Below are 57,442 nucleotides of genomic sequence, written 5' to 3'. Positions count from 1 at the left end.
CGCCAAACCGGCAACGCTCGGCGACCTCGACGGCATCACCGGCATCGGCGCCAAGAAGCGCGAGGCCTACGGCGAGGCCCTCCTCGAGGTCGTCGCCTCCGCATAGCCCGCCCAGTAATCGAGCCGGGACTTATGCACGCGACACGCCGGGTGGATGCGCGCATAAGTCCCGGCTCGATTATCCGGGCGGCGGGCGGCGGCGGAAGCCCCGCGCCGCGCCACCGGGCCCTCCGGAGGGAGGGGCGGCGGCGCGACGCGGGGCTTCTGCGGCAGGCGGGCGATCAGCGGGTGGTGGGGCGGCGCATCCTGAGCAGGAGCATCGCGGCGCCGAGGAGGGCGGCCGCGAGTGCTGCGAGGAGCGGGACCGTCACCGACGAGCCGGTCGCGGCGAGTCCAGCCGTGGTGTTGTCGGCGGGCGTGGTTCCCGCCGGGATCGTACCGGGCGACGTGCCGGGCGTCGTGCCGGGGTCGGTTCCACCGGGGGCGGCGGCCGCCGTCACCGTGAGGGCGACGGAGCCGGTGACGCCCGAGGTCAGGCCCGTCACGACGATGGTGTGCGCTCCGGCGGGCGTGCTGCTCGGGATGCTCACCGTCGCCGAGATCGCGCCGGTGTCCGACGCGGTCAGGCTCGCCAGCTTCACCGGGGTCGAGTGCAGCCAGACCTCGACCGTCTCGCCCGCGGTGAAGCCGGAGGCGTCGAGGTGCAGCTGGCCGCCGACCGCGATGGTCCCGGCCGACAGGGTCACCGTCGCCGGAGTCGTGCCCGGCTGGCCGGGGCCGCCAGGCTCGCCCGGTCCTCCCGGCTCCGTCACGACCGTGCACTCGATCGTGCCGGTGCGCAGCGCGTGGCCGTCGTCGTTGGTGTCGTCCGACCAGATCACCGGCTTGTGTCCTGCGACGCACTCGGCCTGCGGGGCGATGGCGAAGCCTTCGTTGTTGAAGTTCGGCATCCCGGTCGGGCGGGCGAACGTCGCGTCGACCGTGAACTTCCCGGCGTCGACCCCCGCGGAGGCGATGGTCAGCGTCTCGTGCTGACCGTTGCAGGTGTCGTCGCAGACGGCCCAGAGCTTCTGGGTCTCCTGGTCGAACTGCAGCTCCATCACACCGGGCATCCCGGTGGAGATGGTCGCGACCCGTGTGTATCCGGCGCCGGACTGGTCGAGGGCGTACACGTAGACGTTGCCGTTCGCCTCCAGCCCGGTGAAGAACAGGCCGGTTCCGTGGCCGGGGTAGGTGGCCGGAGTGTATGCCGCTCCGGTGTGCTGGTCGGCGAACCCGTGGGCCGTGAGGTACGCATCCGGGATCCAGGTGACGGCCTCCAGGCCCAGGTTCGGGCCGACGACCGGGAGGTCGGAGGTGAGGTTCCAGTCGGCGGTGGCGTTCAGGCTGGTGCCCGGCTGCGTGGCGTCGAAGCGGAGGATCGCCGGGCGGCTCACGCCGTTGTTGGAGTTGTTGCGCTCCGTCGAGACGAAGATGCCGCCGTCCGGGCCGGAGCCCGTGATGGTGATGCCCTCGGAGTCGGGATCGCCGGTGCCGTCGGCGTAGTGCAGGGCCTTGCCGGCGCTCCAGCCGTTCGCGGTGTCCGGCGTCCAGACCGTGCCGTTCCAGAGCAGGCGGTAGAGGGTGCCGGGCCCGTTCTTCACGGCCCAGAGCACGCCGGGCGCGCTGGTGCCGGACGGCTGGTAGTAGAGGCCGCTCATGTTGCCGCCGAGCACGTTCGCGTCGTCGGCGGTCGCGACGGGCGAGCCGCCCGGCCACGGGGTCAGCTGCACGTCGCCCGTGCACGCGTTCGGGGCGTTCTTGGTGGAGGCGGCCGTGGTGGCGAACGCGCCGGTGCCGTTGGGGCATCGGCCGTAGGTGGTGGGGGCGTGGGCGGTCCACTCGTAGGAGTCGATCAGGGTGGTGCCGTCCGGTGCGAACAGGCGGGCGGAGTCCGCAGCGCCCAGGCCGAATGCCGCATCCACGTCGGCGGTGTAGTAGCCGCCCGCAGCGACGACCGTGCCGGCTGGGATCGGGAAGGCGTCGGCGTCCTTGTTGTCGCGGAGGATGTATCCGGACAGGTCGACGGGGGTCGAGCCGTTGTTGATCAGCTCGATCCAGTCGGTAGCGTCGCCGTTCGACTCGACCTCGTTGATCGCGACGGGGAGGCTGCAGTCGTTGGCGGCGGCCTTGGTCGGCGAGGTGGTCGTGGTGAACGCGCCGGTGCCGTCCGGGCAGCGGCCGTACGTGGTGGCGGCGTGCGCGGTCCAGCTGTACGAGTCGACCAGCGTGTGCGAGGCGTCGTAGAGCCGCGCGGAGTCGGCGCCGCCGAGCCCGAAGCCGAGCGTCGACTCGTCGACGGCGAAGAAACCGCCCGCCGCGATGGTCGACCCGGCGGGCAGTGGAACGGCGGTGTGGGTGTCGTCGTTGTCGAGCAGCGACCAGCCGGAGATGTCCACCGCGGTGCTTCCGGTGTTCGTGAGTTCGATCCAGTCGCCGGGTGTGCCCCCGCTCGACTCGACCTCGTTGATGACGACCGGGGACGGCGCGGGAACCGCCGATGCCGGGGCCGCGACGGCGACCAGGGGTGCTGTGGCGAACGCGGCGGCCACCAGGACCGCCACCATTCCTCGCCTCTGAGTGCGCAAGCGTGTTCTCCTTCTGCGATGGGGGAGAGCGCATCGACGCCGGGCGCGGACGCGCGCGGCAGAGAAAGATGCGAACGTTCGCAGCTTCGTGAGCCCGCCCGAACGCCGGATGAACGCCACGCGAACGCCCGATGACGCGGAGCCGACCAGTGCGCAGCAATCGAGCCGGCACTTATGCACGCTTCGTGCGGTGTGTCGCGTGCATAAGTGCCGGCTCGATTCTTTCGCGGGCGGGGCGGGGCGGGGTCAGTGGATGGTCTCGCCGCGGGCGAGCTGCTCGACGAACGCGGCGATGCGGCGGGCGCGGGTGTCGGCGCGCTTGGCCGTGGAGGTGCGGAAGATGATCGCGAACCGGTTCTGGCCGCTCAGGGTCTCGAAGAAGGCTGCGGCGTCCGGGTTGGCGGCGATGGCGGCGGCCAGGTCGGCCGGAACCGTCTTGTCGGACTGGCGCTGGTATGCGGCCTCCCACCGGCCGTCGGCTTTGGCACGGTCGATCTCGCGCATCCCGGCGTCGGTCATCGCACCGGACTCGATCAGCGCGGCCACCAGGTCGCGGTTGCGTTGCGACCAGATGCTGCGGGCGCCACGCGGCGTGAACAGCTGCAGGAAGTGCGTCTCGTCGAAACTGTTGCGCCTGCCGTCGATCCAGCCGAAGCACAGGGCGCCGTCGACCGCTTCGGCGTAGCTGGGGCTTGAATGGCCCGAGTTCTTCTTGGCGATGGCGAGCCGGACGCCCGCCGCACTGTCGTGGTTCTGCTCCAGCCATTCGCGCCAGGCTGCCGCGTCGGCGAGGTACAGGATGTCGTGTTCGGCCATAGCTCGATCATGCCCTGAAAACCCGGGGGTGGATGTAACGAATACGACGGTGTACTGTCACCGTTCTGCGGGACGATCAGGGAATCTTTTCCACCCGTCTCGTGTTACGTAAACGAATGCATTTGCGACGATCTCGAAGGAGGACGCGATGGCAAGAATGATCGAAGAGCTCGAAGATGAGACCGGCGCCGTTATCAAGTACAAGAGGCACGTCAACGGGCGTGGCTTAGTCGCACCGACAGCACGCGTGGCGGAGTCAGCGTTCATCGACGCGACCGCCTACGTGGAGAAGGACGCCAGGGTCGGAGTCGACGCATACGTCGGCGCAGGAAGCTGGATCGACACCGGGGCGACGGTGGGCGACCGCGCGTTCGTCGGAGCCAACGTGCACGTCGGCGCCGGATGCGTCATCGGCAGTGGTGTGCGCATCGGCAGCAACGCCAAGCTCGGCCGTTCCGTGATGGTCGGCAACGGCGCACGCATCGAGCGCGACGCCCGCCTGGACTCCGGCGCGGTCGTCGAGCTCCGCGGGTCCGCAGCGGCCAGAGCGGCCCTATCGGCGCCGGTGCGACCGGCGGTGCAGCACGCCAGGAGGGACGCGACGCGACGCGCCGCGTGACCTCCCGCTAGCGAGTGACAGAGGACGCCCTGAGCCGGGATCGGCTCAGGGCGTTCGTGCGTCTCCGCCCTCTGCGACCTCTCCGGAGGCGGTCAGCTCGCCCGGCACGGACGCGGCGGTGGGAGTCGTGCCGTCCTCGTACGCCGCATCCACTTCGCCCGCCGCACCCGCTGCGGCTGCCGCATCCACTGTGCCTGGCGCATCCACCGGCCCGGCGCTCGCCGCAGCGACCACCCGCGTCCGCGACCCAGCCGCCAGCACCAGCACCCCGGCCGCGGCCGCGCCGACGGCGAAAGCGGTGGTCGTCCCCGCGTGGTCGACCAGCACTCCCGCCACCGCCGCCCCCACGGCGACACCGAAGTTGACAGCCGTGTTCGTCCAGGTCGTCGCCTCGGTGCGCACGTGCTCGGCGGTGAGCGCGTCGGCCAGCAGGTACGCGGTGATGACGGTCGGGGCGAGGAACAGCCCGAGGCCGAACAGGATCACGCCGAGCGTGATCTGGTCGGGCGCCAGCGCGGCGATCGCGCTGACCGCGACGAACGCGACGCTCAGCACCACCAACCGGATGGCCAGCGCCGGCTTCCAGGAGCGGTGACCGTAGACGAGCCCGCCCACCGCGCTGCCCGCCGCCAGCAACGCCAGCAGGATGCCGGAGACCGCCGCCATCGACCGCTCCGCCGTGAACGCGGGAACCGCCGTCTCGATCGTGCCGATCACCAGGCCGACGCCGGTCAGCGCAACGAGCACCGTCGGGAAGCCGCGCTGCCGGAGGGGACGCTCATGGGCGTGCGCCGTGGTGGTCGCCGCGCCTTTCGCGCGCACGTGCCTGTGCAGGCAGAACAGCACGGTGCCGACGAGCGCGACACCCGCCGTCGTGAACAGTGCCGCCACCGGTCCGGCGACCAGCACCAGCAACCCGACCAGGAGCGGGCCGGTGGTGAACAGCAGCTCCTCCGCCACCGCATCCAGACTGTATGCGCGGGGCAGGATGCGCGGATCGGGCGCGATGGACGCCCACATCACGCGCATGGTCGAGCCGAGCGGCGGCGCGAACACGCCCGCGACGGCGGCGAGGACGATGAGCAGCCAGGCGGGGGCTCCGGCCAGACAGCCGAACGCCGTCGCGATGAGGGAGGCGGCGAACAGCACCCCCATCACCAGCAGTGCCTTGGTCGGCCCGAACCGGTCGACGGCTCTGGCGCGGGTGGGGGAGGCGATGACGTTGGTGACTCCGAACGCGCCCGTCGCGGCGCCGGCGGCGGCGAACGTGCCCGTCGACGCCTGCACGCTCAACAGGAGCGAGAGGGACACGGTCGCGAACGCGAGCCGTCCGATCAGGGCCGAGCCGAACAGGGCGGCCGCTCCGGGAAGGCGCAGCACGTCGGCGTATGACTCGCGCTTCACGATGCGCTCAGCTCGAACACGGCGAGGGTCGCCGCGACACGGTGGGTGGTGGCGCCGGTGGGGGTGCCGGTGCCGCTGCCGCTGCCGGTGCCGGTGCCGGTGCCACGGGCCGCCGCCTGCGCCGCGTCGGCCAGCACGATCCCCGCCTGGCGCACCAACCGCTCCACCTCGCGATAGGCGGCGTCGTCGATGACGAACTCCCCGTCCGTGAACGTCGTCCGCGTCCCCGGCGCCTGCAGCCCCGCCCGCCGCACGAGCTCCGAGCTCATCGCATGGAACAGCTCGGGCGCCCCGGTCATCCCGAGTCGTTCACCGCTCTCCGGGTCGTGCCGGTATCGTTTCGCCTTGCCGCCCCGGATCGCGACTTCCTCCACGACGTCGACCAGCCCGGCGTCGTGCAGGCGGCGCAGGTGGTAGCTCACGTTCGCCTGGGTCTCGCCCAGCTCCCTGGCCGCCTCTGCGGCGCTCAGCGCGGAGCCGCCGAGCAGCGAGAGCAACTGCAACCGCAGTGGATGCGCGAGCACGCGCAGGTCGCGCAGCTCACGCGGGTGGATGTCTGGTTCCGTCACCGTCCCAGTCTGGCCCGCCGCGCCTCCACTGTCAAAGAGATCTTTGGGAGTGGGTGCACTTCCGCATTCTTGTGGAGAGGATCACACTCGGCACCCCCGCGATTGGAGCATTCCACAAACCGGTCGCGGCGCATCCGGTTGTGGTTTGTAGGCCGCGCACCGCTGACTTCGCGAACCGGGAGGCTGGTCGTAGCGTGACGATATCCCGCACGAGACCGAAGAGGAACCTCATGGTTGATACCGCAGCGCGCACGTCGCCGTCCGCGAAGAACCCCACGACCGCCGCAGAGGCGGACGCCAGAGCAGCATCGATCATCCCGCCGGGCGCCGCCGCCTCACGCGTCGACGTCGAGGCGCTCGGCCGTCAGCTGCTCGGCGACTGGGCCGAGATCCGGCTCGCGTCGCGGGAGTTGTCCAGTCGCCCGGAGATGCAGAAGGTCGAGGGGCTCAGCCTCGCCGACCAGCGCGCCCGCACCTTCGAGCAGCTGAAGCTGCTCGTCGAGAACGGCCAGGTGCACCGCGCGTTCCCGACGAGCGTCGGAGGACAGGCGGACAACGGCGGCAACATCGCCGGCTTCGAGGAGCTGGTCGCCGCCGACCCGTCGCTGCAGATCAAGTCCGGTGTGCAGTGGGGGCTGTTCGGCGCGGCCGTGCTGCAGCTGGGCACGGCGCCGCATCACGAGAAATACCTGCCCGGCATCATGTCGCTGGACGTGCCCGGCGCGTTCGCCATGACAGAGACGGGGCACGGCTCCGACGTCGCGAGCGTCGCCACCACGGCCACCTACGACCCGGAGACGCAGGAGTTCGTCATCGACACCCCGTTCCGCGGGGCGTGGAAGGACTACCTCGGCAATGCGGCGAAAGACGGCATCGCCGCCGTCGTGTTCGCCCAGCTGATCACGAAGGGCGTCAACCACGGCGTCCACGCGTTCTACGTTCCGATCCGGGATGCGGACGGCGCGTTCCTCCCCGGCATCGGTGGAGAGGACGATGGGCTCAAGGGCGGCCTCAACGGCATCGACAACGGCCGCCTTCACTTCACCGGCGTCCGCGTCCCGCGCACCGACCTGCTGAACAAGTACGGCGACGTCGCGGAAGACGGCACGTACTCGTCCTCGATCAGCAGCCCGGGCCGCCGGTTCTTCACCATGCTCGGCACGCTCGTGCAGGGTCGCGTCTCGCTCGACGGCTCGGCCGTCAACGCGGCGAAGATCGCCCTCAAGATCGCGATCACCTACGGCAACGAGCGCCGCCAGTTCACGTCGGGGAGCGACACGGACGAGGAGGTCATCCTCGACTACCAGCGCCACCAGCGCCGCCTGCTGCCGCTGCTCGCGACCACATACGCGGCCGGGTTCGCGCACGAGGTGTTCCTGCACAAGTTCGACGACGTGTTCAGCGGGCGCGCCGACTCCGACACCGACCGTCAAGACCTGGAGACCATCGCGGCCGCCCTCAAGCCGCTGTCGACCTGGCACGCGCTCGACACCCTGCAGGAGGCGCGCGAGGCGTGCGGAGGCTCCGGCTTCCTCACCGAGAACCGGCTCACGTCGCTGCGTCAGGACCTCGACATCTACGTCACCTTCGAGGGTGACAACAACGTGCTGCTGCAGCTCGTCGCCAAGCGACTGTTGACCGACTTCTCGCGCAAGTTCGCCAAGGCGGACGCCGGTGCGCTCGCGCGCTACGTCGTCACCCAGGCGGCTGGCAAGGCGTACCACGGCTCGGGGCTGCGTTCGGTCGGGCAGACGGTGAAGGACTTCGGCTCGACGGCCCGCGCCGTCAACTGGCTGCAGGAGGCCAGCACGCAGCGGGAACTGCTCACCGACCGCGTCGCTTCGATGATCGGCGAGGTCGCCGGCAAGCTGCGGCCCGCGTCCAAGCTGGGCAAGAAGGCCGCGGCCGACCTGTTCAACTCGCAGCAGAACGAGCTCATCGAGGCGGCCCGCGCGCACGCGGAGCTGCTGCAGTGGGAGGCGTTCACCGACGCGCTGGAGAAGGCGCCGGATGCGGGAACCCGCCAGGTGCTGACCTGGCTGCGCGACCTGTTCGGCTTCGGGCTGATCGAGAAGCACCTGGCCTGGTACCTCATCCACGGTCGTCTGTCTCCGCAGCGCGCGCAGGCGGTCACGGCGTACATCGACCGGCTGCTCACCCGCATCCGCCCGCACGCCGTCGACCTCGTGGATGCGTTCGGTTACGGCCCTGAGCTCGTCCGCGCGAAGATCGCGACCGGCGCGGAGGCCGCCCGCCAGTCCGAGGCCCGCGACTACTACGCCGCCCAGCGCGCCTCCAACACCGCCCCCACCCCCGAAAAGTCCCTCAAGTCCCCCAAGCGCTGACCCGCGCCCCCAGATAATCGAGCGGGACTTATGCACGCGACACGCCGGGTGTCGCGTGCATAAGTCCCGACTCGATTCTTTTGGGCGGGGGCTAGAGGAGGCCGAGGGCGCGGACGGCGTCGCGCTCGTCGCGGAGCTCGGCGACGGAGGCGTCGATGCGGGCACGCGAGAAGGCGTCGATGTCGAGGCCGTCGACGATGCGCCAGGCGCCATCGACCGAGCGGACGGGGAACGACGAGATCAGGCCGGGCTCAACGCCGTACGACCCGTCGGAGACGACCGCGGCCGACGTCCAGCGCGACCCCGTTCCGTCGACCCAGTCGCGCACGTGGTCGATCGCGGCGCTCGCCGCCGACGCCGCGCTCGACGACCCGCGCACGTCGATGATCTCCGCCCCGCGCTTGGCCACCCGCGGGATGAACTCGCCGGCCAGCCATCCCTCGTCCACCAATTCCGTGGCGGGGCGGCCGTGCACGGTCGCGTGGCTGATGTCCGGGTACTGGCTGGCCGAGTGGTTGCCCCACACGATCACGCCGTCGATCGCGGACACCGGAACGCCGAGCTTCACCGCGAGCTGCGCGACGGCGCGGTTGTGGTCGAGGCGCGTCATCGCCGTGAACCGGTCGGCAGGCACATCCGGTGCGTGCGCGCTCGCGATCAGAGCGTTGGTGTTGGCCGGGTTGCCGACCACGAGCACCCGCACATCGGATGCGGCCCCCGCGTTGATCGCGGCGCCCTGCGGTCCGAAGATGGCCCCGTTGGCCTCCAGCAGGTCTGCTCGCTCCATGCCGGGGCCGCGCGGGCGGGCGCCGACGAGCAGGGCCACGTTGACGCCGTCGAACGCGGCGGTCGCGTCTTCGGTCACGGTCAGCCCGTGCAGCAGCGGGAACGCGCCGTCCTGTAGCTCGAGTGCCGTCCCTTCCGCCGCGGCGCGGCCCTGTGGCACCTCCAGCAGCCGCAGCCGCACGGGAACGTCCGGCCCGAGCAGCTGCCCGGAGGCGATGCGGAACAGCAGGGCGTAGCCGATCTGGCCTCCCGCTCCCGTGACGGTGACGGTGACGGGCGTTCGCGTCTGATCGCTGGCGTTGCTCATGCCGCCAGCCTATGACGGGCCAGGAGGACCCGACCGGGTAACCTCGGGCGTATGCGCACTTTCTACCCGGAAATCGAGCCGTACGACTCCGGCCTGCTCGACGTCGGCGACGGCCAGCAGCTCTACTGGGAGACCAGCGGGAATCCCGAGGGGAAGCCGGTCGTGTTCCTGCACGGAGGGCCGGGCGGGGGGACGAGCCCGAATCAGCGGCGCGCGTTCGATCCGGAGAAGTACCGCATCGTCCTGTTCGATCAGCGCGGCTGCGGCAAGAGCCTCCCGCACGCGAGCGAGCCGGAGGCCGACCTCAGCACGAACACGACCTGGCACCTGGTCGCGGACATCGAGAAGCTCCGCGAGCACCTTGGCGTCGACCGCTGGATGGTGTTCGGCGGCTCCTGGGGCAGCGCCCTGGCGCTGGCGTACGCGCAGACGCACACCGAGCGCGTCACAGAGCTGATCCTGCGCGGCATCTTCACGCTGCGCCCGGCCGAGCTCGACTGGTTCTACGAGGGAGGCGCGGCGGCGCTGTTCCCGGATCTGTGGGAGGGCTTCGTGGAGCCGGTGCCCGTCGACGAGCGCGGGAGGCTCATCCGGGCGTACAGCAGGCTGCTCAACGACCCTGACCCGGCCGTCCACATCCCGGCCGGTGTCGCCTGGTCGCGGTGGGAGTCGTCGACGATCACCCTGCTTCCCCGGCCGGAGGTGGTGGAGAGCTTCACCGAGCAGCAGTACGCCGTGGCGTTCGCGCGCATCGAGAACCACTACTTCATGAACCTCGGCTGGTTCGAGGAGGAGCAGCTGATCCGGGATGCGGGCAAGCTGGCCGGCATCCCCGCCGTGATCGTGCAGGGACGGTACGACGCGTGCACCCCGGCGATGACGGCCTGGGATCTGCACCGCGCCTGGCCGGAGGCCGAGTTCCGCCTGATCCCGGATGCGGGCCACGCGTTCGACGAGCCCGGCATCCTGGATGCGCTCATCGAGGCCACCGACCGCTTCGCCGGGTGAGCGGCGTGCAGACCGTCCTCCGCAACGTCCGCCCCTGGGGTGCGGCAGCGTCCGACCTCCGCATCGCGGACGGCGTGATCGTCGCCGTCGAGCCGCACGATCCGTCGGCGGAGGAGGTGTCCGGCGACCCTGGCACGCGCTTCATCGACGGTGCTGGCCTCCTCGCCATCCCCGGCCTCGTGAACGCGCACGCCCACCTCGACAAGAGCTGGTGGGGCAAGCCGTGGGTGTCCTACGGCGGCGAGGCGACGACGCAGGGGAGGATCGAGCACGAGCGCGCTCACCGGGGCGAGCTGGGCATCCCGAGCCTCGACAGCACGACGCAGTTGCTGCGCGCGTTGGTGGCACAGGGTACGACCGCGTTCCGCTCGCACGTCGATGTGGACCTCGGGGTCGGGCTCGACGGCATCCGGGTGGTCAGGGAGGCGGTGGCGTCGCTCGGCGTGCCGGTCGCCCTGGAGATCGTGGCGTTCCCGCAGGACGGCGTGCTGCGTCGTCCGGGCGTGCTCGACTTGCTCGACCAGGCCGCCGCGGAAGGCGCCGAGTACATCGGCGGGCTGGATCCCGCGTCGATCGACCGCGACCCGGTCGGTCAGCTCGACGGACTGTTCGACATCGCGGACCGCCGCGGCGTCGGCATCGACATCCACCTGCACGACGGCGGAGAGCTCGGCGCGTTCCAGTACGAGCTGATCATCGAGCGCACGCGCGCGACCGGGCTGGCCGGCCGCGTGAACGTCGCGCACGGCTTCGCCATCGGCGAGCTGCCGGAGGCGCGCAGGCGGACGCTCATCCACGGGATGCGCGAGGCCGGCGTCTCGATCACGACCGTGGCCCCGATCAATGCGCCGCGGCTCCCGCTCGCCGAGCTGCGCGCGGCGGGAGTGCCCGTCGGGCTCGGCACGGACGGCATCCGGGATCTGTGGGGTCCGTACGGCGACGGCGACCTGCTGCGCCTGGCGGCCAGGCTCGCTCAGCTCTCCGGCGCCCGGCGCGACGAGGAGCTGACGGAAGCGGTGCGCATCGCGACGAGCGACGCCGCCGGTTTCGTGGGTCGCGCCACGCACGACCTCACCGTCGGCTCCGCCGCCGACGTCGTCCTCCTCGACGCCCAGAACGTGCCGGAGGCCCTAGTCTCCGCCCCGCCCCGCTCGCTCGTCCTCGTCTCCGGCCAGGAGTTCCCCACCCCGTAAACATCGAGCCGGGACTTGTGCACGCGACACGCTGGCGTGTCGCGTGCACAAGTCCCGGCTCGATTATGAGGGGAGGGGGGAGCCGGGGACGCGGGGAGGCGGGTCAGCCGGCCAGGGCGGCGAGGGCCCGGCGGAGCGTGGTGGAGGACGTGGTCATCGTGTACGGGAAGTAGACGACCTCGACGCCGACGGCCGCGAACTCGCGTTCGAGTCGCAGGCCCTTCTCGGTGCCGCGCCAGTCGTCGCCCTTGAAGAACACGTCGAACTGCAGTTCGCGCCAAGTGTCGAGCTTGTCCGGGACTGTCTCGGCCACCGCCTCGTCGACGAAGCCGATGTTGCGCACGATCTCCAGGCGCTCCGCGAGCGGGATGACGGGGTTGATGCCCTTGACCTGTCGCAGCATCTCGTCGGAGACGACTCCGGCGATCAGGTAGTCGCACTGGCTTTTGGCGTGTTTGAGAATGTTGAGGTGTCCGATGTGGAACAGATCGAACGCCCCAGCTGCATAGCCGACGCGTCGGGTCACGGGCTGCACCTTCCGGGTTGAGGTTTTCTCACCTATTCTGGCGCATAAGTGAGAATTTGTCACCCGATGGGGAAAGTGCATGGATCGCGCGGGCGTGCACACGCCAGCGCGGCGTCGTTACGCGCGCGTCGCGAGCAGCATCCTGGCGATCTTCGCCGTCAGCGGTTCGATCTGCCCGAGCGACGCGACGTACGCCGCCCGCCCCCGCCCGTACGGGTCGAGGATGTCCCCCTCCATGTACCCGCGCCTGGTCGCCGCCCCACGATTCGCGACGGCCGGGCTCGGTCGGTGGGCCGCCGCCCACGCCGTCAGTTCCTGCGCGGTCAGCGCAGCAGGCTCGGGATGCGCGGCTGCCGCGTCGGCGAATTCGGTCAGCGTGAATGCTCTCCGCACGACGCCAGGCGCTTCACCGACCGCCCACTCGCGGTGCTCGCGTGTCGCGGTCAGGACGAGGTCGGCTCCTGTGAGCAGCGATCGGTCGGCCTGGCGGGCGACGAAGTGGTCGCTCCCGACGCCTCGTTCAGCGAGGAGTTCATCCATCGGCGAGGAGATTCCCCAGCCGGTCATCGCGTGGGTTCCCGCCGAGCCGACGGCGAACCGCTGGTCGCCGGCGAGGGCGTGGGTGAGGAGCAGGTCGGCGGCGGGGGAGCGGCAGATGTTCCCCGTGCAGAGCGTGAGGATGCGGAAGGTTGGTTCAGGCACTCCGCCATTCTTCCCGACCTCGCCAATGGATGCGCTTACTGGGCTGAGAGAACGCGTTCAGCCTGGCAATCCCCTGGGAGGGCAGCTGCGTCCCGGCTCGCGTGAGAGCGCTTACAGCCTGTGTTTTCCTCAAGATCACAGGCGTTCGCCACTGCTTTGAGCCCGTCAGGATGCGGATCCTGGCACCCGAATGGGGGGTGGCCTTCGGGGAAGATGCAAACCAGGCGCGCGGTACCCTTATCGGTTTATGTATCGCGGGCACCCGCCCTGTCTGCTAGCGTGCTCAGCAGCATTTCAGCATTTCAGTAGTCGTTGGTCTCACCTACTGTTCCACCCCCCGCAACGACGAAAGTTTGGACAGACGTTTTTTATGGTCCGTCAGCCTGCCCATCGCCTCCCCGCACCCAACAACGCCCGCCGAAGAGGTTTTGCCATCGCCGCCGGAGCCACTGTCGTGGCCCTGGCCGCTCTCGGTCTTCCCGCGCTCTCGGCGACCGCCGCTCCGGTCGAGTACCAGAACGACAAGCAGATCGCCTCCGACACCCTCAACAGGGTCACCACGAACGGCTGGGGCTCAGCTCCCGTCGGCGGCGCGTACACCGTGAACAGCCCGCAGGCGTTCTCCGCCAATGGCGCGAGCGGCATCGCCTCGGTGCCGCGGCCTGGAGCATCGCTCTCCGCGAGCCTCGCTTCCACGAACGCGACAGACGCCGACGCGTCGGTCGTCGTCTCTGTTCCGTCCGTTCCGAAGACCGGCAACGGCGTGTACGCCGGTGTTCAGCTCCGGTCGGCCAAGGGCTCCTATTACCAGGCCACCATCCGGGTGGACTCGACCGCGAAGGCGCTCCTTTCGGTCTCGCGCGTCAACGGGTCGACCGCCGACCAGACGGTGCTCGCCGGTGAGAAGGTCGTCGCGCAGGGCGTGACGGCCGGCCAGCGGATCGCCATCGACTTCCGCGTCACGGGGACCGATTCCGTGAGCGCGAACGCGAAGGCGTGGCTCGCCACCGCGACGGCCCCCGCCTGGCAGCTCACCGCCACCGACGCGTCGTCGAAGCGGCTGAGCGGCGCCGGGTCCGTCGGACTCTGGACGTACGTGTCGAGCGCCAGCCCCGCTGTCGCCGTCTCGTTCGACGACCTCTCCGCGCACTCGCTGAAGGCCGTCCCCGTGACCCAGCCGACCGCACCGCCGGCGACGACTCCGACGAAGCCGGCCACGCCGACTCCGACGCCGACTCCGAGCACGCCGACGACACCCACCACGCCGACGACGCCCACCACGCCGACGACGCCCACCACGCCGACCACTCCGGCAGGCGACACCACGATCGACCAGAGCACAGCGCGCGTCGCAACGGGCGCCGCCGCGATCGGCAGCGCGTCGTACACCGTTCCCGCCGGGGCGTACTTCGTCGCCCCCACCGGCTCCGACGCCGTCGCGACCGGCACGCAGGCGACGCCGTGGCAGACCGTCCAGCACGCAGTGGACCGCGCGCCGAGCGGCGCGACCATCGTCCTCCGCGGCGGCACGTATCACGAGACCGTGACGATTCCCCGCGGCAAGCAGCTCACGATCCAGCCGTACCCGAAAGAGGCGGTCTGGTTCGACGGCAGCCGCACGGTGAGCAACTGGGCGAAGTCCGGTTCCACCTGGGTCTCCTCCGGCTGGAACGTCGACTTCGACGACAGTCCCACGTACACCCGTGGAGCACCGGACGGCACGGAGTCCGGCTGGGCGTTCGTGAACCCCAGCTACCCGATGGCAGCGCACCCCGACCAGATCTGGATCAACGGCACCGCCCTCTCGCAGGTCGGCTCCCGTTCGGCAGTCACCACGGGGAAGTTCTTCGTGGACACGGCCGCCAAGCAGCTGGTGCTCGGCTCCGACCCGAGCGGCAAGCAGGTGCAGTCCAGTGACACCGTCAAGGCCTTCACCGTCCTCGGCGACGGCAGCGTGCTGCGCGGCTTCGGCGTGCGACGCTACGCACCGTCCGTCCCTGACATGGGAGCGCTGCAGGTCTACGCCGCCGGCGTGAGCCTCACCAACCTGTCGATCACCGACAACGCGACCACCGGCCTCGCCATCGGAGGCATCAACGCCACCGTGACGAACGTGACCGTGGCCCGCAACGGGATGCTGGGAGCCACGGCGACCTACGCCGACGGACTCACCGTCACCGGGATGCTCGCCGCCAACAACAACACGGAGCACTTCAACCGTGCGCCGGTGGCCGGCGGCCTGAAGATCGCCCGCTCGCGCAACATCACGGTGGCCGGAAGCAACTTCCTCAACAACTCGGGCAACGCGCTCTGGTTCGACGAGTCGGTGTACAACGTCTCCGTGGCCAACAGCGACATCGTCGGCAATGAGGGCAACGCCCTGGTCGCCGAGATCTCGGCCAAGTTCGCCATCGCCAACAACGTGATCGCCAACAACGGTATCGCCGGCGTGCTCGTCAGCGACACCAGCACGGTGGACATCCGCAATAACACGATCAGCGGCAACCAGCGCGACATCAACATCACGCAGGGCACCCGCAGGGCGAGCAACCTCTCCACCGCCGGTCACGACCCGCGGCAGAAGCTGCCGGACCCGACGGTCACCTGGATCACCGGCAACATCACGGTCGTCAACAACGTGCTGGCCAAGAGCACGGGCAACGCGATCCTGGCCGTCGAGGACTACAGCCACGAGCGGTCGGCCGCGCAGATGAACATCACCGCGAACGGCAACGTCTACCAGCGTTCGAGTGCCTCGCTGCCCACCTGGGCCGTCGTGTGGTCGCGCGGTGCCGGCAACCCGGCGGTGTACAACTCCATCGCCGAGTTCACGGCGGCGACCGGACAGGAGAAGTCGTCCAAGGCCGTCGATGGCGCCGAGGTGCTCAGCGGCCTGACGAACATCCTCCCGACCGTCGGGGCCTCCTCACTGGCCCAGCCGCTGCCCGCCGCCGTCGCGTCCATCGTCGGCAAGCCGGCCGGGTCGCTCCAGGTCGGAGCCTGGCCGCGCTGATCGGCTCAGCGCCGCGGCCGGATCATCCTGGCCGCGGCGAGCACGCCTCCGAGGTCGCGCCGGACGACCGGCACCAGGAGGGCCGCCACGGCGTAGACGGCGAGAGCCGCGAGCGCCGAGGCGGCCACCTGGAGCAGGTTGCTCCAGGTGCCGCACAGCCAGGCGGCGCCCCCTGCTGCGCCGGCGGCGAGTGCCGCGATGGCCAGGATGCGCCCGGCCCCGGCGTACAGCCGGGCGGTCGGGATGTCGGTGCGGCGTGACAGCCACCAGAGCGAGATCGGCCACGAGATGGCCGGGGCGATCGCGTAGGCGATCGCCACACCGAGCACTCCGCCTGTCGCACCGATCACGATGCAGACGATCTTGATCGCCGCGCTCACCAGCGAGTAGCGGAGCAGGTCCCCGGTCAGGGCTCGGGAGACGTAGACCCAGTATCCGACGAACGCGAGGATCTGGAAGATCCCGGCGATGGCGAACAGCCGCAGGATGGGCGCGGCCTCCGACCACTGCGATCCGAGCAGGACGGCGGTGAGCGGCTCGGCCGCCCCGGCCACCAGGGCGAGGCCGGCCACGATGGTGTACCCGAGGGCGAGTTGCCCGCGGCAGAGCCAGTCGGCGAAGCGCTCCCGTTCGTCCTTCAATCGGGAGAAGACGGGGAGGGCGACCGTCGTCAGCGGGATGCGCACCTGGTTCAGCGGTGTCATCAGGAGCTGGAACGCACGGCTGTACACGCCGAGCGACACCGCGCCGAACCGGATGCCGACCAGCACGTTGTCCACGTTGTTGCTGACGTAGCTCACCAGCTGCGACGCCAGCATGTTCCAGCCGAAGCGGAGGAATCCGCGGATGGACGCGTCGCGGCGGGGAAGCCGCGGGATCCAGTGGGCGGCGGTCACGAGCACGACCAGGAGGATGAGCGCCTGGCTGAGCTGTTGCGCGACGAGCGCCCAGTATCCCCAGCCGAGCAGCGCCCCGGTGATCGCGACGGCGAGGGCGATGGCCGGGGCGATGATGTCGGCCCGCGCGACGGAGCTGAACTTGAGCCGTCGCACGAGATCGGCCCGATACTGCGTGCCCAGGCCGTTGATCAGGAACGTGAGCGAGAGCGCGTGCGCGATCGGCACGAGGTCGGGTTGGCGGAACGCCGCGGCGATCAGACCGGCGCCGCAGAAGACGAGTACCGACAGGCAGAGGCCGATGGCCGCGTTCACCCAGAACAGGTTGTCGCGCTGCCCCCTGGTGACCGTGGTGGCTTGGATGGCGGCCGAGGACAGCCCGAAATCGCGGAACAGCTCTCCGACGCCGATGATGGCGACGACCATGGCGATGAGTCCGTAGTCGTGGGGGGAGAGCAGACGGGCGAGAACGACGACGGAGGCCACCTGCACCAGGACCTTGCCGCCCTGGGCCGCCAGGGTGACCGCTGCTCCGCGAGCAGCCTGGGTTCCGAGCCCGGGAGAGGGATGCGCCTGAGCGGCGGCGATCGCGTCCTGCTCCGCGCGTTCCTCGTCCAGGACCTCTCCAGGAGTCGCCGCCGCGAAGTCGGCAGGGTCGCCGATGACCTCCTGGTCCGGCGTCTCGACGACGGCCCCTCCTGTCGTCGCGCTGTCGCGTCCTCCGCGATGGCGGCCGGATGTGCGGGACGGGCGGCGATTGCTCACGGCGTCGGCGTCTCTGCGGCCTTCGCCGCCGCGCGACGACGACGGAACGTGCCCTTGGCCATCCGGTACGTCTCGCGCAGCCGGGGCAGCGAGAGCAGGGTGAGGCCGAAGCCGCGGTAGCGCGGCACGGAGCCGCCGGCGAACCGGGCGCCGAGCAATCGCCCGGCGAGCGTCTCCCGCCGGGTGGTCTGCAACGGCTGGACGGCGGCCAGGTCCGCGATGTCCATCGGGGTCACCGAGATGACACCGGCCTCGACGGCGCGCAGCACGATGTCGAGGCCGCGCTCGGTGCGGGCGATGAGCGCGCTGCGCCCGGCTCCCTCGGCGAAGACCGGATAGCCCTGGGCGTCGGCGCGCCAGAAGTCGGCGGCGGTGATGTCCGCGCTCTCTCCGACACCGTCTGCGCAGATCTTGCAGCGCCACTGCACGGCGGGCCCGAGCGTGGAACCCCAGGTCTCCTCATAGCTGGCGTCGACGGCCGTGCCGTCGCGGCGGACGGCCGTGAAGCGTCCAGGCCAGCCCCGGCCGCGGTACCAGAGGTCGGACAGCGGTTCCGTTGCCGGGACTCCGAGTGACTCGACCAGCGCGTCGGTGGCGTGCTGGCTCGGCGTCCCGGCGCAGAAGAACGACAGGATGACCGGATCGTCGCCGGGCGCGGCCGCCTGGGCGTCCGGCCTGGTCCCGATCAGCGAGCGGACGGCCGACGCCTCGCACGGCTTCCCGATGAACAGCGAGCCGTTCTGCACGGCCGCCGGCTGCGCCGCGCTCGCCGTCGGCGCGTAGCGGGAGCCCGCGGCGGCGATGGCCTGGTCGCGCGACATGATCGTGACGCTCACCGTGCGGCGCGGCTCCGCGGCGTCGGCGTTCGCGCCCACCATGCGCGCGGCCTCCCCGGTCTCCAGCAGCCAGGCGGCGATCGCGGTGAGGGCGCCCCCGCTGGAGCCGCGATGGCGCGTCTCCGAGTCGGTGGCCCACGCCTTCCAGGCGCGGACGACTGGGCCCATGGTCGGGTGCCGGGTGGCTCCGGTGGGTTCCGCTGCACGGACCGTGACGCCCGGGCAGGCTGCGGCGAACCGGTCGACCGCCGCAGCAGGGACCTCGTCCGTCGAGACGGCGTCCCGCCTGGCGGGGCGCAGGAATCCGTCGGGCGAGCGACGCAACTCCAGCCCGGGGTCGAGCAGAGCGCAGGCGCCGCATCCCGAGCAGTTGCCGGATGCGACCACTTTCTCGATCGCCCTGTCCAGGGCGACCGATGCCGCGCTCAACGCTCCGGCCGGTTGCGTCTGCGTGCTCATGCGACCTCCCGCAGAGCCTGCTCGGCCAAGCCGAGGGTGGCCTGAGCCCGGGCGCGCGCGCTCGCCGCGTCGTCGGCCAGGGTGGGGGAGGCGAGCTCGCGGAGCGTCTCACTGACGGGGTCGTCGCTCGTGCGCAGGTCGACCGTGTGGTGCCAGCCCAGGTCGCCGAGCAGCGGCGTGAACTTGCGCGAGTACGCGAGGGGGATGGCGGGGGTGCCGACGGAGAGCGCGTTGAGGCAGGCGTGCATCCGGGAGCCGATCACGACGGAGGCGGAGGCGACGGTCGTGCGCACGTCGTCGAGGCCGGTGGGTATCACCACTTCGGCGTCGGGGGCGACCGTGGCGGAGAACTCCGCGATGGCGGCGATGTCGGAGTCCGGGTTGTCGGAGTCCAGGACGTGGGCGAGGAGGGTGACCTGGCGGCCGTCGGCGCGGAGCGAGCGGTACAGGCGCGTCACGGTCGAGCGGTACGCGTCCGCATCCACGTGGCTGTTGGGGAACCAGAGCAGCCCGGAGATGTTGAGCACCACGTCCCTGGTCGCAGCCACCTCGGGGCGGGGGAGTGCGAAGACGACGTCGGTGGTCAGTACGTCCGGTGCGCGGCCGAGCTCGCCGGCATGGTCGGCGCTCGCCGAGTCCCTGGCCATGACCAGGGCGGAGCGGCGCAGCGAGTGGCGTCCGATCGCGCGGCCTCTGCGACTGTCGAACGGCCCGATGGTCTGGGGCCCGAGCACCACGGGCACGCCGGCCTGGGTCGCGAATTCGGCGACGGTGGACATGACGACCAGACGCCTGGTGCCGTAGATGTCGGCGAAGCTGTCGCCGGAGCGGGTGTCGACGACCAGGTCGAAGCCCGCCAGCCAGTCCTGCATCCCAGCCCGGCCGAGCACGCGCTCCTTGACGAGTGAACGGACACGGCCGATGGGGAGCTGCGGCACGCGTCGGCCGTAGTTCTGGAAGGTGACTTCCGCGTCCGGCCACACCCTGGTGACCAGTTCGGCGGTGCCGGAGCCGAGTGCGCGGACGCCCAGGTTGGGCGACGCGTCGTCGGCCCAGAGGATCAGAACTCGCATGGCAAACACTTCCGTCGTCGGTTCAACGGATCCAGGGAGCACGTCCCTCACGCGCCTGTCCTGGCAGCCGTTGCACGGGTGCCTCTAACTGAGACTTACTCATGTATCTTAGCCTCATGTGCCACCGGCCGGACCAGGCGGAACTGGCCCCAGTACGGGGTGCGCGGCTCGCCGTCCGGGCGGCGCAGGGACACAATGGAGCGCGACGGGTGTGCTGACGCGGAAGGGGAGACTGTGGCCGAGCTGATCGTGCAGCAATCGTTCCCCGAGCCGCGCCACACGACCAATCCATACCTCGTGATGCTCAGGGACGCCGTCGGAGACCAGCCGGGCGTCGAGTTGCGCACGTTCAGCTGGCGCGGCGCACTCACCCGCCGGTACGACGTGTTCCACGTGCACTGGCCGGAGATCCTCGTCTCCGGTCACAGCCCGCTCAAGAAGCTCGCGCGCCAGGGGCTCACCCTGGCGCTGGTCGGCAAGCTCGCTGTGACCAGGACCCCCATCGTGCGCACCGTGCACAACCTCGACTTCCCGGACGGCATCTCCCGCCGCGAACGCTGGCTGTTGCGCCTGATCGATCGCCGGACCACCCTGCGCATCCGCCTCAACCCGCTGACGCCGCTCCCGGTCGGCGCCGCATGCGAGACCATCGTGCACGGCCACTACCGCGGCTGGTTCGAGCGGTATCCGCGGGCGTCGCGCATCCAGGGCCGGCTGGCCTACGTCGGGCTGATCCGGCGCTACAAGGGGGTGGATGCGCTGATCACGGCGTTTCGCTCGGCGTTCGGCGGCGTCGTCGTCGGCGGCGGCCCAGCGGAGGCGCAGGCCTCGCTCACAGTCGGAGGCAAGCCGTCGTCGGACGAGCTCGTCGGGCAGTTGCGCGCCCTGGCTGCCGGCGACGACCGGATCGCGCTCCACTTCGCGTTCCTCAGCGACGCCGAGTTGGTCGATGCCGTCACCCGGTCCGAGCTGGTGGTGCTTCCGTACCGCGAGATGCACAACTCGGGCGGGGCGCTCTCCGCGCTGTCCCTCGACCGTCCCGTGCTCGTCCCGGACAACGAGGTGAATGCGATGCTGGCGGCCGAGGTCGGCGAGGACTGGGTGCTGCGGTACGAGGGCGAACTGTCCGCGACCGACCTCGAAGACGCACGCGCGCTGGCCGGACGGCTGACACCCGACGACAGGCCCGACCTCTCCCGGCGGGACTGGGACGACGCCGGTCGAGCCCACGTTGCGGCGTATCGCCGCGCCATCGCTCTGCTGCGCCGGAAGTGACCGGCGGCGCGCACGACCGCGAGGTCAGCGGGTGAAGCGTCCCTCCCGGACCACGGTGCCGGACCGGAGGGCGTCGCCCAGGGACCGCGCGTCCAGTCCGCGCTCGCTGTAGCCGTCGAGCACCCTGCCGATCAGCTCGACCCGGTCGACAGACGGGGGCGTTCCGTCATCGACGCCGTCGGTGGCGTCGGCGAAGTTGTCGTGGGCGAGCAGGATCGCGCCGCGGCCCGCGCCGCGCAGGGCGGCGGCGACGCGTTGCTCCTGGCTGACGTCGGGCCGTGAGTCCCAGGTCGTCGGCCCCCACAGCACAGGGGTCAGGCCGGCGCTGCGCGTCGCGCGCCAGACGCGCAGGCTCTGGTGGCCGTACGGCGGCCGAGACCAGCGGACAGGGCGGCCGGTGATGTCCTCGAGCTCGCGGCGGCCGTCGCGCATCCTGCTGCGGACATCGTCGATGGGCAGCGTGGTCAGGTCGCGGTGGTCGGTGCCGTGCAGGGCGATCTCCTGTCCGGCGTCCACCATCGTGCGGAGCAGACCGGGATCGGAGCGCACCCGGCTGAGCAGCACGAAGAACGTGGCCGTCGCGCCGCGGTCGGCGAGCACCCCCAGGATGCGGTCGGTGCTGCCGGCGACCGGCCCGTCGTCATAGGTCAGCACGAACTCCGGGGCGTCGGTGCGCACGGAGACGACCGTGCCGACGAACGCGGTGGCACGGCGGGCGGCGCCGACGGCGGTGCTTCTCATGCTCATGACGCAGGCTCCGTTCGCGCATACTCCTGGTAGACCATCCCGGCCGCGCCGGAGATCATCCCGCCGCCCCGCCAGACGGCGCGGGCACCGCGCGCCTGGTGCCGGAGGGAGCGGCTGAGCATCCCGAACAGCCAGCGTGCGCCGCCGCCGAGGATCCGGACAACGCCCCCGACGATTCCGGATGCGCGCGCCAGCAGCGACCGGATCCCCCCGCCGGAGAGACGCACGCGCAGCACGCTCGCCGAGTTGCCGTGGCTCCACGCGCGCCGGAGCACCCAGCGCCTGGTCATCCGCTCGACCGGGACGAGGTCCGTGATGACCGACTCGTCGCACCAGACCATCCGGTGTCCCGCGGCGTGCAGCTGCCGGCTGAAGAGCGTGTCCTCTCCGCCGCTGAGGCCGAGGTCGTCGGCGAACCGCACGCCGGACGCGCGGACCTGGTCAAGGTCGAGGAGCAGATTGCCCGCCGCGGCGACATCGATGGCGCTTCCGGTCGGCATGCTCCTGCGGGTGTAGAACGATCCGGCGGCCAGCCACGGGTCGAGGGGGCCCGCGAACGACGCGACGACGCGCCCGGAGACCGCCGCGGGACGAGCGGTCGACTCCCACGTCTGCAACAGGTGGCGCAGCCAGCCGTCGTGCGGGTGCTCGTCGTCGTCGATGAACGCCAGGAGGCGCGACGCAGCGCCCTCGTCCAGTGCGCGATTCCGCACCGCAGAGATGCCGGGGTGGGGCTCGACGACGTACCGGATGCGCTCGTCGCCGACCGCATCGACGGCAGGCCTGCCGCTCGCATCCGGATCGTTGTCGACCACGAGCACGTCCACGACGAACCGTGGCCCCGCGGGATCGCCCACGGCGCGCCCGGCGTCGTCGGCGTGCGCAAGCAGCATCGGGAGGAGCGTCACGAGCTCGGCTGGACGGTGGAACGTCGGCACGGCTATCGTCACTCTCACCGGCTCGTCCGGTTGCACTGCATCCACCCCCTTGGCTCTAAGAGCGGAAGTCTATGCCAGACCGAGCACGTTTCGCGGGTTGCGCCGTCATCGTCGTGAACTACGCGTCGACGACGCTGCTGACGCAGAACCTGGCGCGGCTCGGACGGTCCGCGCCGGGGCTCACCGTCGTCGTCGTGGACAACGCGAGCACGGCTGAGGAGCGGCGCGCGGTGACCGAGCTCGCCGCGGCGGAGGGCTGGGCCGTTGTGCTCCCCGAGACGAACCTGGGGTTCGGGCTCGGGATGAACGCCGGCGTCGCGCGGGCTGCCGAACTCGGCGCAGACCGATTCCTGCTGCTCAACCCGGATGCGTCGATCACGCCGGACGACGCAGAGCGGCTCTTCGCCCGCGTAGCCGCGGAGCCGCTGACACTGGTCTCCCCCGTCGTCAGGAAGCCGGACGGCTCCACCTGGTTCGACGGCGCCGACGTCTCGCTCGCCGACGGCAGGATGAGCTCCGCCAAGCGGCGCCCGCAACCGCCAGAGCGCCGAGCCGAACCCTGGCTGAGCGGCGCCTGCCTGTGCGTCGGCGCCGGGCTCTGGCAGCTGGTCGGCGGATTCGCCGACGGATACTTCCTCTACTGGGAAGACGTCGAGCTCTCGCACCGCGTGCTCGCGGTCGGCGGCGCCCTTGCGGTGGCCCAGGATGCGGTGGCCGAGCACGCGGAGGGCGGAACGCAGCAGTCGGGCGACGAGCACGCGTCGCCGGCCAAGTCGAATGGCTACTACTACTTCAACATCCGCAACCGGCTGCTGTTCGCTGCCCGTAATCTGGACTCGGGCGACCTGGTCGCCTGGCGCCGCTCCGCCGTTCCTGTCGCGTGGGAGATCCTGCTGCAGGGCGGCCGGCGTCAGTTCCTGCATTCGCTGCGGCCGTTCGCCGCTGCGGCCAGAGCCCTGCGAGACGGGAGGCGGATCGTGCGCGACGAGCTGCGATCACGGGCGACGGGACGGGGGACCGCGTGAGCGTCCTGACCCGCCTGCGGCGGTATACGGAGCTGGCGCGCGGCGTGCTGCGCGGTCATCCTGGCGCGCGGATCGCCTCGGGCGTCCGGCTGAGCGGGCCGGGCACGTTCGAGCTCGAGCGCGGGAGCGCCGTGCGCAAGGGGGCCAGGATCTGGGTCGGCGCCGGTGCGGTGCTGCGGCTCGAACGCGGCAGCGCAATCGGCGCACGGTCGGTTGTCAACGTGGAGTCCGGAGTGCGACTCGGCGCCGGCACCCAGGTCTCCTGGGATGCGCAGATCCTGGACACGGACTTCCACCGGATCACGGCGCCGGACGGCACGGTTCGCGCGCACACCGCGCGGATCGTGATCGGCGAGCACGTGCTGATCGGCACGGGAGCCCTGATCCTCAAAGGGGTGACCCTCGGCGACGGCGCCGTGGTGGCCGCTGGAGCGGTCGTCACGCGATCGGTTGCGCCCGGTGTGGTGGTCGGCGGGAACCCGGCCGTCCCGATCGGCGAATCGGCGTCGTGGACCTGAACGCCTGACCTGGTCGCCTGACCCGTTTTCCGCGCGCCCCCCGGATGAGGGGGCGACAAGTGAGGAAATCTCGCATTAGTCTGGTGGTTAGCAACAGCGACCCGACCCTGGTGCGATCAGCAAGCGTTCTTCTCGCAGGTCTCAATGAGAAGCAGACCACACTCCGGTCGATCCGTCGTTCCGTTCGACGACCGAGAGCGAGCACGTCATGGGCAATGGGGGAAAGAGCCTCACGATTGCACTCGTCGGCACGCGTGGCGTGCCCGCCCGCTACGGCGGGTTCGAGACGTGCGTCGAGGAGGTCGGCCGCCGGCTGGCCGAGCGCGGTCATGACGTGGTGGTCTACTGCCGCACCCTCGACGACGACGCGGAGAAGCCGGACACGTACCAGGGCATGCGGCTCGTCCACCTGGGGGCACTTCGCAAGCGCTCCCTGGAGACGCTGAGCCACACCGGACTCTCCGTCGCCCACCTGCTGCGGCACCGCACGGACGCGGCCATCGTCTTCAACGCGGCCAACTCGCCGTATCTGCCGCTGCTCCGCGCCGCGCGCATCCCGGTCGCCACCCACGTGGACGGGCTGGAGTGGCGCAGGGCGAAGTGGGGTCGCGGCGGACGCAACTACTACCGTCTGGCCGAATCCCTCGCCGTCCGCTGGTCGGACGCCCTGATCGCCGACGCGCACGGCATCGCCGACTACTACCGCGACGAATTCGACGCGGGGACCGAACTCATCGCCTACGGCGCACCCCGCGTGGACGACGCGGACGACCTCCTCGCCGACCTGGATCTCGAGCCCGGCGGATACCACCTCGTGGTCGCGCGCTTCGAGGCGGAGAACCACGTGGACGTGATCGTGGACGGCTACCGCCGCAGCGGAGCGCGCAAGCCCCTCATCGTCGTCGGCTCTGCGCCGTATGCGGACGAGTACACCCGCACGGTGCACGGGCTCGGCGACGATCGGGTCACCTTCCTCGGCGGGGTGTGGGATCAGCGACTGCTCGACCAGCTCTACGCCGGAGCGTTCACCTACCTCCACGGCCACTCCGTCGGCGGCACGAACCCCTCGCTGCTCCGTGCTCTCGGCGCCGGGGCCCCGACCATCGCGTACGACGTCTCGTTCAACCGCGAGGTCGTCGGAGACTCCGGCACCTTCTTCGCGGACGCGGCCGGTGTGGCCGCCGCGCTCGACGCCGCAGAGGCCGACCCGGCCTCCGTCGCCGCCAGGGGCGTCATTGCCAGGGAGCGTGCTGCGGCATACGACTGGGATGCGGTGGCCGACGCATACGAGCGGCTCTGTGTGGGGCTCGCCTCGCGTCAACTGCGCCGCCAGCACCGTCCGTTCTTCGCACAGCGGACAGGGCGGCCGGGCCGCACGGCCGCTGTGTCGGCCACAGCGTCCGCTCCGACTTCGACCACCGCACAGGAGGTGTTGTGATGACCGGAGAGAGTGCAGCGTCCACCGTCGGCGACCGCGGCAGGGAGGGCTACCTCGACATCGTCCGTCGGCTCGCGGCAGCGCAGAAGCCCGCCGCGCGGTCGGCGCCCGCGTACTCGCGCTTCGTCAACAGGCGGATCGGCCGGTACCTCGCAGCCTGGGCGTGCAGGGTCGGCCTGTCGCCGAACGCCGTCACCGGCATCAGTGCCGTCTTCACCTTCGCGGCCATCGCACTCCTGATCGTGCTGCCGCCGTCGTGGGGGCAGGGCATCGGGATCGCGGTGCTGCTTCTGGTCGGCTACGCCTTCGACTCCGCCGACGGCCAGGTCTCGCGCCTGCAGGGCACGAGCAGCCCATCCGGAGAGTGGCTCGACCACATGGTCGACGCCACGAAGGTGTCGACCATGCCGCTCGCGCTCGCCGTCGGCTTCTACCGCTTCGACGTGGTGCCCCGCGGCTGGCTCCTCGTCCCGATCGCGTTCGCGATCGTCTCGGCCGTGCTGTTCTTCGGGATGATCCTGACCGAGCAGCTGCGCCGCCGCACGGCGGGAGCCGTGCCCCTCGCCGCAGAACAGCCGGGCCGGCCGTCGTGGCTGCGCGCCGTCGCCGTTCTGCCCATGGACTACGGGGTGCTCTGCCTCTCGTTCGTCCTCCTCGGTGCCGTCCCCGTCTTCGTGGTCGTCTACACGTTGATCGCCATCGCCACCACCGCATTCCTGCTCCTCGCCGCCACCAAGTGGTTCCGTGAGCTTCGCGCCTGGACGCCGACCCCGAACCAGGCCACATCCCAGAAAGGGGACCTCCGATGACGAAGGTCGACAACAGCCGGAACCGCCTGAGCACGAAGAGGATCCTCCTCATCGTGGCCGGTGCGGTCGTGCTCGCCCTCATCGCGGCCGCGCTCATCGTGGCCGGCGTCCGCGGCGCGGACACCAAAGCCGCGGCAGATGCGAACGCGCCGTTCACGCTCCCCACCTACGGCACCAACTCGCCCCCGCCGCCGACGCCCAGCGCGACGCCGTCCGCCTCGAAAGGCGGGACCACGTCCGCGCCGAAGGCGGACGCCCGCTACGGCGCGACCGTCGCGCAGACCGTCGAGAAGAACGTGGACGCGAAACTCAGCGGCGGAATGACCGCCAAGGTCGTGTCCGTCAGCGCGGTCGACGGCAAGGCCATCCGGGCCGGTGAGACGGCCGGGCCGGCACTGAAGGTGACGATCGACCTCGCCAACACCACCGGCAAGGACGTCTCCCTCTCCCAGGTCTCGGTGAACGCGTTCTACGGAGCGAAGGCGACCCCGGCGTCCGTGCTGACCGACGGCACCAAGCCGCTGCTCGGACCGCTCGCAGCAGGAGCGACCGCCACGGGAACGTACATCTTCTCCGTCCCGGATGCCCAGCAGAGCTCGGCGGTCTTCACGATGACCGACGCGGCAGGGTCGCCGATCACGGTCTTCAAGTAGGAGCACGAGCCAGCCGTCATGCATGACCTCACCGTTCTCGCCGCCGGAGTCACCGGTCCGACCGTCGACAGCACGTTGACGATGGTCGCCGGAATCGCGGTGGCGATCGCGGCGTTCTTCGTGCTGCGGCGCTCGCCGAAGCTCGCGGTGCTGGTGTGGATCGTCGTGCTCTGCTTCGTCCCGGTGTGGATCGGGCTGAGCATCGGGTTCAACGGCAACTACTTTCTCCCGGCGGTGAGCGCCGTGGCGCTCCTGGTGATCGTGGCGCTGCTGCCCATCCGGTCGTTCCACATCAGCCTGCTCGACGGGCTGGTCGTGCTGATGGTGGTGTTCGCCATCGCATCGCTGCTCACCGAGAACGCCGGAATCGCGCTCGGGTTCGCCTTCTCGCTCTTCACGTATTTCATCATCGGATACGTGCTCGGCAGAGTCGCGCCGTTGCGCGTCGACCCGACCTGGATCTACGGAGCCATCGCCGTGGCGTTCACCGTCGTGAGCATTCTCGCGATCATCGAGTTCTTCGCCGGCTGGAACCCGTTCGTCCTCATCAAGAGCAGCAACTCCCTGTACGCGGTCTGGGGAACCCTGCAGGCGCGCGGCGGGGTGCTGCGCGCCGAAGGGGCGTTCGGGCACTCGATCGCGCTCGGCTCCAGCCTCGCCATCGCCATCCCGTTGACTCTCGCCGCACGCTTCCCGCTGCTGGTCAGGGCGGTCATGGTGCTGCTGATGCTGCTCGCCACCGTGTTCACGTTCAGCAGGATCGGCATGATCGGCGCGCTTCTCGGGCTGGTGCTCTCCATCGTGTTCATGCGCGATGCGATCTCCCGTCGCAGCCGGATCGTGCTGACGACCACGCTGGTCATCGTCTCCGCCGTGATCTTCCCTCTGGTGACCACTGTGTTCGACGATGCAGGCGCCGAAGCATCGGGAAGCGCGGCGTATCGCGGCGACCTGCTCTCCCTGCTCGGCAGCATGAACGTGGTCGGCGTTGCGGACTCCGCGACGAAGGACTCCACGGGTCAGGTCTATTTCGGCAACTTCCGGTCGATCGACAGCCAGCTCATCCTCACCGGCCTCTCCAGCGGTCTGATCGCCCTCGGGCTGATCGTCGTCGCGCTGCTGGTCGGGATCGTCCTCGTCGTCTCCCGTCGGGCGACGGCTCCGACCATCGCGGTCGTCGCCCAGATCCCGGCGTTCGCGACAGTGGCGCTCATCACGCAGTACTCCGTGTTCGTCTGGTTCGCCATCGGACTCGCAGCGTCGACGCAGCTCGCCCTGCGCCACCGCACCCCGACGGAACTGTCCGCCGACCTCACGCTTTCGCACGGCCGAGATCCGGACAAGCCGCGGGATCCCGTCGTCTCCAACCGGGGAGGGGGAGCCTAGAATGCCCCCAGCACGCTCCCGGCACGTTCTTCCCCTCCGACCCACCACAGACCATGTGAGAGGCATCGCAATGAGCCAGCACCAGTACCTCGCCGCTTTCAAGCGCTATTGGTACGTCGTCGTGATCGCGACGCTCGTCGGGGCGATGGGCGGATGGGGACTGTCGCAGCTCGCGACACCCGTGTACACCGCGACATCGAGCCTGTACTTCTCGCTCAACTTCGGCGGATCGGCGAATGACCTGAACCAGGGCTCGACGTACACGCAGAACCAGATGCTCTCGTTCGCGCAGCTCGCTGTCTCGCCGGTCGTGCTGAACCCCGTGATCGACGACCTGGACCTGGCGACCACGCCCAAGGCTCTGGCGGACACGATCGGCGTGAGCACGCCGCAGAACACCGTCATCCTCGAGCTCTCGGTGTCGGACACCAACCCTGCCGAGGCCGCGAAGGTCGCAAACGCGGTCTCCGCCAGCCTGAGCAACATGGTCGAGCAGATCGCTCCGAAGAGCGTCTCGGGCGGCACCACGGTCTCCGTGAGGGTCATCCAGCCGGCGGCCGTGCCGGAGAACCCGTCATCGCCGAACACCAGGCTCAACCTCGTCGCAGGACTCGTGATCGGGCTGCTTCTGGGTTCGCTCATCATCGTGCTGCGCGAACTGCTGGACACACGAGTGCACTCCGCCGCCATCGCGACCGCTGTCACCGGCGTGCCGCTGGTGGGCACGGCCGACAAGGAGAAGCGCAGGGCCGTCGGCCCCGTCGTCCTGCGCGACCCGCTCTCCAACGCTGCGGAGAACTACCGGCAGCTGCGTTCCAACCTCGAGTTCGTCGCGGTGGACTCCGCCAATCTCGGCTTCGTCGTGACCTCGTCGGTTCCCGGCGAGGGGAAGTCGCTGATCGCACTCAACCTGGCGCTGGCGCTGGCGGAGGGAGACAAGAAGGTCCTCCTCGTCGATGCCGACCTGCGACGCCCGATGGTGGCGGCATACACGGGGCTGCCGGGCGACGCGGGGCTCACCTCTGTCCTGATCGGCCGCGCGGCGGTCGGCGACGTCATCCAGCACTGGGGTGAGACGGGCCTCCACGTGCTCGCCAGCGGCCCCATCCCGCCGAACCCGAGCGAGCTGCTGTCGTCGCGGGCGATGGCCGATCTCGTCGCGGCTCTGATGCGCGACTACGACGTCGTCGTCTTCGACACGGCCCCGGTCGGCGCCGTCGCCGACGCGGCCATCCTCGCCCCGATGCTCGACGGCGCGCTGCTGGTGGCCGACCGCACCAGGGTGCACCGCCCGCAGCTGGCGCAGACGATGGACTCGCTGGAGAAGTCCGGCGTCCGGGTGCTCGGCCTCGTGATGAACCGGTCGACGCCGGCCAAGGACCAGCACACGTACTACTACCGCCCGATGGAGACGAAGAAGCCCTGGTGGCGCCGGATGTTCTCCCGCCGCCCCGCGGTGCCGCCGACCGTCGCGCCGCGGGTGGCTCCCGTGCGGTCCCGGGCGTCGTCGTCGGCCGAGGACGACGGCTCGCGCGATGCGGACGCCGACGCCGGCCGTGCTGCCGGCACCGGGCGTTCTGCCGACGCCAGGCGGCAGGCCGAGAAGCTGGTGATCGACGACTCACCGCTGGACGACGAGTTCGAGGACGGGCTCGACGACCCCACGATGGACGACGAGGACCTCTACGAGCCCGCCACCGCCGGTGCGACCGACCGCAGAGCAGACTCCGGCCGGACGGACCGATCGAGCAACGCCTGACGATCAGTCGGTGAGCCGGCGCACGATGGCGGCGATGCGGCGACGGTAGCCGCCGACGCTATGGCGTTCCTCGGCAGCCATCGTGTCGCCGTTCACGGCGTCGGCATGCTCCGCCCAGGATGCGATGGTGTCCTGCAGTGCGTCGGCCAGCGCATCCGCGCTCCCCGGGGTGACCGTGGTCGCCGTGCGGTAGCCCGCCGTCGCCTCCAGCAGACCGCTGGTGGCGCTGGCGATCACGGGACGGCCGGCCAGGATGGCCTCGACGGCCGTGTTGCCGAACGGCTCGTCCACGCGGGAGGGGACGACGACGACGTCGCCGGAGCCCACCAGTTCCCAGACGGAGGGCTGGAAGCCGTGGAACGTGACGCTGGCGCCCAGGTCGGCGCCCTGCACCTGGTCGCGGAGTTCGTTCTCGTACCACTCGTAGCCGGGGAAGACCGAGCCGACGAGGTCGAGTTCGGCGTGAACGCCGCGGGTGCGCAGCTCGGCGACAGCGTCGATCGCGACGTCGACGCCCTTGCGCGGCGAGAGACGGCCGATGTAAGTGAGGCGGACGGCGTCGGCCAGCTCGCGGCGGATCGGTCTGCGCTCCGGCGGCCCCGGGACCGCGTTGTAGACGACCTCGGTGCGCCGGGCGAGCGCGTGGAACGAGCTGTCGATCACGCCGACGCTGAAGCGGCTGTTCGCCACCAGAGCCGACGAGAGGAAGAGGGGGAGGGCCAGCACCCGGCGCATCAGCGCGGAGGCGGATGCTTCGCCCTCGTGCACATGGGTGAGTGCGGGAAGCCGGTGGGCTCTGGCGATGACCGCCCAGAGCGGGATGGTGATGGTGTTGACGTAGACGAGGGCTGGGCGCTCACGGCGCAGCAGCGCTGAGCCGTGGATGGCGCCTGCCGCCGCTGTACGGAGGAAGCGCAGCATCCCGAGTGGCCGGAGAACGCTCTTGCGGAGCACGGGGCTCTCGCAGATCTCGACCCTGGCTCCCCGGTCGCGGAGCGCGGAGAGGAGGGGCCCGTCGCCGGGAACGGTGACGACCACCTCCCAGCCGTCGTCGATCAGTCCGCTCACGCTCTCGAGCATCACCCTGTCGGAGCCGTAGAGCTCCGCACTGGGATGTGCGACGAGAATGGTCGCGTTCTGCCGACGACGGCTGGAGGTGGTCATCTCCCTATGGTGTCCTACTGGGCCGGACTGACGACGAAGTTGTCGAACTTCGTGGTCAGCGGGGTGTCGGTCGCGGTGCCGGACAGGTACGCGCGCAGCCCGACCGAACCGGCGACCTGGAGGCCGGCGGTGTTGTCGGTCACGCTGGCCTGCCAGGTGGTGGGCTCGGTGGTCCCCACCTTCCAGACGCGGGCGCGGATCGTGGTCGGCGACGTGCCGAACACCTGGAGTCGCACCTGGTACTGCGTTCCCGGGGCGTATGTCATGCCGCTGAGGTTCACCTGCTGCATGGCCGTCGATCCCTGGAGCAGTTGCAGCTGCATCACGTTGGTCGTCTGCACCCAGACCCTCGCCGTGTACTCGAGGGAGCCGACCGACCGGCCGATCGCCGAGACGTAGATGCCGCCACCGGTGGACGTCCTGTCCGTGGTGTACTGCACCGTCGTGTCGGTGTTCGTGCTGGAGATCCCGCTGAGCAGCTCGGTCTTGGTCGACCCTGCCGCTCCCACGATCGTGCCGGTGCCGGAGCCGACGGTGTATGCCGAGGCCGCACCCGCTCCTGTCCACGCGCCGCCCAGATCGGCCGTTCCCCAGCCGCTGGCGGAGGTGCGCTCGAACGCGTCGGACGCGATCGCTGCAGGCGGAGGTGCGGTGACCGTCACCGGCTTGGTGGCCGGCGACGAGGCGAGCCCGAGGTTGTCCGTCACCGTCAGTGTGACGGTGTAGGTTCCTGCGGCCGCGTATGTGTGGGTAGCGGTCGCCCCGGTCGCCGTGCCTCCGTCGCCGAAGTTCCAGGCGTAGGAGGCGACGGTGCCGTCCGGGTCGGACGATGCGCTGCCGTTGACAGCGACCCCGAGGCCGTTCGGCGTCACCGTGAACGATGCGACGGGTGCCTGGTTGGGCACGGCCACGGTCGTCACCTGGTGCTGGACAGGCGACCCGGCGAGGCCGAGGTTGTCCGTCACTGTGAGGGTCACGGTGAAGTTGCCTGCAGAACCGTACACGTGGGTCGGGTTGACCCCTGTGCCTGTCGTGCCGTCACCGAAGTCCCAGGCGTATGAGGCGACTGTTCCATCCGGGTCGGCCGATCCGGAGCCGTCGAAGGCGACGCTCAGGTTCGACACGGTCGAGGTGAACGCAGCCACCGGAGCCTGGTTGGGCGGCGGTGCCGTGACCGTCACGGCCGTCGTCTTCGTGTTGGTGGCGCCCTGGTTGTCCGTCACCGTGAGTTTGACGGCGTAGCTGCCGCCCTGCACGTAGGTGTGGCTGGCCGTAGCGCCGGTGGCGGTGGATCCGTCACCGAAGTCCCAGGCGTACGAGGCGACTGTTCCGTCCGGGTCGGTCGACGCGCTGGCGTCGACGTTCACCGTCAGGCCGGACTGGCTGGAGGTGAACGAGGCCACCGGCGGCTGGTTGGGCAGGGTGCCCGTCGTTCCCAGCGAGTAGTGGTTCGCCACATCCTGAGCGCTCAGCTCGCTGGAGTACACGGCGGCCTCGTCGAGCGTCCCGGAGAAGTACGGTCCGGTCGAGCCCCACGTGTTGTCGCCGCCGATGCGCCAGTACCCGCTGTATGCCTGTGCAGCGGTCTGCGGGTTGGTGCCGATCAGCGTGCCGTCGACGTACAGCTTCATGCCGTCCGACGCCTGCGTCGCCACCGCGTAGTGCCACTGGTTGTCGTTCAGGGCGTTCGGCGATGTGATGGTGTTGGTCTGACCCGTCCAGGTTCCGAACACGATGCGGCCGTCGTCCTGCATGTAGACGTGACGGTCGTAGCTGCTCGACAGGCCGGTCTGCTGATCGCCGAAGCCGATCAGTTTGCCGCCCTGGGTGGTGTTCGTCTTGAACCAGATCTCCTCGGAGTATGTGGTCGGGTTGCTGACCTGCTGGTTCGAGCTGACGATGCCGCCGGAGGAACCGTTGTTGCTCGTATTGAACTTCACCGCCTTGTCGGTGCCGCCGGGGATCGCACCCGTCTGGTTCTTCGTGGTGGCGGCACCGGAGTACGTGCCGTTGTTGGCGTAGGAGTCGGCGCTGGCTGCCGTCGATCCGTTGGTGTCGTCGAGTCGCCAGTAGACGTCGGGGTTGGCGTTGTATACCGCCGCGCCGTATGCGTCCGTCGGTGCCGCCTGCAGGGGCGACGGCCGGCCGGAGGCGACGTACTGGTTCACGACCGTGGTGGGGGTGAGCACCGTCGGGTAGATGGAGACCTGACCGATACTGCCGGCGAAGAAGTTGCTGGACGGCTGGTTGGACCAACTACCCAGGTTGTCTCCACCCACGCGCCAGTAGCCGGAGTACGACTGGCCGCTGGTGACGTCGCTGCGGGAACCGACGACCTTGCCGTCGACGTAGAGCCGCATCCCGTTCGCGCCGAGCGATGCGACGATCTGGTGCCACTGCCCGTCGTTGAACGAAGCGGAGCTGTTCACCGTCTGCACCGATCCCGGGTACACGCCGAACCAGATCTTGCCGTTGTTGTCCATGTAGACGTGACGGTCATAGCTGCCGGACGTCCCCGTGTTCGAGTTGCCGAACCCGATGATCTTGCCTCCGCTGGTGGTCGTGGTGTTGATCCACGCCTCGGCGGTGAACGTGTCGGGTCCTGTGATCGCCGACGGGGTCACGGCGAAACCGGTCGCGTCTCCGCTGAAGGTGGAGGCGGCGACGCCGCTGATCGGACCGGCTGCGCCGCGGGTCACGCCTGCCTGAAGCTGCAGATCGTTGAACCCGATGTGGTCGAGCCCAGCACTGCCGCTCGACTCATCCAGCGGCCAGTACGAGGACGCCCCCGAGGACTTCACAGAGTCCGAGTAGGCTCCGCCACTGGTGTTGGCGCTGATCGTCACGGTGTTGCCGAGTCGGGAGATCTGGTTTCCGTCCGGATCTGTCACGTACAACCGATACGAGTGCGTGCTCCCCGGTACGAGGCCGGTGTCGATGAATCCCATCGCCGGACGCGTCCAGAAGTTGGAGATCTGGTTGGTCTGGTACACCGGGTTGGCGGTGTTGCCGTCGCGGACGAGCTTGTAGTTCAGGTTGACGTTGTCCTGGTCGTAGGTCGCGGTCCACGAGATGCGGGCCTGTCCGGCCGTGAACGACGCGGCGTTCGGCACGAGAGGCACGTTGACGTTCGGGGCGACCTTGCTCTTGACCACGGAGTCCATCGCGTAGCGGGTGAGGCCGTACTGCGCGACGCCGTTGACGTAGGGGAACTCGCCGCCGACAGCAAGGTAGTTGCCGTTGCCGGAGACCGACCATGCAGCTTGGCCCTGGCCGGTGTACGAACCGGTCACGTACTGGGGGAACCAGTTGAGGAGCGTCGGGGACGGCTGGCCGGTGAAGTTCGCGTATGCGCCGTCGCCGTTGTTCGTGAGCGTGCCGGTGGTCGACTTCGAGAAGGCGATCGTGTGGTGGTACGTCCACGGGTTGGTCTGCGGGAAGCCGCCGACGTTGCCGCAGTAGTGCGGGTGTCCGGCGACGTAGAGGGCGTTGTTCATCGGGAAGATCGAGTACGTGTCTCCGTGGCAGTCCTCCATCCAGTTGAGGACGCCGGTGGTCGGGTCTGCCGAGAAGCTGCCCTCCAGGTTGCCGCCGGCGCCGAAGACGTATCCGGAGCCGTAGACGGTGTCGTTGGTGGCGACGAGAGCGGTGATGCCGGCTTGAGTGCCCGCGTCCCGGACGGTCTGGTTCGCGGCGAACGGCTGCACGGCTCCGGTGTCTCCGGTGACCATGGTGAGTCCGTACTCGGGCGCGCCGTTGACGTTCTGGAAGCGGCCGCCGAGGTAGACCTTGGAGGCGTCAGGGCTGACGGCGAGGGCGTCGACGACATAGTCGGCGCTGGTCGCCCAGCTGGTGTTGAGGCTGCCGTTCGACGCGTTGATCTTGGCCACGTAGCCGGTGGCCGTGCCGTTGACCGCGGTGAAAGTTCCTCCCGCGTACACCGCGGTGTTGGTCGCGGCGAGGGCGCGGACCTGGCTCTCCATGATCGGGCGGAACGAGCTGATCACCTGGCCGGTGGCGGTGCTGATCGCGACGATGCGGTAGTAGTTGCCGCCGCCCGCCGTGGTGAAGTCGCCGCCGACATAGATGCGGGAGCCGTCGGGGCTCGCGGTGATCGCCAGCGCCTGCGCGTTGAGCGGGACGTTGAAGCTGGAGATCAGGTTGCCTGTGGTGATGTCATAGGCGAGGAGGTTGCTGCGCGGCGTGGTGTTCACGCCGGCCGCCGCGCCTGCGGGGCGGGCCGTGGTGAACTTGCCTGCGACGTAGACGGTGTTGCCGACCACGACCTGCGCCCAGGCGACGCCGTCGATCTGGGTGGTCGGAAGCGCGTCGGCCGAGACGGTCGGTGGCGACGACGGGCTCGTCGGATCCGGTGGCGCTGTGTCGGCCATGGCGGGTGATGCCAGGGCCAAGCCGCCGAAGACGAGGCCGACGGTCGTGACGACCGCCGTCAGGATGCCCAGCGAGCGAGCGCGAGGGCGAGATTCAGTGCTCATGACAACCTCGGTGTCTGTGATGTGCGAGTGATGGGGGTTTGCTGGTCGGGTGATGTGATCGGGTTCGGCGGAGCGATCCGCCGCGGTGGAGGGCCTCATCAGTACGCCCCCACGGGATGTGTCAGTACTTTGACCGTGCGCCACATGATGACCAGGTCGCCGGTGAGCGACCAGTTCTCCACGTAGTACAGGTCCAGTCGGACGCTTTCCTCCCAAGAGAGGTCGGAGCGGCCGTTCACCTGCCACATCCCGGTGAGTCCCGGTTTGATGTAGAGGCGGCGATGGACGTGGTTCTCATATCCCTCGACCTCGGATCGCAGCGGGGGCCGCGGTCCGACCAGGCTCATGTCGCCGAGGAAGACGTTCACGAGCTGAGGAAGCTCGTCGAGCGAGTATTTGCGCAGCACGCGGCCGACGCGCGTGACGCGAGGGTCGTGCTTGAGTTTGAAGAGGACGCCGTTGCCGTCGCTTGCGCTCTGGAGCTGCGCGAGGCGGGCTTCGGCGTCGATGACCATCGAACGGAACTTGAACATCCGGAACGTCTCGCCGTTGCGGCCGACGCGCTCCTGCGAGAACACCACGGGGCCGTGGTCGTCGAGCTTGACGAAGAGGGCGACGGCGAGGAAGAGGGGGGAGAGCAGCAGGAGCGCGATGCCGGACGCGAAGAAGTCGAACGCCCGCTTGAGGACGTGCTTGCCTCCCTCGAACTGCGGGATCTCCACGTGGATGAGCGGGAGCCCCTCCACCGGACGGAAGTGGATGCGCGGACCCGCGACGTCGGTGAGCCGCGATGCGAGCACCAGCTCGGTCGCCGTGCCTTCGAGCTTCCAAGCCAGACTGCGCACGAAATCGCCGCCGGTCAGCGACTGACCTGCGACGATCACGGTGTCGACCCCGAGCCGCGCAGCAGCCTCGGCGACCCCGTCGAGGTCGGAGACCACGGGGACTTCCCTGTCCGGTGCGGCGATGCGCTTCTTCATCGCGGCGTCCTTCTTGGCGCCCTTGCGCTTGCCCGTGTCGAGGGAGGCGCCGACCACGTGATACGCGGCGCCCGACTTGTTGTGGATCTGCCGAACCACATAGTCGACGTCGGAGAACCCTCCGACGACGAGGGCGCGGGAGAGGTAGTGGTCGAACATCCGCTGCCGGATGAGCCACTGCCGCCACAGCCAGCGTGACGACAGCACGCCGAGGACGCCGAGCGGCAGGGCGAGCACGAAGTAGCCGCGGGCGATATCGACCTTGGCGACCAGGAAGACGATGGCGAGCAGTCCGAAGGTCAGGGCGCTCGCGTTCACGACCCTCTTGTACTCCGCCACGCCGACGCCGACCACGCGCGGGTCGCGCGAGTGGTTCACGGCGAGGGCGAACATCCAGGTCACGGCGATGAGCATCGAGAGCGTGAAGTAGTCGGTGCGGAAGCCGGCGAACTGGGTGCCGGAGTCGTCGAGGCCGAAGCGCAGGAACATCGCGCAGAGCGTCGACGCCAGGATGATCGCGGTGTCCGTGACGAAGAGGCGGGCACGGTACTGCCGCGCCCAGGTGCGCTCAGAGCTGCGGGGATGGGTCGGGGCGGCCGAGAGGCCGATGGTGGCTAGGCGTGGTTTGAGTACGGTCATCGGAGCGCCCTCCCCGCGCTGCTGATGTCGACAGGAACCGAAGAGCCGACGACGGCTGGGGGAAAGCCGTGGTCTCGAACGGCTTCGCCGCCGCCGGCCCCGCTGGTGAGGGACATCCCGTTGCTCCGTGCGCGCCGAGCGACCCTCGGGTGGAGGGGGTTGAGCGAACGGATCGCTCGGCGCGGCGGATGCGGGTTCACGGGTCGTCCCTGCGTGTGTCGGGTTGGTGCTGTTTCGGGTGACGTGAACCGGAGAGACCCACTCGTGAGACCGACGAGCTGTTCAGCGAACGGAAAGTGACTGTTTCTCACCTATTCACAAAAATGAGATTACATCGTTTTCACAGGTTGGCGTGAGCCCTCTATGGGGGTGATTATTGCTCATTTTTTGCGAGAAGCCCGTAATTGCACCGGATTCGGGACCCGTGTCGGGGGTGAGACGTACAGTCGGAGTATGTGCGGACGCTTCGCGATGGACAAAGAGACGGACGACATGATCCAGGAGTTCGTCGCGGAAGGCGGCGACTTCCGGAACTGGCGCCCCAGCTGGAACATCGCGCCCACCGACCCTGTCCCCATCTTCCTGGAGAGCAAGAAGAACGACGAGCCGAGCGTCCGTCGCCTGGAGCTGGCGCGCTGGTCGCTCGTTCCCTCCTGGTCGAAAGAGTTGAAGACCAAGGTGCCGACATTCAACGCCCGCGCCGAGACCGCGGCTGAGAAGCCGATGTTCAAGGCGTCCGTCGCCTCGCGCCGCGCCATCGTTCCCGCCGTCGGATACTACGAGTGGCAGACCGACCCGGTCACCAAGAAGAAGACGCCGTACTTCATCCACCTGCCGGAGGGCGAGCTGATGGGCTTCGCCGGCCTCTACGCCTGGTGGGCCGACCCGGCGAAGGAGCACGGCGACGCGGAGCGGTGGCACCTCACCGCGACCATCCTCACGGCGGACTCCGTGCAGACGCTGGAGCACATCCACGACCGCAACCCCGTACCGCTGCCGAGGGAGTTGTGGGACCACTGGGTCGACCCGACCGTCGTCGGCGACCAAGCGCTGCTCGACGAGGCCGTGCGCGCGGCCGTCGGCGTTGCGGAGTCGCTCGAGTTCGACCGCGTCGGGCCGGTGACCGGCGACGGCCCGGAGCTCATCCGGCCGATCGACTGACCTGACCCGGCTCGACCCACCTCGCCGCGTTCAGACCTCGCCGCGCTCAGACCTCGCCGCGTTCAGACCTCGCCGCGCCGAGCGCCCGCCCAGAGGTCGACGCCCGCATCCACGGCCAGTGCGTCGATCTCGGCCAGCTCCTCCACACTGAAGGCCAGGTTGTCGAGGGCGCCGACGTTCTGCTCCAGCTGGGCGACGCTGCTCGCGCCGATGACCAGCGAGGTCACCCGGTCATCGCGGAGCGCCCACGCGAGGGCGAGCTGCGCGAGCGACTGCCCGCGGCGCCCGGCGATCTCGTTGAGCGCCCGCAGGCGTCCGACCGCCTCGTCGGTGAGCCAGTCCGCGTCGAGCGAGCTGCCGGCGGCCGCACGGGATCCGGCCGGGATGCCGTTCAGGTACTTGTCGGTCAGCATCCCCTGGGCGAGCGCGGTGAAGCCGATGACGCCGACACCGAGGTCGCCGGCGGCGTCGAGCAGCCCTTCGGTCTCGATCCACCTGTTGAGCATCGAGTACGACGGCTGGTGGATCAGCAGCGGCGTTCCGAGTTCGCGCAGGATCTCGGCGGCGCGGCGCGCGTCGTCCGCCCCATACGACGAGATGCCGACGTACAGCGCCTTGCCGGAGCGCACGGCGGTGTCGAGCGCCTGCATTGTCTCCTCCAGCGGCGTCGACGGATCTGGCCGGTGGGAGTAGAAGATGTCGACGTAGTCGAGGCCGAGGCGGGAGAGCGACTGGTCGAGGCTTGCGAGCAGGTACTTGCGTCCGCCTCCGCCCTGTCCGTACGGCCCTGGCCACATGTCCCAGCCGGCTTTGGAGGACACGACGATCTCGTCGCGGTACGGCCGCAGGTCGTCGCGCAGGATCCTGCCGAAGTTCACCTCGGCCGCGCCATACGGCGGTCCGTAGTTGTTGGCGAGGTCGAAGTGGGTGATCCCGAGGTCGAACGCGCGCAGCACGATGTCGCGCTGCGTCGCGTATGGCCGGTCGTCGCCGAAGTTGTGCCAGAGGCCGAGTGACAGGGCGGGAAGGTCGAGCCCGCTGCGTCCGGTGCGTCGGTACTGCATCCGGTCGTAGCGGTCGGGGCGGGGTTCGTAGGCCATGCTTCCAGCCTCCCGTGTCGCGGCCGTCGTGTCCAACAGGAGGGTGTGATCCGATTCAGGGCTCCGGGCGCTGAATCGGTCCTAGCGGGCGCGGCGCCGCAACCACCCGATGATGGCGGTGACGACGAACAGGATCAGCCCGATGATCGCCAACCACAGCAGGCCTTTGATCGCGAACCCCAGAACGGCGAGCACGGCCCAGACGACCAGAAGCACGATGACGAGAGCGACCATACCGATCACCCAACCCCGCCTGCGCCGAGGCGTCAAGGGCCGGAACGGTCAGCGTTTGGCTTTGCGCGCCGCCCTGTTGCGGGCGAGCACCCAGCCCACCACGCCCCCGACGACGAACACCGCCACCACCAGTACCCAGGTGGGCATCCGCAACTGCGCCCACAGCAGGTAGATGGTCGCCTGGTCGTTCCCGACCCCGTTCTGCACGGCCACTATCAGCAGCAGCACGACCAGGACGATGGCCAGCCATTTCCGTTTCAGGAACCGGACGAACGCGTTGTCCCTGCCCCCAGCAGTCTCAGCACTCATGCGCTCAGTATGCTCGCAGGCCGGTCAGCCGCGCAGCGCGTCCGACACTTTCACCCTGGCTCCGGTGCGCAGCAGCGAGTTGGAGTACACCCGGGCGCCGAGCGCGATCACGACGGCGGTGGATGCGAGCAGCACCACGAGCGACAGCAGCGGCTCCCACCACTCGGCCGTGCCCAGGAAGATGCGCACCGGCATTCCGACGGGAGCGGAGAACGGGACGTAGCTCATGATCGCCATCACGGTGGGGTTGTCGTTGAAGAAGATCACCAGGAAGTACGGCACCATGATGAGGATCATCACGGGTGAGGTGACCGAGCCGATGTCCTCCGAGCGGGAGACGAGCGACGCGGCGGCGGCGTAGAGGGCGGCGAGCAGCACGAACCCGATCACGAAGAACACCACGAACCAGGCGACAGCCGGTCCGACGGTGCCGAGCAGCACCTGTTGGCCGGTGACCATCATGCCGAGGACGGCGGCGACCGCGATGGCGGCGATCTGCCCGAGGGCGAGGACGCTGTTGCCGATCACCTTGCCGGCGAGCAGCACCCGCGCGCTCACCGTCGAGAGCAGAATCTCCACCACCCGCGTCTGTTTCTCTTCGACGACGCTCTGGGCGATCATCGTGCCGAAGGTGACGGCGGACATCATGAACACGATCCCGAAGCTGAGAGCGATGATGTAGACGAGAGCGGCGGGCTGCGCGGACGGGTCGAGCAGTTCCACTTCCGGCTGGATGCTCAGCGCGGCGAGCACACCTTGCGGTGCGCTGTCGAGGCCGATCACCGTCACGGGCGGCGTGCCTGCGGCCGGTACGACCACGGCGGACACCTCGCCGGAGCGCAGCAGCTCTTCACCCGCGGCACGCGACTCGACCTGAACGGCGTCGAGGCCGTCCGCCGCGCCGACGACCTGCTCCGCCGTTCCGACCACGGCGACCTTCGTGCTGTTCGCGCTGCCGCCGAAGATGCCGCCGAGCAGCACGGAGGCGAGCACCAGGAGTACGAGCACGGCGGCGGAGACGACGAAAGACTTGCTGCGCAACCGGGTGACGATCTCCCGCCGGGCGACGAGCCCGACTCCGGATGCGAACCCCGGCGCGGGCGGCGTGCTGCGAGTGGATGCGGTGCTTGTGGATGCTGGTGCGCTCATTTGCCGATGGCCTCTCGGAAGATCTGTGCAAGGGAGGGGTTCTGCGGTCCGAAGCTGACGACTCCGCCGTCGGTCGTGGCCCGCCGGAGAACGGCCTGCGCCGTCGCGTCGTCTGCCTCGAACAGGGCGTAGCCGCCGTCGAAGTCGAGCACGGTCACGCCGTCGAGCCCGCGGAGCCAGCCTGCGTCCCCCGCGACGAGCAGTTCGTAGCGGCCGCCGCCGTGCTCGCGCCGCAGCGCATCCGTGCCCCCCGCGACCTTGACCGCGCCGTCGGCGATGATGACGAGCTCGTCGCAGAGTCTTTCGACGATGTCGAGCTGGTGGGAGCTGAACAGGACGGGCGCCCCGGAGGCTGCGTAGTCGCGGAGCACCCCGACCACCACATCCACTGCCAGAGGGTCGAGCCCGGAGAACGGTTCGTCGAGCACCAGCACCTCCGGGTCGTGCACGAGGGCTGCGGCGATCTGCGCCCGCTGCTGGTTGCCGAGGCTGAGGCTCTCGACCAGGTCGCCCGCGCGCTCGCCGAGGCCGAGCCGGTCGAGCAGCGCGTCGGTGTTGCGTGCGGCCGCGGCGGCGTCGAGTCCGTGCAGTCTCGCCAGATAGACGAGCTGTTCGGCGACCTTCATCTTCGGGTAGAGGCCGCGTTCCTCCGGCATGTAGCCGAAGCGGCGGCGGTCGTCGGCGGTGAGCGGTTCACCGTCGAGCAGCACCGTGCCTCCGTCCGCGGCGAGCACGCCGAGGATGATGCGCATGGTCGTGGTCTTGCCTGCGCCGTTGCCGCCGACGAAGCCGGTCATGCGCGCTCTTGGCACGGTGAAGCTCACGTCGCGCAGCACGAGGCGGTCACCGTAGCGCTTCTCGACGTTCTGGATCTGCAGCATTGTCGCCGTCCCTTCCCTGGTCGTTCCCACGCTACGGAGGGCAGGGCAGCAGCACATCCACCGGTCGTCGTCCGCCGCTCGGCGGAGGGCAGGCCCCGGCGGAGGATCAACGCCTGGCGGAGGATCAACGCCTGGCGGAGGATCAACGCCCGGCGAGCCCGTTCTCGTACGCGAAGATGACAGCCTGGATGCGGTCGCGCAGTCCCAGCTTGAGCAGCACCTTAGACACGTGCGTCTTCACCGTGGCCTCGCCGAGGTAGAGGCGCCGCGCGATCTCGGCGTTGGACAGGCCGGCGGCGAGGAGCCCGAGCACTTCCCTCTCTCGCTCGGTGAGGTCGCCGACGGCGGCTGGCGGCACGGTGTCCTGGCCAGCCGGCCCCCGAACGTCCTCCGTCGCCGCGCTGAACCGGCTGATGACCTGCCTGGTCACATCGGGCGACAGGAGCGCGTCCCCTCTGGCGAGCACGTGCACCGCGTTCACCAGCTCTTCGGGAGTCGAGTTCTTGAGCAGGAAGCCGCTCGCTCCCGCCTGCAGCGCGGTGAACAGATAATCGTCGCGGTTGAACGTGGTGAGCACGAGCACGCTCGCCGCGAGGTCGGGCCTGGCGACGATCTGCCTGGTCGCCGCGAGCCCGTCCATGCCCGGCATCTGCACATCCATGCAGATCACGTCGGGTCGCAGTTCTTCGCAGAGCCGGATGGCAGCCTGGCCGTCCCCCGCCTCGCCGACCACCTCGATCTCCTGGTCCGTCTCCAGGATGATCCTGAACCCGGCGCGGACGAGCTCCTGATCGTCGGCCAGAAGCACCCGGATGCTCATCGTGTCGCCTCGGCGGCCAGCGGGAAACGTGCACGCACGAGGTAGCCGCCCCTGCTGCGCGGCCCGATCTCGATGCTGCCGCCGACGGAGGCGACCCGTTCGCGCATCCCGAGGTGGCCGAGTCCGGCACCGGATGCGGTCGCCGAGCGTCCGGCGCCGAGACCGGTGTCCGACGCCTCCACCTCCAGGCTGTCGTCGGTGTAGCGCAGGCGGAGCTCGGCGGTCGCCCCCGCGCCGCCGTGCTTCCTGGTGTTGGTGAGCGCTTCCTGCGCCACCCGGTACACGCAGAGCCCGATCGTCGCAGGCACGGCCCGCGCACTGCCGATGGTCTGGAGCCGGGTGGGGAGGCCGGCGTTCTGCGCCTCATCGACGAGCTCCGCGAGCTGGTCGACACCGTGCGTGGTCGGCGTGCTCTCGGGCTGCGTCCGCTCGTCGTCGCGCAGCGCCCCAAGCAGCAGCCGCAACTCGTCGACCGCCGTGCGCGCGCTCGCCTCCACGTTCAGCAGCGAGGCGCGTGCAGCGGCGGGGTCGCGGTCGAGCACGAGCCGCGCCGCGCCCGCCTGCACCCCCATCACCGACACATGGTGCGCGACGACGTCGTGCAGTTCGCGGGCGATCCGCACCCGTTCCAGCGCGACGGCCTGCTGCTGGGTGCGCTCGCGCTCCGCCGCCAGCTCCCTGGTCAGCGTCTCCAGTTCGTGCCTGGCGCGCGCCGACCGGTATGCGGCGTCGCCGAAGTAGTACGCGCCGCCGAAATAGAGCAGGTTGATGATGATCTGGATGAGGCCGAAGGCGACGTACGGCGAGAGCGTCCCCTCCCGTGACAGCTCCGGCACGACGGAGCTGACCCCGGCGGTGACGATCAGGTTCCAGAACAGCCAGACGAACATCGCGGCGATGATGGCGAGCCGCAGCACTGTCGCCAGCGTGCGGCGGCGCCCCCAGGCGCCGAGCGTGTATACGGCGATGAAGAGCGCGATGTTCGAGAACAGGTACTCCCCGATCCGGAACTCGCCTCCCCACCAGAACGCGACGGCCGAGCCGACAGCGACGAGCTCCGGCCAGCGTCGCCGCACCGCGAGCAGCGCGCCGCTGGCGACCGCCCAGACGATGCTGAGCCACGCCTCCGAGCTGCCGTACATCCCCGTGCGCTGGTACAGGAAGACCGAGCCGATCATCGCCGCCGTCATCACGACGGCGAGCACGATGTCGGCGCGCCGGCCACGGGCATCCGGAACCGGACGATGCCATTCGCCCGTCGGCGCGGCCAGCTGTCGTGGTGTGGCGCTGGTCATCCTCCAACGCTAGCGGTGGATGCGCGGCCGCGAATCCGCCGTGCGGGGGAGGCCGAGGCGGTGCGGGAGACACCGCTGACCCCGATGTCGAGTCCGCCGCGCCTCACACCTCGAGCGGCAGGTTCACAGCTCAGTCGTCGGGCTACTCTCCACGGCTCGTCGTCCTGACCGGGTAGCGCAGGTGGAGCACGCGGTCGCCCTGGATGACGACGTCAGGATCTTCGAGGAGCAGCGGACCGCCGCTGAACGAGCCGAAGTACGGCCTGCCGCGGCCGAAGACCACCGGGACGATGTCGATGGCGACGTAGTCGATCAGCCCCAGGGCAAGTGCTTGGCCGCCGATGTCGCCCGCTGTCACGCCGATCTCGCCGCCAGCGGCCAGACGGTGGGCGCTGGCGAGCGCATCCTCGACTGTGGTCGCGAACTCGTAGGAGGCTTCGGGGTGCCAGCCGTCCGGCTTCGGCCGGTGGGAGACGACGACGACATGGTCGCTCGCGGGCGGGTGGCCCTCCCAGCCGTTGGTGAGGTCGAAGAGCCGGCGGCCGATCACCAGCACCTTCTGGCGGGTCCAGATCCCGCTCACGTACTCGACGGAGGCGGCCGAGACCTTGAAGGGTGATCCGTGCACTTCGGGGTGGTCCTCGTCGACGACCGGATGGTCGCCGTTGAAGTACCAGTCGTGGAGCGGTCCGACTTCGTCGTTGTCGTCTGCGATGTATCCGTCCAGTGAGGACACCGCGTGGAGGTAAGTGGTCATGGTCCTTTTCCTTTCGTGTGCGGCTGATATCGCTCAGTCTGCCGCCGGCACGGCCGGGTTCGCAGGCTTGCGGACGAACAGAGCGAGGGCGATCACCCCGAGCGACAGGATGCCGCCCGCGACGAACGCGAGGTGCGATCCCGCCGCGGCAGCGGCTGGCGAGGGGAGGTCGGGGTTCGCGTCGGCTGTCGCGGCGACGCCTGTCGCGTAGAGGGCGACGAAGATCGCGGTTCCTGCCGCTCCCGCGACCTGCTGCAGGGTGGCGATGGTCGCGCTGCCGTGCGAGTAGAGGCTGGGAGGGAGCGACCCGAGGGAGGCGCTGAACGCGGGGGTGAACAGCAGGGCCAGCGACAGCATCAGCACGATGTGGGCGGCGAGCAGGACCACCCAGGAGGAGCCTTCGCCGAGGCCGAGCGCGAGAGTCCACAGCGCGACCGCAAGCCCGATCGAGCCGGGGATGACCAGTGGACGCGGACCGAATCGGTCGTACAGCCGGCCGACGGTCGGCCCGGCCAGGCCCATCAGGAGGCCACCGGGGAGCAGGATGGCGCCGATCCAGAGCGGGTCGAGGCCGAGCGTGTATCGGGCGAACTGGGGCAGCACGATGAAGGCGCCGAACAGTGACACCATCGCGGCGGTCATCATCGCGACCGAGACAGCGAAGTCGCGCGACAGGAACGTCCGCAGGTCGAGCAGCGCCGAGTCGGTGCGCTGCAGCACGAGCTGCCGCCAGACGAAGAAGCCCAGTGTCACCAGCCCGATTGCGATCGGCACCCAGGGCTGCACGGCGGCTCCGCCGACGGCGGCTGCGCCGATCTGGCTGAGACCGAACACGAGTGCCGAGAAGGCGACGGCGGACAGGATCACCGACAGCACGTCCAGCGGCACCTTCCTGGTCTCGGAGACGTTCGGCACCCGGCGCACCCCGATCACGAGCATGGCGAGCGCGATGGGCAGCATCACCCAGAACAGGCCTTGCCACGGCAGCACCTGGATGAGCGCACCCGACACGATCGGGCCGACGGCGGGGGCCACCGACATCACGATCGCGACGCGCCCCATCACCCGGCCGCGCTCGTCGGCCGGTACGACCGTCATCACTGTCGTCATCATCAGGGGCATCATGATCGCGGTGCCCACCGCCTGGATGACCCGCCCGGCCACCAGGAGCTCGAAGGAGGGGGAGAGGGCGGCGACCAGGGTGCCGAGCGCGAAGCTCGACATGGCGACAGTGAAGACGGGGCGCGTGTCGAGCCGCTGCATCAGCCAGCCTGTGACCGGGATGACGACGGCCATCGTGAGCGCGAATGCCGTGGTCAGCCACTGGCCCTTCGTCGCGTCGATGTGCAGGGACTCCTGGATGCGCGGGAGGGCGACGCCCATCATCGTCTCGTTGAGGAACACGACGAAGACGGCGGCGAGAAGCAGGGCGAGCGCCGTGCGGTTGCGGGCGGCGAGACGAGCGGTGACCGGCTCGATGGTCGGCTCCGCCCGGTCGATGGTGTCGGTCATGTCAAACTCCTTCGGTCGATGTACTGCAAAAAATAAAGCACACTGCAATTAATGAAGTCAAGTGGTAGAGTGACATTCATGACGAACCAGCACTACGGGCAGTTCTGCGGTCTGGCGCGCGCGGCGGAAGTCGTCGGGCAACGCTGGACGCTGCTGATCCTCCGCGACCTCAGCGTTGGGGCGCGCCGCTACTCCGACCTGACCGCCGGGCTTCCCGGCATCCCGACGAACACCCTCGCCTCACGGCTGAAAGAGCTGGAGGACGAAGGGATCGTCACGCGAGTGGCGCCGGCGGGTGCCGAGCGCTCCGTCGTCTACGAGCTCACGCCGCGCGGCGAGGAACTGCGCCCGGTGCTGGATGCGCTGTCCCGCTGGGGAGCCGGCGGGATGCGGACCCCGCGCGAGGGGGAGATCGTCACCACCGCATCCATCACTGCCGCTCTGCAGGTGGCGGCCCGGGATGGCGTGGTTCCCCCGGACTGGGACAGCAGCTACACCGTGCGGGTCGGCGACATCGAGGCGCATGTCGTGATGCGCGGCGGCGCCATCTCGGTCGGCGCAGGGCCGGCCGAGGATCCCGACCTGGTCATCATTGCCGGGCCGCAGATCCGGGATGTGCTCGCCGGTGAGCTGGATGCACCCACCGCGATCGCGACAGGGGCCGTGCAACTCGAAGGCGACGCATCCCTGTTCGACCGGTTCGCCACCACCCTGCGCGTCCCATACAGCCCGAACGTGCCGGTCGGAGCCTGAGGGAGCGGACTCAGGGCTGGTGCCGCTCCAGGAAGTCGTACACCTCGCTGGCGTCGACGCCCGGGAACGTCCCGGTCGGCAGCGCCGCCAGCAGTGACGTCGGCGTGCGCGCGGCCGGCCAGGACCGACCCTCCCACTTCTCCGACAGTGCGCTCGGCGGGCGGCGGCAGCAGGTCTCGTCCGGGCAGCGGGACACCGCACGGTGGGTGGTGTCCCGGCCGCGGAACCATTTGACGTGCTCGAAGGGGACGCCCACGCTGACCGAGTAGTCGCCCTCCTTCGCCTTCTCGATGCGGGAGGTGCACCAGAACGTCCCGCGAGGTGTGTCCGTGTACTGGTAATACGGGCTGAACCGGTCGGGGACGTCGAACACGGTGCGCGCGGTCCAGCTCCGGCAGACCGGCGTGCCCTCGATCGCGCCGAGCGCGTCGGACGGGAACGACACCGAGTCGTTCTCGTACGCCTTGATGATCGTGCCGGACTCGTGCACCTTCATGAAGTGCACCGGGATGCCGAGCCGAGCGGTCGCCAGGTTGGTGAAGCGGTGGCAGGCGGTCTCGTAGGAGACGGCGTACGCATCCCGGAGGTCTTCCATCGAGATGCGTCGGAAGTTCTTGGCTTCGGTGAGGAAGGACACCGCGTCCTTCTCCGGCAGCAGGAGGGCGGCGGTGAGGTAGTTGGTCTCGATGCGCTGCCGCAGAAATTCGGCGTAGTTTCGCGGCTCTTCATGGCCGAGCAACTGGGAGGAGAACGCCTGCAGGATGGGGGAGCGGGAGTCTCTGGACGCCGACTGCTCTGTCGGCAGGTAGATGCGGCCGTTGCGCTTGTCCGTCACCGAGCGCGTGGAGTGCGGCAGGTCGCCGACGTAGTGCAGGGAGAATCCGAGGTGGTCCGCCATCTCCGTGACGGTCTGGTGCGAGACCGGTCCTCCGGCGTGACCGACCACGGTGAGGAGGTCGGCGGCGATGGCCTCCAGGTCGGCGAAGTAGTTGTCGCGTGCCCGCATGGAAGCACGCAGCTCCGCGTTGGCGCGGCGGGCCTCCTCCGGCGTCGCCGCCCGCTCGCGGTGCAGCCGCTCGACCTCCTGGTGCAGTGCCAGGACGGCCCGGAGCGTCGCATCCGGAACGGTTTTGCCCACCCGGATCGGCTCGATGCCGAGCGCAGCGTAGACCGGTCCGCGCTGCGCACGCTCGACCGCGATCTCCAGCCCGGAGCGTTCGTCCGGCGCCTCGGGATCGAGGAGGTCGTCGACACTCACGCCGAGCGCAGCGGCGATGGCCCTCAGCAGGGCGAGACGCGGCTCCCTGTTGCCGTTCTCGATGGTGGACACCTGGGAGGGCGCGCGGTCGATGGCCGCAGCGAGGGATTCCAGGGTCATCCCCTGCCGGAGGCGGAACGCCCGCACGCGCCGGCCGAGGGTGAGCGCGTCTGCGCCCTCCTGGTCGGTTGTCACATCGTCGGCGATGGTCATGCAGGCCATGGTGACACTCGCCGGTAGTTCTGGCAAACAGAAGAAGACCCGAACTTCTGTCGGCCGATCCGGTCCACGGGGGTTGCGGCCCGCTCAGACTCGACTCACCACCAGCACTCACGACCGATGGAGGTCACCATGAGCACCGACCGCAGCACCGACCGCAGCACCGACGACAGCACGCACGGCTTCCGGCCCGGCGACACCACCCAGACCGCGGCCGAGCTCCGCCTCGAATGGGACGCCGACCAGCGCTGGTCCGGCATCCGCCGCGACTACACCGCCGAGGACGTCGTCGCACTCCGCGGCCCGGTGCGGGAGGAGCAGACGCTCGCCCGCCGCGGAGCGGAGCGGCTGTGGGAACTCCTCCAGCGCGACGGCACGGGTCCGGAGGCGCAGTGGGTCGCCGCCCTCGGAGCGCTGACAGGCAACCAGGCGGTGCAGCAGGTGCGCGCGGGGCTCGAAGCCATTTATCTGTCCGGCTGGCAGGTCGCCGCCGACGCGAATCTGTCCGGTCAGACCTACCCGGACCAGAGCCTGTACCCCGCCAACTCGGTCCCGGCGGTGGTCCGCAGGATCAACAACGCACTGCTGCGCGCCGGTCAGGTCGAGGGCAGCGACGGAGCCGTCGCCGACTGGATGGCGCCGATCGTGGCGGATGCGGAGGCCGGCTTCGGCGGACCGCTCAACGCGTACGAGCTGATGCACGGCATGATCCAGGCCGGGGCGGCCGGTGTGCACTGGGAGGACCAGCTCGCGAGCGAGAAGAAGTGCGGCCACATGGGCGGCAAGGTGCTCGTCCCGACCGGGCAGCACATCCGCACGCTGAACGCGGCGCGGCTCGCGGCCGATGTCGCCGGGGTGCCGACCATCGTCATCGCCCGCACCGACTCGCTCGCCGCGACCCTGCTCACCAGCGACCACGACGAGCGCGACCGGCCGTTCCTCACCGGGACGCGCACAGCGGACGGCTTCTACGAGGTGACCAACGGCATCGAGCCCGTGATCGCCCGCGGCCTGGCGTACGCGCCGTACGCCGACCTGCTCTGGGTCGAGTCGGCCGAACCCGACCTGGAACTGGCCCGGCGCTTCGCGGAGGCCGTGCACGCCGAGTTCCCCGGCAAGAAGCTGGCGTACAACTGTTCGCCGTCGTTCAACTGGCGCAGCCACCTCGACGACGAGACCATCGCCCGTTTCCAGCGCGAACTCGCCTCCTACGGCTACGCGTTCCAGTTCATCACGCTGGCAGGGTTCCATGCCCTCAACCATTCGATGTTCACGCTCGCCACGGACTACGCGTCCCGCGGAATGAGCGCGTACGTCGATCTGCAGGAGGCCGAATTCGCCTCCGAGTCGGCCGGTTACACCGCCACCCGCCACCAGCGGGAGGTCGGCACCGGATACTTCGACCGCGTCGCGACAGCGCTCAACCCTGACAGCGCAACACTCGCCCTCGTCGGTTCCACCGAGCAGCACCAGTTCTAAGGACGGAAGATCATGATCGACATCACCGGTCCGGCCACCCCAGGCACCGACCAGATCCTCACCCCGGAGGCCATCGCCTTCGTCGACCACCTGCACACGGCGTTCGCCGGGCGGCGCCAGGAGCTTCTCGCCGAGCGGCAGCAGCGCAGAGCCCTGGTCCGCAACGGACGTGACCCGCAGTTCCTCAGCACCACCGCCTCCATCAGGGAGGACCAGGACTGGCGCGTCGCCGGCGCCGGCCCCGGCCTGGTCGACCGCCGGGTGGAGATCACCGGCCCGACCGACCCGAAGATGGCGATCAACGCGCTGAACTCGGGTGCGCGGGTCTGGCTCGCCGACCTGGAGGACGCCACGAGCCCCACCTGGGAGAACATCGTCGGCGGCCAGCGCACCCTGCAGCGCGCCGTCCGCGGCGACCTCGCGTTCACGAGCGAGGAGGGCAAGGACTACCGGGTCACCACCCCGCAGGAGTTCACGCCCACGATCGTGATGCGGCCGCGCGGCTGGCACCTGGTCGAGAAGCACCTGTCGTTCACCGACCGGTCGGGACGCACGGCACCGGCCAGCGCCTCGCTGACCGACTTCGGCCTGTACTTCTGGCACAACGCCGCCGAGCTCGTCGCCTCCGGTCGCGGCCCGTACTTCTACCTGCCGAAGCTGGAGTCGCACCTGGAGGCGCGGCTGTGGAACGACATCTTCGTGTTCGCCCAGCAGCGCATCGGGATGCCCGTGGGAACGGTCCGCGCGACCGTCCTGATCGAGACCATCCCCGCCGCGTTCGAGATGGAGGAGATCCTCTACGAACTGCGCGACCACTGCGCCGGACTCAACGCCGGCCGCTGGGACTACATCTTCTCGATCATCAAGACGTTCGACGGCCGCGGCAAACGGTTCGCGTTCGGCGACCGCAGCGCCATCACGATGACCGTCCCGTTCATGCGCGCATACACGGAATTGCTGGTCGCCACCTGCCACAAGCGGGGCGCCCACGCCATCGGCGGGATGAGCGCGTTCATCCCCAACCGCCGAGACCCGGAGGCGACGCAGATCGCGCTCGCCAAGGTCGCGGAGGACAAGCGCCGGGAGGCAGCAGACGGCTTCGACGGCACCTGGGTGGCGCATCCCGACCTGATCCCGACGGCGCTCGCCGAATTCGACGCGGTGCTCGGCGACCGGCCCAACCAGCTCGACCGGCTGCGCGACGACGTGAGCGTCGCGGCCGCGGACCTGCTCGACGTGACGTCGGCGACGGGCGTCGTCACGGATGCTGGGGTGCGGTCGAACGTCTCCGTCGCCCTCCGCTACATCGAGGCGTGGCTGCGCGGCACGGGCGCGGTGGCGATCGACGGACTGATGGAGGATGCGGCGACCGCCGAGATCTCCCGCTCGCTGCTGCGGCAGTGGATCGACAATCGCGTCGTCACCCGGGAAGGCACGGCCGTCACCCGCGACCTGGTCGCCGCCCTGATCGCCGAGGAGACCGCACACCGGTCGGGTGGCGACGACCTCTTCGCCGACGCGGCGGACATCCTCCGCGAAGTGTCCATCGCCGAAGACTTCCCGACGTTCCTGACCATCCCGGCCTACACGCAGTATCTGGTCGAGGCGCTCGGCAGGGAGCACGCGCTGGAGCTCGCAGGCTGACGAGTCGGGCGAGACGACCGCGAGAACCCCCGGACCGGCGTCGGTCCGGGGGTTCTTCCTCGCGCCCGCCTCTTGCGCCGCCCGCCCGCGCTGTGGCACACTCTCGACCGTGATCTTCTAGCAGCGACCCAGTCCTCCCCACGCCGTGGGTGAGTCGATTCATCCTGCCCTCAGAGGAAAACACATGTCATCGTCTACGAACACGAGCGCCGGCACGGCGTTCACTATCACCGAGCTCATCGTTCCCACCAGCCTCCAGTCACCGGATGCGGCCGACTTCATCGGCATGGCGGGGGTGCGAAGCGCCGTCGAATCCGAGCAGCGTGGAGGACCGGCCGTCCCCTCCGCCGACCCTGCGTCCGTCGCTGCCGGGTTGCTTCCCGATTGGCGGAACGACGGTTTCCCGATGTGGGGGATCGTCGCGAAGGTCGACGACCGCGTCGTCGCGCGCGGCAATCTGGCCCTGCCGATCGGCGCAGGCGAGTGCTGGGGAGCGGTCTCGGTGCTTCCCGAGTTCCGGGGCAGGGGGATCGGCGGAGCGCTATTCGACCGCCTCCAACAGAAGGCGCTGGAGGAGGGGCGCAGCATCATCCAGAACCAGACGTCGTACCCGGCGGGCGTCGGCGGCGACAGCATCCAGGCTCCCACCGGCTTCGGGTCCGTGCCGGTCGATCTGGTGTCGACCCGGTTCCTGCAGCGTCACGGGTTCACGATGGAGCAGGTGGGGCGGATGAGCGTTCTGTCGCTGCCGGTCGACCCCGACGTCTTCGATCCGCTCCTCGCCGAGACGGTCGCCGCCGCCTCCGGCTATCGCACGGTCAGCTGGCAGGGCCGCACGCCGGAGGAGTGGGTCGACGGCATGGCCATGCTGCACACCCGGATGAGCACGGACACCCCCAACGCGGGCATCGAGCAGACCGAGGACGTCTGGACCGCCGACCGCGTCCGCGCCTTCGACGAGTTGAGGGAGGAAGGCCCGCACATCCTGATCGCCTCGGTCGCCGTCCACGAGGCCACCGGCGAGCTCGCCGGGTACACCGAGCTCAACGTGCCGCCGGAGCCGGAGCTCCCGGCCGAGCAGTGGGACACGCTGGTCATCGCCGGGCACAGGGGGCACCGGCTCGGGATGCTGCTGAAGCTCACCAACCTGCGCGAGCTGACCCGGCGGTTCCCGCACAGCGGCTCAGTGGAGACGACGAACGCCGAGGACAACCGTCACATGCTCGACGTGAACGAGGCCGTCGGCTTCCACCCGGTCGCATACTCGGCCAGGTGGAAGAAGGACATCGGCGGTCGCCCGTTACATTGACGCGAGCGATCGTGCCTTGATCGAGTCGAATTCGGCCTGAGTGATCGTGCCGTTGTCGAGCAGCGTCTTCGCCTTCGCTATCTCATCCGCGGGCGAAGACGCTGTGGCGACGGTGCGGATGTACGCGTCGGTGTCGCCCTTCGCCCTCTGCATGTCCTCCATCTTCCGCTTGGCCATGCTCGGCCCGCGCGCGATCAGGTAGACGAGCGCCGTGATGAACGGCACGAACACCAGGAAGATGATCCAGAGCGCCTTCAGCCAGCCGTTCAGCGTGTGGTCGCGGAAGATGTCGCCGATGATGGAGAACAGCACCATCAGGTACGAGATCCAGACGAAGATCCAGAACGAATACACCACGAAATCCCAGAAACTGTTCATGATCATGCCTCCTCAGGTGCGCGTCCGCCGTGCGTCGTCACGGCGTAGATCACGAGCACGTCCATTGCGATGACGATCGCCGACCACCATGGTTGGGCCGGGATGAGAAACAACTGGCCGAGCGCGCTCAGGATGGCCAGGATGACGGCCACCACCCGCGCCCACATCTGTCCGGCGAACAGGCCGCCGGAGGTGATCACGCCGAGGATCCCGATGATGAGGTTCCACCAGCCCCAGCCGGAGATGTCGAACAGGAAGAGCGATCCGTGGGCGACCACGTAATACGGGTCAGGGGCGAAGATCCCGACGATGCCCTGCAAGACGTTGAACAGTCCGGAGAGCAAGACGACGAGGGCGGCGAACCGTCCCCATCCGGCGACCATCGCGGGGACGCCGCTCGGTGCTGGTTGTGACATGGATTCCTCCGATGACCGCAGTTCGAGAGAACTGATGGTGCTGAAATTAGTGGCCCCCGCCGCGCGCGGCATCACCCGAGTGGGATGAGATCGTGGACTTCCAGACGAGGTCGACGACGATGGCCAGGACGACGATCGCGAGCAGCGCGATCGCCGTGGCCGGCTCGTTCACCAGCGTCGTCGTGCAGAACACGACGAACGTGCCGAGGGTCGCGACCAGTGCGATCACGAGCACCACGATGCTCGCGCCGGTCTGACGGAACAGTCGGAAGTGCCCGACCGTGACCGCGGAGAAGACCAGCAGGGCCACGGCGCTGCCGATCGAGGCGATCGCGTTCAGGTTGAACCCGACCACCAGGATGCTTGCCAGCGCAGCCATCACGAGGAGCCCGGCCGGGAACGGCCCGGCGTTGCGCGAGAAGAACCGCGGGAACTGGCCGACGGAGGCGAGGTGCCTGGTCATCCCGATCGACGGGTAGAGGCCGGCGTTGACGGCGCCGGTCGTCGAGAAGAGCGCGGTGATGACCATCAGGACGTATCCGGCCTGACCGAGAGTCGGTTTCGCCGCTTCGGCGAGGGCGGTCGGCCCGTACTCCACGACCTTGTCGGCCGTCAGCGTTCCGAAGACGCCGAGCGAGACGGCCACGTAGACCGTGGTCGCGATCGCCAGCGCCAGGTAGATGGCGAGCGGCAGCTGCCGTTTCGGATTCGGCAGGTCCTTGGCCGTGAAGGTGATCACGCCGAAGCCGAGGAACGCGAAGAAGGTGAGCGCGACGCTCGCGATGATCTGCTGGAGCCCCGGATAACCCGATGGAGCGAGCAGCGATGGATTCCAGTTGGCGATGGTCACCACGGCGAAGACGACGAGGATCGCGAGGACGACCGTCACGATGACCGACTGCACCCGCGCGACCGCGGCGGCGCCGATGGCGTTGAGCCCGGTCATCACGACGATCAGCAGCACAGCGAGCACCTTCGCCCAGCCCGGATCGTCGTGGGCGACGACCGAACTCGCGTAGCCGCCGAACGATGACGCGATCATGGCGACGACGATCGAGCCCGCCGTGAAGAACAGCCAGGAGCCGATGGCAGCGATGTGGCCGGTGCCGAACCCCTTCTCGAGGTAGGTGAGGATGCCGCCGCCTGATGGGAACGTCGAGCCCAGCTTCGCGAACGAGTACCCCTGCAACGCTGCGATGATCCCGGCGATCAGGAAGGAGAGCCACACGGCCGAGCCGGCGACGGCGCCGGCCGCGCCGAGCAGCGCGAAGATGCCGGCTCCCACCATCGAACCGACGCCGATGAAGGTCGCCTGCAGAACGGTCATGCGCTTCTGGGGCGTGCCTGTCGTCACGGGCTGAGGGTATTCCCGCGCTGACGGCCGACTTATCACCCGGTTGGGATGATTTGGCCGCCCGGCAGCCTGCGTCAGAATCCGGAATGTCGCACGGTGCGTCGACACATCGGTTCGCGTGGGGAGGGCTCTCATGGACATCTTCGTCGTGATCGTCGAGGCGTGCATCGTCATCGGCGCGATCGTGATGGGCGTCAGAACGGGAGGGATCGGGCTCGGGCTGTGGGGCGTGGTCGGGACGGCCATCCTGATCTTCGGATTCCACCTTCCACCGGGCTCTCCGCCGATCGACGCCTTCTTCATCATCATCGCCGTGATCACCGCGTCGAGCGCGATGCAGGCGGCGGGCGGGATCGACTACCTGGTGTCGATCGCGTCGAAGATCATCCAGCGCAACCCGAAACGGCTGACCTACGTCGCGCCGCTCGTGGCCTTCCTGTTCACGGTATTGTCCGGCACGTCCAACATCTTCATCGCACTCATCCCGGTGATCTACGAGACGTCGTATCGCAACGGCCAGCGACCGGAGCGCGCGCTCGCGGCCTCGACGGTCACCTCCGGTCTCGGCATCACGGCGAGCCCGGTGTCAGCGGCGATGGCCGCCTACCTCGTGCTGATGGAGACGAAAGGGTTCGGCCTCCCTCAAGTGCTGCTCATCACCATCCCGTCGGCGATCATCGCGTGTCTCGCCACGTCGTTCGTGCAGCAGCGGATCGGCAAGGAGCTCGTCGACGACCCGGTGTTCCAGAAGCGTGTCGCAGCGGGGACCGTGAAGATGCCCGCCGTGCTCGAAGCACAGGCGGCCGCTGGGGGCGCCGGGGCGGCGGCAGCAGGGTCGGCCACGGCCGTCGCCGCCGGCGGACCAGGCGAGGGAGCGCGCGGCAGTCGCCGTCGCCCTGCCGTGCCGGTGATCGAGCACACCGTGCCGCCGGGAGGGCGCACCGCCGCCATGATCTTCATCGTCGGCACCCTGCTCGTCGTCGTGCTCGGCCTGTTCCCCGCCCTTCGCCCGTCGTTCCCGGACGAGGAGGGCAAGCAGGTTCCGCTCAGCATGTCCATCGTGATCGAGATCGTGATGTTCACGGCGGCCCTGGTCATCATCCTGGTGCGCAAGGTGAAGCCGTCGCTCGTCGTCGAGCAGCCTCTGCTGCGCGCAGGATACGTCGCCGCGGTGGCGCTGTTCGGCATCGCGTGGATGGCCGACACGTTCATCGCGGCCAACGAGGAGACGATCATCAAGCCGCTCGGCGAGCTGATCAAGTCGTACCCGCTGCTTCTCGCCGTCGCGCTCTTCCTCGTCTGCGGCCTGACGACCAGCCAGTCCGCGACGACCAACACCCTCATCCCGATCGCGCTGGCGGCGGGGCTCGCGCCCGGCGTCATCACCGCGATGTGGCCTTCGTTGATCGGCGTCTGGCTCTTTCCGGCGAACGGTGGGCAGATCGCGTCGGTCGAAACCGACCTGACCGGCTCGACCAAGCTCACCCAGGTGCCGATCTGGCACTCGTTCACGATACCGATGCTCGTCTCGTGGGTCGCCGTCGTCATCTCCGGCCTGCTGATCCAGCTCGTCGTCCCCGCCTGATCCCGTCGTGGAGGAGAGAACACATGTCGAACACCACCGAGCTGAACGCCGCTGCCGC

At 69.5% G+C, this 57,442-nt stretch carries 49 protein-coding genes (2 of these 49 running past the window's edge); 21 read left to right on the top strand and 28 right to left on the bottom strand.

Annotation, left to right across the window (positions count from 1 at the left end):
• Positions 1-106, top strand: partial view of a DNA helicase RecQ gene (recQ, locus tag AC37TH_RS00955; protein ID WP_490762481.1) — the 3' portion only. It extends 1,979 nt beyond the left edge of the window; the window shows 106 of its 2,085 coding nt (coding positions 1,980-2,085); the start codon falls outside the window, past its left edge; it ends in the stop codon at positions 104-106.
• Positions 107-281: 175 nt separating this feature from the next.
• Here the strand turns inward: recQ and AC37TH_RS00950 are convergent, their stop codons facing one another.
• On the bottom strand, positions 282-2,627 hold the full coding sequence (locus tag AC37TH_RS00950) for a lamin tail domain-containing protein (RefSeq protein ID WP_490762480.1): 2,346 nt from the start codon (positions 2,625-2,627) through the stop codon (positions 282-284).
• Positions 2,628-2,873: 246 nt separating this feature from the next.
• Positions 2,874-3,443, bottom strand: a complete 570-nt coding sequence (locus AC37TH_RS00945; protein ID WP_490762479.1) for a YdeI/OmpD-associated family protein — start codon at positions 3,441-3,443, stop codon at positions 2,874-2,876.
• A gap of 148 nt (positions 3,444-3,591) precedes the next feature.
• On the opposite strand from AC37TH_RS00945, the gene AC37TH_RS00940 reads away from it, so the two are divergent.
• Entirely contained in the window at positions 3,592-4,062 is a 471-nt protein-coding gene (locus tag AC37TH_RS00940) for a DapH/DapD/GlmU-related protein (protein ID WP_490762478.1), read from the top strand.
• 45 nt (positions 4,063-4,107) lie between these two features.
• On the opposite strand, the gene AC37TH_RS00935 is transcribed toward AC37TH_RS00940, so the two are convergent.
• Complete coding sequence (locus AC37TH_RS00935) at positions 4,108-5,466, bottom strand: MFS transporter (RefSeq protein ID WP_490762477.1); 1,359 nt, start codon at positions 5,464-5,466, stop codon at positions 4,108-4,110.
• Positions 5,463-6,035 (bottom strand): helix-turn-helix domain-containing protein, encoded by a 573-nt coding sequence (locus tag AC37TH_RS00930; RefSeq protein ID WP_490762476.1) that lies wholly within the window; start codon positions 6,033-6,035, stop codon positions 5,463-5,465. Before AC37TH_RS00930 ends, AC37TH_RS00935 begins: the two co-directional genes overlap by 4 nt.
• A gap of 230 nt (positions 6,036-6,265) precedes the next feature.
• Between AC37TH_RS00930 and AC37TH_RS00925 the strand changes: the two genes are divergently transcribed.
• Positions 6,266-8,380, top strand: a complete 2,115-nt coding sequence (locus tag AC37TH_RS00925) for an acyl-CoA dehydrogenase family protein (RefSeq protein ID WP_490762475.1) — start codon at positions 6,266-6,268, stop codon at positions 8,378-8,380.
• 91 nt (positions 8,381-8,471) lie between these two features.
• On the opposite strand, the gene AC37TH_RS00920 is transcribed toward AC37TH_RS00925, so the two are convergent.
• Complete coding sequence (locus tag AC37TH_RS00920; RefSeq protein WP_490762474.1) at positions 8,472-9,473, bottom strand: malate dehydrogenase; 1,002 nt, start codon at positions 9,471-9,473, stop codon at positions 8,472-8,474.
• 51 nt (positions 9,474-9,524) lie between these two features.
• Here AC37TH_RS00920 and pip point away from each other — a divergent pair, with 51 nt between their 5' ends.
• The gene (gene pip, locus AC37TH_RS00915) at positions 9,525-10,481 is read left to right on the top strand and encodes a prolyl aminopeptidase (RefSeq protein ID WP_490762473.1); all 957 of its coding nucleotides are present in this window, start codon (positions 9,525-9,527) and stop codon (positions 10,479-10,481) included.
• On the top strand, positions 10,478-11,674 hold the full coding sequence (locus AC37TH_RS00910) for an amidohydrolase (protein ID WP_490762472.1): 1,197 nt from the start codon (positions 10,478-10,480) through the stop codon (positions 11,672-11,674). Before pip ends, AC37TH_RS00910 begins: the two co-directional genes overlap by 4 nt.
• A 103-nt stretch (positions 11,675-11,777) precedes the next feature.
• Here AC37TH_RS00910 and AC37TH_RS00905 read toward each other — a convergent pair whose 3' ends face one another.
• Positions 11,778-12,200 carry an FAD synthase family protein gene (locus AC37TH_RS00905; RefSeq protein WP_490762471.1) on the bottom strand — a complete coding sequence of 141 codons (423 nt, stop codon included), beginning with the start codon at positions 12,198-12,200 and terminating at the stop codon, positions 11,778-11,780.
• Positions 12,201-12,317: 117 nt separating this feature from the next.
• On the bottom strand, positions 12,318-12,902 hold the full coding sequence (locus tag AC37TH_RS00900) for an arsenate reductase/protein-tyrosine-phosphatase family protein (RefSeq protein ID WP_490762470.1): 585 nt from the start codon (positions 12,900-12,902) through the stop codon (positions 12,318-12,320).
• A gap of 370 nt (positions 12,903-13,272) precedes the next feature.
• On the opposite strand from AC37TH_RS00900, the gene AC37TH_RS00895 reads away from it, so the two are divergent.
• Entirely contained in the window at positions 13,273-15,915 is a 2,643-nt protein-coding gene (locus AC37TH_RS00895; RefSeq protein WP_490762469.1) for a right-handed parallel beta-helix repeat-containing protein, read from the top strand.
• A gap of 5 nt (positions 15,916-15,920) precedes the next feature.
• Here AC37TH_RS00895 and AC37TH_RS00890 read toward each other — a convergent pair whose 3' ends face one another.
• The 3 genes from AC37TH_RS00890 to AC37TH_RS00880 are packed head-to-tail and all read right to left on the bottom strand — an operon-like array spanning position 15,921 to position 19,944.
• Positions 15,921-17,576 (bottom strand): lipopolysaccharide biosynthesis protein, encoded by a 1,656-nt coding sequence (locus AC37TH_RS00890; RefSeq protein ID WP_490762468.1) that lies wholly within the window; start codon positions 17,574-17,576, stop codon positions 15,921-15,923.
• Positions 17,573-18,871 (bottom strand): Coenzyme F420 hydrogenase/dehydrogenase, beta subunit C-terminal domain, encoded by a 1,299-nt coding sequence (locus AC37TH_RS00885; protein ID WP_490762467.1) that lies wholly within the window; start codon positions 18,869-18,871, stop codon positions 17,573-17,575. The genes AC37TH_RS00890 and AC37TH_RS00885 overlap by 4 nt, the downstream gene beginning before the upstream one ends.
• A complete protein-coding gene (locus tag AC37TH_RS00880) occupies positions 18,868-19,944 on the bottom strand; it encodes a polysaccharide pyruvyl transferase family protein (RefSeq protein WP_490762466.1) in 1,077 nt (358 codons plus the stop codon). The genes AC37TH_RS00885 and AC37TH_RS00880 overlap by 4 nt, the downstream gene beginning before the upstream one ends.
• A gap of 234 nt (positions 19,945-20,178) precedes the next feature.
• Here AC37TH_RS00880 and AC37TH_RS00875 point away from each other — a divergent pair, with 234 nt between their 5' ends.
• Positions 20,179-21,219 (top strand): glycosyltransferase family protein, encoded by a 1,041-nt coding sequence (locus AC37TH_RS00875; protein WP_490762465.1) that lies wholly within the window; start codon positions 20,179-20,181, stop codon positions 21,217-21,219.
• 24 nt (positions 21,220-21,243) lie between these two features.
• Here AC37TH_RS00875 and AC37TH_RS00870 read toward each other — a convergent pair whose 3' ends face one another.
• Positions 21,244-21,966 carry a polysaccharide deacetylase family protein gene (locus tag AC37TH_RS00870; RefSeq protein WP_490762464.1) on the bottom strand — a complete coding sequence of 241 codons (723 nt, stop codon included), beginning with the start codon at positions 21,964-21,966 and terminating at the stop codon, positions 21,244-21,246.
• A complete protein-coding gene (locus tag AC37TH_RS00865) occupies positions 21,963-22,949 on the bottom strand; it encodes a glycosyltransferase family 2 protein (RefSeq protein ID WP_490762463.1) in 987 nt (328 codons plus the stop codon). The genes AC37TH_RS00870 and AC37TH_RS00865 overlap by 4 nt, the downstream gene beginning before the upstream one ends.
• Before the next feature lie 26 nt (positions 22,950-22,975).
• Between AC37TH_RS00865 and AC37TH_RS00860 the strand changes: the two genes are divergently transcribed.
• The 7 genes from AC37TH_RS00860 to AC37TH_RS00830 all read left to right on the top strand — a co-directional run bounded on the left by AC37TH_RS00860 (position 22,976) and on the right by AC37TH_RS00830 (position 30,492).
• On the top strand, positions 22,976-23,929 hold the full coding sequence (locus AC37TH_RS00860) for a glycosyltransferase family 2 protein (RefSeq protein WP_490762462.1): 954 nt from the start codon (positions 22,976-22,978) through the stop codon (positions 23,927-23,929).
• Complete coding sequence (locus AC37TH_RS00855; protein WP_490762461.1) at positions 23,926-24,447, top strand: acyltransferase; 522 nt, start codon at positions 23,926-23,928, stop codon at positions 24,445-24,447. The genes AC37TH_RS00860 and AC37TH_RS00855 overlap by 4 nt, the downstream gene beginning before the upstream one ends.
• A gap of 208 nt (positions 24,448-24,655) precedes the next feature.
• Complete coding sequence (locus tag AC37TH_RS00850) at positions 24,656-25,885, top strand: DUF1972 domain-containing protein (protein ID WP_490762460.1); 1,230 nt, start codon at positions 24,656-24,658, stop codon at positions 25,883-25,885.
• Positions 25,885-26,694: a CDP-alcohol phosphatidyltransferase family protein gene (locus AC37TH_RS00845; RefSeq protein ID WP_490762459.1), complete on the top strand. Its 810-nt coding sequence runs from the start codon at positions 25,885-25,887 to the stop codon at positions 26,692-26,694. The genes AC37TH_RS00850 and AC37TH_RS00845 overlap by 1 nt, the downstream gene beginning before the upstream one ends.
• Positions 26,691-27,347: a hypothetical protein gene (locus tag AC37TH_RS00840; protein WP_490762458.1), complete on the top strand. Its 657-nt coding sequence runs from the start codon at positions 26,691-26,693 to the stop codon at positions 27,345-27,347. Before AC37TH_RS00845 ends, AC37TH_RS00840 begins: the two co-directional genes overlap by 4 nt.
• An 18-nt stretch (positions 27,348-27,365) precedes the next feature.
• The gene (locus AC37TH_RS00835) at positions 27,366-28,733 is read left to right on the top strand and encodes a hypothetical protein (RefSeq protein ID WP_490762457.1); all 1,368 of its coding nucleotides are present in this window, start codon (positions 27,366-27,368) and stop codon (positions 28,731-28,733) included.
• A gap of 70 nt (positions 28,734-28,803) precedes the next feature.
• Positions 28,804-30,492 carry a tyrosine-protein kinase domain-containing protein gene (locus AC37TH_RS00830; RefSeq protein WP_490762456.1) on the top strand — a complete coding sequence of 563 codons (1,689 nt, stop codon included), beginning with the start codon at positions 28,804-28,806 and terminating at the stop codon, positions 30,490-30,492.
• 3 nt (positions 30,493-30,495) lie between these two features.
• Here the strand turns inward: AC37TH_RS00830 and AC37TH_RS00825 are convergent, their stop codons facing one another.
• The 3 genes from AC37TH_RS00825 to AC37TH_RS00815 form a co-directional block, all read right to left on the bottom strand.
• A complete protein-coding gene (locus AC37TH_RS00825) occupies positions 30,496-31,656 on the bottom strand; it encodes a glycosyltransferase (protein ID WP_490762455.1) in 1,161 nt (386 codons plus the stop codon).
• 14 nt (positions 31,657-31,670) lie between these two features.
• Positions 31,671-36,152 carry a PKD domain-containing protein gene (locus AC37TH_RS00820; RefSeq protein ID WP_490762454.1) on the bottom strand — a complete coding sequence of 1,494 codons (4,482 nt, stop codon included), beginning with the start codon at positions 36,150-36,152 and terminating at the stop codon, positions 31,671-31,673.
• Positions 36,153-36,250: 98 nt separating this feature from the next.
• Complete coding sequence (locus AC37TH_RS00815) at positions 36,251-37,771, bottom strand: sugar transferase (RefSeq protein WP_490762453.1); 1,521 nt, start codon at positions 37,769-37,771, stop codon at positions 36,251-36,253.
• Between the two features lie 453 nt (positions 37,772-38,224).
• On the opposite strand from AC37TH_RS00815, the gene AC37TH_RS00810 reads away from it, so the two are divergent.
• Positions 38,225-38,932 carry an SOS response-associated peptidase gene (locus tag AC37TH_RS00810; RefSeq protein WP_490762452.1) on the top strand — a complete coding sequence of 236 codons (708 nt, stop codon included), beginning with the start codon at positions 38,225-38,227 and terminating at the stop codon, positions 38,930-38,932.
• Positions 38,933-38,994: 62 nt separating this feature from the next.
• On the opposite strand, the gene mgrA is transcribed toward AC37TH_RS00810, so the two are convergent.
• The 9 genes from mgrA to AC37TH_RS00765 all read right to left on the bottom strand — a co-directional run bounded on the left by mgrA (position 38,995) and on the right by AC37TH_RS00765 (position 46,989).
• Positions 38,995-40,032 (bottom strand): L-glyceraldehyde 3-phosphate reductase, encoded by a 1,038-nt coding sequence (mgrA, locus tag AC37TH_RS00805; RefSeq protein WP_490762451.1) that lies wholly within the window; start codon positions 40,030-40,032, stop codon positions 38,995-38,997.
• 81 nt (positions 40,033-40,113) lie between these two features.
• Positions 40,114-40,266: a hypothetical protein gene (locus tag AC37TH_RS00800; RefSeq protein WP_490762450.1), complete on the bottom strand. Its 153-nt coding sequence runs from the start codon at positions 40,264-40,266 to the stop codon at positions 40,114-40,116.
• Between the two features lie 48 nt (positions 40,267-40,314).
• A complete protein-coding gene (locus AC37TH_RS00795; protein WP_490762449.1) occupies positions 40,315-40,575 on the bottom strand; it encodes a DUF1049 domain-containing protein in 261 nt (86 codons plus the stop codon).
• 24 nt (positions 40,576-40,599) lie between these two features.
• Positions 40,600-41,724: an ABC transporter permease gene (locus tag AC37TH_RS00790; protein ID WP_490762448.1), complete on the bottom strand. Its 1,125-nt coding sequence runs from the start codon at positions 41,722-41,724 to the stop codon at positions 40,600-40,602.
• Entirely contained in the window at positions 41,721-42,605 is an 885-nt protein-coding gene (locus AC37TH_RS00785; RefSeq protein ID WP_490762447.1) for an ABC transporter ATP-binding protein, read from the bottom strand. The genes AC37TH_RS00790 and AC37TH_RS00785 overlap by 4 nt, the downstream gene beginning before the upstream one ends.
• 142 nt (positions 42,606-42,747) lie before the next feature.
• Complete coding sequence (locus AC37TH_RS00780) at positions 42,748-43,425, bottom strand: response regulator (protein ID WP_490762446.1); 678 nt, start codon at positions 43,423-43,425, stop codon at positions 42,748-42,750.
• The gene (locus AC37TH_RS00775; RefSeq protein WP_490762445.1) at positions 43,422-44,720 is read right to left on the bottom strand and encodes a sensor histidine kinase; all 1,299 of its coding nucleotides are present in this window, start codon (positions 44,718-44,720) and stop codon (positions 43,422-43,424) included. The genes AC37TH_RS00780 and AC37TH_RS00775 overlap by 4 nt, the downstream gene beginning before the upstream one ends.
• A 142-nt stretch (positions 44,721-44,862) precedes the next feature.
• Complete coding sequence (locus AC37TH_RS00770; protein ID WP_490762444.1) at positions 44,863-45,477, bottom strand: dihydrofolate reductase family protein; 615 nt, start codon at positions 45,475-45,477, stop codon at positions 44,863-44,865.
• Positions 45,478-45,510: 33 nt separating this feature from the next.
• Positions 45,511-46,989, bottom strand: coding sequence for a DHA2 family efflux MFS transporter permease subunit (locus AC37TH_RS00765; RefSeq protein ID WP_490762443.1), 1,479 nt, complete (start codon positions 46,987-46,989; stop codon positions 45,511-45,513).
• 78 nt (positions 46,990-47,067) lie between these two features.
• On the opposite strand from AC37TH_RS00765, the gene AC37TH_RS00760 reads away from it, so the two are divergent.
• Positions 47,068-47,742: a winged helix-turn-helix transcriptional regulator gene (locus AC37TH_RS00760; RefSeq protein WP_490762442.1), complete on the top strand. Its 675-nt coding sequence runs from the start codon at positions 47,068-47,070 to the stop codon at positions 47,740-47,742.
• Positions 47,743-47,752: 10 nt separating this feature from the next.
• On the opposite strand, the gene AC37TH_RS00755 is transcribed toward AC37TH_RS00760, so the two are convergent.
• Positions 47,753-49,222, bottom strand: a complete 1,470-nt coding sequence (locus AC37TH_RS00755) for a helix-turn-helix domain-containing protein (RefSeq protein WP_490762441.1) — start codon at positions 49,220-49,222, stop codon at positions 47,753-47,755.
• A 129-nt stretch (positions 49,223-49,351) separates the two neighbouring features.
• On the opposite strand from AC37TH_RS00755, the gene aceA reads away from it, so the two are divergent.
• The 3 genes from aceA to AC37TH_RS00740 all read left to right on the top strand — a co-directional run bounded on the left by aceA (position 49,352) and on the right by AC37TH_RS00740 (position 53,651).
• Complete coding sequence (gene aceA / locus AC37TH_RS00750) at positions 49,352-50,698, top strand: isocitrate lyase (RefSeq protein WP_490762440.1); 1,347 nt, start codon at positions 49,352-49,354, stop codon at positions 50,696-50,698.
• Positions 50,699-50,710: 12 nt separating this feature from the next.
• A complete protein-coding gene (aceB, locus tag AC37TH_RS00745) occupies positions 50,711-52,342 on the top strand; it encodes a malate synthase A (protein WP_490762439.1) in 1,632 nt (543 codons plus the stop codon).
• Between the two features lie 184 nt (positions 52,343-52,526).
• Positions 52,527-53,651 (top strand): GNAT family N-acetyltransferase, encoded by a 1,125-nt coding sequence (locus AC37TH_RS00740; protein ID WP_490762438.1) that lies wholly within the window; start codon positions 52,527-52,529, stop codon positions 53,649-53,651.
• Here the strand turns inward: AC37TH_RS00740 and AC37TH_RS00735 are convergent.
• Genes AC37TH_RS00735 through AC37TH_RS00725 form a run of 3 tightly spaced genes read right to left on the bottom strand, consistent with a single transcriptional unit; the run spans position 53,643 to position 55,799 of the window.
• On the bottom strand, positions 53,643-54,029 hold the full coding sequence (locus AC37TH_RS00735) for an SHOCT domain-containing protein (protein WP_490762437.1): 387 nt from the start codon (positions 54,027-54,029) through the stop codon (positions 53,643-53,645). The two genes, AC37TH_RS00740 and AC37TH_RS00735, sit on opposite strands and share 9 nt — an antisense overlap.
• Positions 54,030-54,031: 2 nt before the next feature.
• Positions 54,032-54,445: a DUF7144 family membrane protein gene (locus tag AC37TH_RS00730; RefSeq protein WP_490762436.1), complete on the bottom strand. Its 414-nt coding sequence runs from the start codon at positions 54,443-54,445 to the stop codon at positions 54,032-54,034.
• A 46-nt stretch (positions 54,446-54,491) separates the two neighbouring features.
• Entirely contained in the window at positions 54,492-55,799 is a 1,308-nt protein-coding gene (locus tag AC37TH_RS00725) for an APC family permease (protein WP_490762435.1), read from the bottom strand.
• Positions 55,800-55,932: 133 nt separating this feature from the next.
• Here AC37TH_RS00725 and AC37TH_RS00720 point away from each other — a divergent pair, with 133 nt between their 5' ends.
• Both AC37TH_RS00720 and AC37TH_RS00715 read left to right on the top strand, forming a co-directional pair.
• Positions 55,933-57,384 (top strand): anaerobic C4-dicarboxylate transporter family protein, encoded by a 1,452-nt coding sequence (locus tag AC37TH_RS00720; RefSeq protein WP_490762434.1) that lies wholly within the window; start codon positions 55,933-55,935, stop codon positions 57,382-57,384.
• A 23-nt stretch (positions 57,385-57,407) separates the two neighbouring features.
• On the top strand, positions 57,408-57,442 hold the start of the coding sequence (locus AC37TH_RS00715; RefSeq protein WP_490762433.1) for a M20/M25/M40 family metallo-hydrolase. 1,315 nt of this gene lie beyond the right edge of the window; the window shows 35 of its 1,350 coding nt (coding positions 1-35); its start codon is at positions 57,408-57,410; its stop codon lies off the right edge, out of view.

The organism is Leifsonia sp. McL0627, assembly GCF_058244615.1.
The sequence above is the reverse complement of the archived record's forward strand: the minus strand, read 5'-3'. Positions and strand labels throughout refer to the sequence as shown.

Bases quoted from the DNA above. Each gene is read 5' to 3' on its own strand.
- mgrA (WP_490762451.1), bottom strand. From the start codon at position 40,032: ATGGCCTACGAACCCCGCCCCGACCGCTACGACCGGATGCAGTACCGA.
- AC37TH_RS00825 (WP_490762455.1), bottom strand. From the start codon at position 31,656: ATGACCACCTCCAGCCGTCGTCGGCAGAACGCGACCATTCTCGTCGCA.
- AC37TH_RS00780 (WP_490762446.1), bottom strand. From the start codon at position 43,425: ATGAGCATCCGGGTGCTTCTGGCCGACGATCAGGAGCTCGTCCGCGCC.
- AC37TH_RS00720 (WP_490762434.1), top strand. From the start codon at position 55,933: ATGGACATCTTCGTCGTGATCGTCGAGGCGTGCATCGTCATCGGCGCG.
- AC37TH_RS00755 (WP_490762441.1), bottom strand. From the start codon at position 49,222: ATGGCCTGCATGACCATCGCCGACGATGTGACAACCGACCAGGAGGGC.
- AC37TH_RS00790 (WP_490762448.1), bottom strand. From the start codon at position 41,724: ATGAGCGCACCAGCATCCACAAGCACCGCATCCACTCGCAGCACGCCG.
- AC37TH_RS00820 (WP_490762454.1), bottom strand. From the start codon at position 36,152: ATGAGCACTGAATCTCGCCCTCGCGCTCGCTCGCTGGGCATCCTGACG.
- AC37TH_RS00815 (WP_490762453.1), bottom strand. From the start codon at position 37,771: ATGACCGTACTCAAACCACGCCTAGCCACCATCGGCCTCTCGGCCGCC.
- AC37TH_RS00800 (WP_490762450.1), bottom strand. From the start codon at position 40,266: ATGGTCGCTCTCGTCATCGTGCTTCTGGTCGTCTGGGCCGTGCTCGCC.
- AC37TH_RS00830 (WP_490762456.1), top strand. From the start codon at position 28,804: ATGAGCCAGCACCAGTACCTCGCCGCTTTCAAGCGCTATTGGTACGTC.
- AC37TH_RS00730 (WP_490762436.1), bottom strand. From the start codon at position 54,445: ATGTCACAACCAGCACCGAGCGGCGTCCCCGCGATGGTCGCCGGATGG.
- AC37TH_RS00940 (WP_490762478.1), top strand. From the start codon at position 3,592: ATGGCAAGAATGATCGAAGAGCTCGAAGATGAGACCGGCGCCGTTATC.
- AC37TH_RS00795 (WP_490762449.1), bottom strand. From the start codon at position 40,575: ATGAGTGCTGAGACTGCTGGGGGCAGGGACAACGCGTTCGTCCGGTTC.
- AC37TH_RS00870 (WP_490762464.1), bottom strand. From the start codon at position 21,966: ATGAGCATGAGAAGCACCGCCGTCGGCGCCGCCCGCCGTGCCACCGCG.
- aceA (WP_490762440.1), top strand. From the start codon at position 49,352: ATGAGCACCGACCGCAGCACCGACCGCAGCACCGACGACAGCACGCAC.
- AC37TH_RS00810 (WP_490762452.1), top strand. From the start codon at position 38,225: ATGTGCGGACGCTTCGCGATGGACAAAGAGACGGACGACATGATCCAG.
- AC37TH_RS00860 (WP_490762462.1), top strand. From the start codon at position 22,976: ATGCCAGACCGAGCACGTTTCGCGGGTTGCGCCGTCATCGTCGTGAAC.
- AC37TH_RS00945 (WP_490762479.1), bottom strand. From the start codon at position 3,443: ATGGCCGAACACGACATCCTGTACCTCGCCGACGCGGCAGCCTGGCGC.
- AC37TH_RS00835 (WP_490762457.1), top strand. From the start codon at position 27,366: ATGCATGACCTCACCGTTCTCGCCGCCGGAGTCACCGGTCCGACCGTC.
- AC37TH_RS00735 (WP_490762437.1), bottom strand. From the start codon at position 54,029: ATGAACAGTTTCTGGGATTTCGTGGTGTATTCGTTCTGGATCTTCGTC.
- AC37TH_RS00760 (WP_490762442.1), top strand. From the start codon at position 47,068: ATGACGAACCAGCACTACGGGCAGTTCTGCGGTCTGGCGCGCGCGGCG.
- AC37TH_RS00925 (WP_490762475.1), top strand. From the start codon at position 6,266: ATGGTTGATACCGCAGCGCGCACGTCGCCGTCCGCGAAGAACCCCACG.
- AC37TH_RS00765 (WP_490762443.1), bottom strand. From the start codon at position 46,989: ATGACCGACACCATCGACCGGGCGGAGCCGACCATCGAGCCGGTCACC.
- AC37TH_RS00850 (WP_490762460.1), top strand. From the start codon at position 24,656: ATGGGCAATGGGGGAAAGAGCCTCACGATTGCACTCGTCGGCACGCGT.
- AC37TH_RS00885 (WP_490762467.1), bottom strand. From the start codon at position 18,871: ATGAGCACGCAGACGCAACCGGCCGGAGCGTTGAGCGCGGCATCGGTC.
- AC37TH_RS00895 (WP_490762469.1), top strand. From the start codon at position 13,273: ATGGTCCGTCAGCCTGCCCATCGCCTCCCCGCACCCAACAACGCCCGC.
- AC37TH_RS00845 (WP_490762459.1), top strand. From the start codon at position 25,885: ATGACCGGAGAGAGTGCAGCGTCCACCGTCGGCGACCGCGGCAGGGAG.
- AC37TH_RS00840 (WP_490762458.1), top strand. From the start codon at position 26,691: ATGACGAAGGTCGACAACAGCCGGAACCGCCTGAGCACGAAGAGGATC.
- AC37TH_RS00740 (WP_490762438.1), top strand. From the start codon at position 52,527: ATGTCATCGTCTACGAACACGAGCGCCGGCACGGCGTTCACTATCACC.
- AC37TH_RS00770 (WP_490762444.1), bottom strand. From the start codon at position 45,477: ATGACCACTTACCTCCACGCGGTGTCCTCACTGGACGGATACATCGCA.
- AC37TH_RS00920 (WP_490762474.1), bottom strand. From the start codon at position 9,473: ATGAGCAACGCCAGCGATCAGACGCGAACGCCCGTCACCGTCACCGTC.
- aceB (WP_490762439.1), top strand. From the start codon at position 50,711: ATGATCGACATCACCGGTCCGGCCACCCCAGGCACCGACCAGATCCTC.
- pip (WP_490762473.1), top strand. From the start codon at position 9,525: ATGCGCACTTTCTACCCGGAAATCGAGCCGTACGACTCCGGCCTGCTC.
- AC37TH_RS00775 (WP_490762445.1), bottom strand. From the start codon at position 44,720: ATGACCAGCGCCACACCACGACAGCTGGCCGCGCCGACGGGCGAATGG.
- AC37TH_RS00785 (WP_490762447.1), bottom strand. From the start codon at position 42,605: ATGCTGCAGATCCAGAACGTCGAGAAGCGCTACGGTGACCGCCTCGTG.
- AC37TH_RS00880 (WP_490762466.1), bottom strand. From the start codon at position 19,944: ATGCGAGTTCTGATCCTCTGGGCCGACGACGCGTCGCCCAACCTGGGC.